This window comes from Caproicibacterium sp. NSD3, from assembly GCF_053613275.1.
On the sequence record NZ_CM132119.1, the window covers coordinates 403,020 to 459,024 of the forward strand.

Sequence of the window (56,005 nt, forward strand, 5' to 3'; positions counted from 1 at the left end):
GAGCAAGGGCTTGGTGTTTCCGCATTGTATCAGTTGGTGCTGAGGAAGATCAATCACAAAAATGTTGTGATTCGTCCCATCAGACCAGTGATGAAACGGACGATTTCCCTTGCATTTCGAGATAGGAAGACACTGCCGATGGGCGCACGTTATTTTGTGAATTTTTTGCTGCAAAATTTAGAGCAGCATCAGATAGAAGAGACTTTATAAAATCAAATTTACGAGAGACACGGTTGGAGGTGATATTTTTCCATCCAGTCTTCAATCTGCAGAATATAGGCCATCATTTGAGGAGCTGCCATCAGCTGTCCAAACCATGGTTTTCCGTAATCTTTTGGAGAGGATAAAAAGAGATCTGCTTTTTTGGGGTCGAGAAAAGCATTTGCCGGTGCATTTGGATTCTTTAAAAGTGCCGAAAATCGATTGGCTAAAAGTTTTTCGTAATTTGGACTGTACGTCTTTGGATAGGGACTCTTTTTGCGATGAAGAATTTCGTCCGGCAAAAGATCTTTACAGGCGTCCCGCAAAAGTGCTTTTTCCACTCCATGCTGATATTTCATGTTCCACGGGACATTGTAAAGATATTCAATGATGCGATGGTCTGCAAACGGCACTCTGGCTTCTAGCCCATAGGCCATACTGGTTCGATCCATGCGGTCGAGAAGCGTCTGCATAAACCACCGGATATTTAAAAAGCTGATTTCGCGCCGCCGTTTTTCTTCCGATGTTTCTCCCTCTAAATAGGGAACATCGTGCAGGGACTCTTCATATCTGCTATGAGAGTATTCATCAATTTTGAGCTTCTGAATAAAATCATCATTTAAAAGGACGGTTCTCGCGGATAAATCTTTGGACCACGGAAATCCATCGGTTTCAAAAAGATCTTTGCGATAAAACCATGGGTATCCACCGAAAATTTCATCGGCGCATTCGCCGGTAAGCGCCACTTTATTCTGTTGCTTTACAAGAGAGCAAAAATAGAGAAGAGAACCGTCTACGTCGGTCATACCGGGAAGGTCTTTTGCGGTGACGGCGTCAAACAGAGAATCGACCAACTGATACTCATCGCACTCCAGATAGGTATGATGGGTGCGGCAAACTTTGAGCATTTTATCGACGAACGGGCGATCCTGTGCCGGCTGAAACGAATTGGAACGAAAGTTTTTATCATTGTCCACAAAATCGAAAGAAAAGGTATTGAGAAGAGAACCGTTCTTTTGCAAAAAATCAGCTGCGACTGCAGTGACAATGCTGGAATCGATTCCTCCGGAAAGAAAACTGCAGACAGGAACATCTGCTACCATCTGTCTAGTAATCGAATCTCGGACCAAAAAAGAAACAGTATCCACTGTCTTTTCGTAACTGTCCGTATGCTCTTTGGCGTTTAGTTTCCAATAAGTGAATTGGTGAAACCCGTCTTTTGAAAAGCGGACACAGGTTCCGGGCTTTACCTCACAGATCCCTTTGAATACACCGCAGCCTGGGGTCCTTGCAGGCCCAATTCCAAAAATCTCTCGAAAACTGTCCAGATTCACTTCTGGTTTTACGTACGGATGACAGAACAGAGCCTTTATCTCGGAGCCGAAAACAAGAGAATCATTCTTTAACGTATAGAATAATGGTTTTACCCCTACGCGATCCCGATATAAAAGAAGCTGATCCTTTTTGCCGTCCCAAATTCCAAAGGCAAAGATTCCATTGAGCTTCGTCACAAATTCCATGCCATATTCCATATAGGCATAGAGGATCACTTCCGTATCGGAAGTGGTTTCAAAATGATATCCTGCTTGTTCGAGAGCGGGCTTAAGTTCTTCTGTATTATAAATTTCTCCGTTGTAGACGATTGCATATTCAAAGTCGCCTGCTTTTCGAATCATCGGCTGAGCGCCGCCTAAGATATCGCGGATCGAAAGTCTTGCATGGGAAAATCCAATGTTTTCCCGTAAATATTCTCCCGATTGATCGCTGCCGCGGTGGGCAACGGAAGTCCGCATATCAACTAGGACCTGATTCCACTTTTCCTGTTCTGTTGTAAAATTTTCTTGAAAATCACAAAATCCGGCAATTCCACACATAAATACACCCCACTTTTGCAAAATAAAAAGGGAACGCTCTAAAAAAGTGAACGTTATTGTTCTGTTCATTATCTTATTCAGAAAGTAGGAAAAAAGGGTACGGATTTCTGGCAGATACATAAAATTCCTTATTTTATTAATTAAGAGGTTTCAAAAATAAATTTGGTACATAAATTGGTTTCTTTTTGTAAATATTAAAAATGGAAGGTGATTTATTTATGCAGTTAACACAAAAAGAAACAGAGCTTTTAAAAGACTTAAAAGAGCAGGAAAAACTTTTTACCGAGAAGTACCAAAAAGAATCTAAAAAGGCAACAGACCCGCAGCTTCAGAATTTGTTTACGCAAATTTCAAAGGAAGAACAGCATCATGGAGAGCTTCTTAAGGATATTGAGAGCGGAACAGTTCCAACAGCCATTGATAGCAGTTCTCAAGGGCAGCCGACATTTACAGCTACCTATGGAATGGCTCAAAACCAAAACAAAAATGAGGACAGCTTTTTGTGCACAGATGCACTTTCAGGCGAAAAATATGCCTCTCATTCTTATGATGTTTGTGTATTTGAATTTAAGGAAGAAAATGTTCGAAAAGTGCTGAATCAGATTCAGGCTGAAGAGCAGGAACACGGAAAAATGATTTACGATTATATGAATAAGAACGGCATGTATTCCTGAGATGATTTTTGTATTTAAATAGGAAATCCCTCCGATGTGTTTTCGTCATCGGAGGGATTTCTTTATTTACATAACATTTTGCAATTTTAAATAGATGTCTTTATTCGCCGCATTCGTCATGATGCTGATGTTCGTGGCAGATGCTGCCGGTTGATTTTAGTTCGCCCTTTAGGTAACGTTCTGCTGCCGCCTTTGCGTCACCGGATGCGCCGGTAATCACTTCAACATTTCGCTCATTAAAAATATCTACGGCACCCTGACCCATGCTGCCGCTGATGATAACATTTACGCCCTTATCAGCGAGAAAGTTGGGCAAAAATCCGGGCTTGTGACCGGGGTTATCTATCGATTCCTCTTTTACGATTTTGCTGTTTTCTACGTCATACAACATAAAGTTGTCACAGTGTCCGAAATGCCCCGTTACATTTTTGTGGTTAGAAGCAACTGCAATTTTTGTCATTTTCTTTTCCTCCAAGTTAATAAATGTTCCGCCAACTATTCGCGGACGGTATCAAATCAGCTTTGACCTGATTTTTTACTTTTTAAAAATTGATGACCAAATGGGTTCCGGCTGACAGATAACCGATCTGATCGCCCATGATTGCCTTCAGCCGGTGGTAAGCTTCTTCTCCGGTGCAGTGGCAGGTGTAATACTGTGTGCCGGTTCTTTTGAGCTCCCGCGCAAGGGTATCCACGGCTTCAGGCGCTTCATTTTTTCCAGATCCACGGCTGTAAAGATGAAATCCGCCGATCACGACATCGGGAAAACGACCGTTGTCTTCTCTAAATTGTCGGACAATGTTGAGAATTCCACGATGGGCACATCCCGCGATCAGCAAAGCTTTTCCATTTTGCCGGATAACTAGATTTTGCTCATGCGCAAAATCGTCCGGTAAAAAAGTATCCCCAACTTTTCGGTACAAATCCGTGTTCCCAGAGGGGATGGGAGTCTTTTCTCGGACTTCTGAAAATAGCTCCAGTTCCTCATCAATTTTACGGGTTGCCCCGCAGAATACAAAACGTTCGTTAGGCAAAAGCGTAAGATCCAAACCAATATAAGCGTTGGTCCCATCGGGTCGATGGGCATAATGTGGCTCAAAGGCTCGTTCGTTTGCATATACCTTTGCCCGGCTATTTTGTTCCAAAAAAGTTTTCAATCCACCGCCATGATCGTAATGCCCATGAGATAGAATTGCGATGTCGACTCCTGAAATATCGACCTTCAGTTTTGCCGCGTTTTCTGCAAACAAGCCGCTGGCTCCGGTGTCGAACAATAGGTGGTGTTTTGGGGTTTCCACATACAGGCTCAGTCCGTGCTCACAGCCAAAGTCTTTGGACGCCGCAGTGTTTTCAGTTAGAACTTTAATAATCATCACAGTTTTCCTCCATTTCGATCAAGGCCGAAGTTGATCTGCAAAAATTTGCATTTTAAATACCGGTACCGCCGGAGGGTTCCGTTGCGCTATTTTGAAGTGAAGGGCTTTCATTTGTATCCGTATCTTCAAAGCATTTTCCGCATCTGCATCTTGGGCATCCGGCTCTTCTACAGCCGTGCTCCTGCCCGTCGCAGAGACGGTATTCACCGCCTTTGATCAAAATGATTTTTCCGTTTACCAGTGACTGCGCCAGTTTATTTCGCGCGCTGTCATAGATTCCCTGCACTGTAGTGCGCGAAATCTTCATCTGCGCCGCGCATTGCTCTTGGGTAAAGTTATCTAAATCGATCAATCGGATGGTTTCATACTCGTCCACCGTCATCGTGACGATGTCGTCTTTTTGCGCACACAGATCCAGTGGCCCAAATCGGCTGTTTTCAGGGAGGCCGCAAACCCGTCTCCATTTTCTTGGCCTTGGCATGGTTTCACCTCATTTCGAAACACAAGCAATTATTTTCGCTTGCTTCATTGCTGATCAAAAGCTGCAAACATCTATCATTTGCTTTTATAGTTTCCAACATATGTCGCTTATGACTTTTATTATAATTCATTTTAGACATATGTCAATAACTACAGTGAAAAAAGGAATCAAAAAACCGCTCGCAAATATTTTGTCGTTTTGTGAGTAAGTCACTGAAATGAATCTTTTAAAGTTGTATAAAGTTTATAGAGTAAGACAAAATAAAAATTTAGAAAAATAAGGAAGGAGAATTCCTATGTCTGTAACTACGATTACAAAAAACAATTTTGCTGCCCAAGTACTTAATTCCGAAAAGCCGGTGCTCTTAGATTTTTGGGCCAGTTGGTGCGGCCCATGCAGAATGCTTTCTCCAATTGTGGATAAAATAGCTGATGAAAATTCTTCTATAAATGTTGGAAAAGTAAATGTGGACGAGCAGCCGGAACTAGCTCGCCAGTTTGGTGTCATGAGTATTCCAACCCTGGTCGTTTTTAAAAACGGAAAAATCACACAACAATCAGTTGGTGTTCGTCCAAAAGGTGCCATTTTAAAGATGATTGAGGCATGATGCGGAAATCTGAAATTCTTTTGATTCGTTTGATACGTTAGGAGGCAACTATGAAAAAGGTCGTTATAATTGGTGGTGTAGCGGGAGGAGCAAGCTGCGCAGCTAGACTTCGCCGGCTGGATGAAAGCGCCGAAATTGTTGTTTTGGAGCGTGGCGAATACATCTCCTATGCGAACTGCGGGTTGCCATACTATGTTGGCGATGTGATCAAGTCCAGAGATGCGCTGCTCCTGCAGACTCCGGAAGCAATGAAAAAGAAGTTCCGCGTCGATGTCCGCGTAAAAAATGAAGTAATCAAAATTGACAGGGAAAAGAAAGTCGTGCAAGTTAGGCGGCTGGAAGATGAAAAAACCTACGAAGAGTCTTATGATACGCTCGTGATCTCTACCGGTTCGTCGCCGGTTCGCCCTCGAATTCCTGGAATTGATTCTCCGAGGATTCAAACCTTATGGACGGTTCCGGATACAGACCGCATCCGTAAAATGATTCATGAGCAGGGGGCGCACTCAGCGGCGGTGGTCGGCGGCGGATTTATCGGTCTGGAAATGGCGGAAAATCTCAGTCATGCAGGGCTTGAAGTATCCGTAATTGAAGCGGCCGATCAGGTGATGGCTCCGCTCGATTATGAGATGGCACAGCTTCTGCACGAAAATCTGCGGGAAAACTGTGTTGATTTGTATCTTGGCGATGGTGTTAGCGCGTTTCACGATGAGAAGGATGCAGTAAAAATATCCTTAAACAGCGGAAAATCGGTTATGGCCGATATGGTACTTCTTTCGATCGGTGTACGCCCGAACGGAGAACTGGCCAAAGAGGCAGGACTTGCTGTCAATGCACGCGGCGGAATTGTCGTGGATAAGATGCTTCACACTTCTGATCCTGACATCTTTGCGGTCGGCGATGTGATAGAAGTAGAAGATTTTATTTCGAAAGACCGCACCATGGTTCCATTGGCAGGTCCTGCAAACAAACAGGGACGGATTGCAGCCAACAATATTGCCGGTGCGCACGAGGAATATAACGGGACGATGGGGACATCGGTCGCAAAAGTATTTGATCTTACGGCTGCATGCACCGGCGCAAATGAAAAAACACTTGCAAAACAGGGAAAAGTAAAAGGGAAAGACTACGAGAGTGTTCTCATTACGCAGAACTCTCATGCCGGATACTACCCTGGTGCAGTGCCGCTGACACTGAAGCTGATTTTCAGCATGGATGGGGCGCACATTCTTGGCGCTCAGATCGTAGGGCGGGATGGCGTCGACAAGCGAATTGATACGATTGCCGTTGCCATTCGGATGGGTGCCGGCGTTGGGGACCTTAAACAGCTTGAACTTGCCTATGCGCCTCCGTACTCCTCTGCAAAAGATCCGGTAAATATGGCTGGTTTTGTTGCAGAAAATGTTTTGTCCGGAGTGGTATCTTTTACTCCATGGAATATTGAAAAAACGAATCCTGACGCTTTGCTGCTTGATGTGCGGGAGGATGCAGAGCTTCTTGCATTTTCTTTGCCGCAGGCCGTGCATATCCCACTCGGACAGCTGCGCGACCGACTTGATGAGCTCGATCACAGCCGGGAAATCATTACTTTCTGTGCCATTGGAGTACGCTCCTATAATGCAGCTCGTATTTTGATGCAACATGGATTCAGCAATGTAAAAGTGTATCCTGGCGGAACACGATTTTATCAGTCCACACATCCGCAGGAAAACTCTCCGGCAGTTTGTTGCCGGCCTAATTCGTCCGAGCATATGGAAAAGAAAGTAGATTCTCAAACAGATATTTCGCTGCGCATTGACTGCAGCGGAATGCAATGCCCCGGTCCTATTATGAAAGTATATGAATCCATGCAAAAAATGCAGTATGGGGAAGTGATGGAAGTATCCGCTTCCGACCCGGGATTTGTTCGTGACATCAATGCATGGTGCCGCAGAACCGGAAATGAGCTTCTTTCAAAGGAGCAGCGTGGTTCGGATTATGTTGCCCGTGTGATGAAAAAGAGCAGGAAACCCGCTGAAACGATTTCTGCAAAAGAACCTCCCCAGGGAAAAACGCTGATTGTATTTTCTGGAGATTTAGATAAAGTTTTGGCCAGCTTTATTATTGCCAACGGTGCCGCTGCCATGGGACGGCCGGTCACGATGTTCTTTACTTTTTGGGGCCTAATGGCGCTTCGGAAAGAAAAGAAGCAATCTGTCAGTAAGACGATGATGGAATCTTTGTTTGGAACCATGCTACCGCGTGGAAGCAAAAGACTAAAGCTTTCGAAGATGAACATGGGCGGACTTGGGACCGCAATGATGAAAAGAATAATGAACGACAAAAACGTTGATTCTTTGGAAGCCCTTATCCAGAAAGCCATGAAGGCCGGTGTAAAGATCATTGCTTGCTCAATGAGTATGGAAATCATGGGGATCAGAAAAGAAGAACTGATTGACGGGGTAGAAATCGGCGGTGTCGGAACTTATTTGGGAGATGCCGAAGAGTCCAATGTAAATTTGTTTATTTGATTTTTTGATCATTTATTCGTACTTTAAGTAAAAAGCGAATCCACATTTAGAAAATAAAAAATCCGCAGTTGCTTTCACGAGCAGACTGCGGATTTTTTTGTTTGTAATAAAATATTGATGCGTTGATGCGAAAAAGCATGCCACTTTATTTTTCTGTCGGAATGATGCTTCTTAGTTTTTCTTTGTCTATGACTTTTACGCCGCCTCTGTAGAGCTCTACAATGCCTTCGCCCGCAAAATACTTCAGCATGCGGGAGACTACTTCGCGCGCAGTTCCCATATATTTGGCAATTTGTTCATGAGTCAAAGGAATTTTATCTGTATGGTTCTTGCTGCATTCGTCCCATAAAAAGATGGCCAGTCGTTTGTCAATTCCCATAAATAGGATCTGCTCCATTGCCCACATCACATCCGAGAAACGTTCCGTTGCAGTTTGGTACGTAAAGCATTTTACATAGATATTTTTTTCTGACATCTCGTGAAATGCAGACGAGTTCACAAGCAGCACGTCGGTATCTTCCTCGGCATCAATGAATACGTCAAATGTAATCGTATCCAACATGCAGGAAGCGGAAAGAACACAGACATTCCCGGGAAACAGGCGGAAAATCGTGACGTCACGTCCTTCTTCGGATAATAAATAAGTGCGCAGTTGCCCTTTTGTGACCAGAAGAATTCCAATACAGTCCGCATTCCCGTTATGAACACAGGTTCCTTTCTGATAATGCGTAGAAACCGTGTTTTCTAAAAAGAATTTCTTTTCGGCACTCGAAAGATGTTCCCAAAAGGAAAAGTGCTTAGAGTATAGGTCACTGTAGTTTTCTGATGTCATGTTTGTCTCCGTTTCTATAGAAAAAGGTGGCATACGTTTGTGAGATAGTTTGTCGGAATATAAATTATCATATGCAGAAGTGCCTAGGCTGTCAATAGCTCTATTAGCAAATGTTATGGAATGCACTGCGCTTTTCTTACGATGTCGGGACTACCTTGCCTGTAAAGCACTCACCTGCTAATATAAGTGTTAGCTGAAGGGCAAAAAATTATCTCAAAAGTTGATTAACAAAAAATCAGGACAACCCCTGACTTTTTTAATTAGAGAAGCGTTATATATCAATGGATGGATAAAAAGGAAGTGCTGCAGTGGAGGACGAAAATCTGATTCAGCGCATAAAGACAGGCGATGTCGATGCAATGGATCAGCTGGTTCAAAAATACTATGGGTCGGTCTATACCTACTGTTACCGTAAGGTGGGCAACAAAGACGATGCCCAAGATCTTACACAGGAGACTTTTCTGCATTTCTGCCGGAATTTTGACAGTTATGCGCAGAGAGGAAAAGTGAAAAATTACTTATATACGATTGCTCACAATCTTTATGTAAGTATGATGCGAAAAAGCGTTCCGATCCATTTGGAAGAATGGGGAAAAGAGGAGTCTCATAATGATGTAGATCAATTTGAAGTAGCGGATTCTATCCGAAAGGTATTGTCCGAATTGCCGGATGAGCAGAGAGATGTCGTTTTACTTCGGTTCTATCAGGATTTAAAGATCAAAGACATTGCACAGATTACAGGTTCCGGCTTATCTGTCACGAAATACAGACTCAGTCAAGGCATAAAAACCATCAAAAAACTTATGAGGGGAGATTAATTATGAATCGAGACGATCGAGAAATCCGTAATTATCTGCAGCAGGATTCGATTCCCTCGTATGACCCGGAAAAAATGCAGCAGACGGTTCGCCTTGCACGACAGGCATATTGCAATCGCCTATTATCCAAACGGATTGGTTTTGGGGAGTTTATACGGATGCAGATGCACTTTATTGGGCATTGGGTATGGTTTACCCAGGCTGCGCTTGTGCTTGGATTTTTGATTCTTCTTACAAAATATAATTTTGGGCAACCCGATTTACAGCACATTCTGCTGCTGTTTTCGGCCGCTTCACCCATGATTGCCCTTGTTGGTTTCCCGGAGCTTTTGAAAAGCTATTCTCATGGAATGGAAGAAATCGAGTCCTGCACCCGATTTTCTATGCGGAAACTGATGGGTGCCAGAATGCTGATCCTTGGCTTGACGGATTTGTTTTGTCTCACAGTGATTCTGGCAGTGTCCACTGCACACAGCGGTGAGCTTCTCCTGAGAATGATCTTATATCTGTTTGTACCGTTCAACCTGACTTGCTGTGGATGTCTTACCGTGCTGAGCCATGTAAAAAGCAGACAGGGCGGGTATTACTGCGGAGCAATCTGTGCTTTGTGCATCGCTGTTTTTACTAGTCTGTCTTTTGTCAGGCGGTATTATGAAGCGGCAGCAACGGGAGCTTGGGTAATTATGTTTATTCTAACGCTCGTTTATCTTGCTGTAGAGGTTGTGCAGACATTTCAAAGCTTCAATCGCTTTTACGCAAAAGAAGAAGCAATTTCGGTAACTTGGCAATAAATTTATGGAGGAAGCAAAAATGGAACTAACATTTAGGAATCTAACGAAAAAGTACAAAGATAAAACGGCGGTCGATGCGCTTTGTGTTACGCTGACACCCGGAATCTATGGGCTGCTTGGTGCGAACGGTGCCGGTAAAACCACATTGATGCGCATGGCCTGCGGTATTTTGAATCCGACTTCCGGAAAGGTTTTGTTTGATGGGAAAGATGCACTTCGCATGGGCGAAAATTACCGTGATTTATTGGGCTATCTTCCGCAGCATTTCGGGTATTATCCTGTTTTTACCGCACTGGACTATTTGCTGTATATTGCAGCCTTAAAAGGGCTGAGCGCAGGTGCGGCGAAAGTGAGAGCTAATGAACTTTTGGAACTCGTATCGCTTCAAACAGTAGCTAAAAAGAAAATAAAAACGTTTTCCGGCGGTATGAAGCGGCGTCTCGGCATTGCACAAGCGCTTTTAAACGATCCTAAAATACTGGTGCTTGATGAGCCGACAGCTGGACTTGACCCCAAAGAGCGCGTCCGTTTTCGCAACCTGATTTCTGATATTTCCAAAGATAAAATTGTAATTTTGTCCACCCATATTGTATCGGATGTAGAGTATATTGCAGATACCATCCTGATGATGAAAGAGGGAAAACTCATCCATCAAGGCAAACCAAGTGAAATTACCGCCTCCATCAACGGATATGTTTGGGAGTGCCAGGTTGACCCGATGCAGGCAGAAATGCTCAACAGTGAATATACGATTTCCAACCTGAAGCACGAAGGCAATGTGGACATGCTCCGGATTGTTTCTGAACATAAGCCCACCGAAAACGCGGTGCAAACGGAACCTACATTAGAGGATTTATATCTTTTCTATTTTTCAGAAGAAGTCTGTCATGAAAAAAACTGAAATCGATGAGTGAAAGCAGAACCCTTAAAAGAAACAATTAAAGGAGAGATTAGGATCATGCGTATATTTATGATGGAGCTTAAACGTATGGGCAAAACACGTGCGACATGGATTTCAGCAGTCGCTGCGGTTGTCATGTCGATTGTTCTAGCGTTTTCCGTATTTGCCAGCGAGGACTATGAAACCGTCGATCAAGACGGAAATACAGAAAGAATCACCGGCATATCTGCTATCGCTGTCAATCAAGAGCGGATAGCGCCATATGAAGGAGAAGTAACGGTGAGCAAACTTCAATCGGATTTGGAAGTGTTTCATAGTCTGTTTGATCAATATGGAGGGAATATTCCATTCGATCTTTATAACAAAGAACTTTCCCCAAGGTTTCAGCGGCTCAATTTGATTGCTTCTGCGTATTCGGATAATCAAGATATTTTTACCGCTTTGGAAAAAATTCAGCCTGATGATGTACAGAATTTTTATGCTCAGCGAAATCAAAAGTTAGAAGAAAAGTTAGAAGCAAAATATCCTCATAATTCCGATGTGAAAAATCAAGTGATGCTGCTCAATAGTCAGGTAAAAACGCCACTTACTTATTTCTACGGAATTCCAAGTAACAGCTTTTTTATTCTCAATTTTTTAATTTTTATTTTATTGCTGATCTGCGTTATGATTAATGCACCTGCTTTTTCGGGGGAATACCAAACTGGGTCTGATGACATTCTCCGTAGCACTCGAAACGGAAGAACGAAATTGGCAGTCAGCAAGCTTTTGGCGGCCCTGTTGATTGATTTGATACTATTTACCGTCAGCATTGCAATTTTCATTTTGGTGGTGGATAAAACGTTCGGTTGGGAAAGGCTTGTTAGTTCCGCACAGATTCACAATCTCTTTTTATTCCTGCCCATCACGGTTGGTCAGGAGCAGGCACTTTTGGTTGTGGCAGGATTTTTAACTATTTTTGCCACTGCCTGTTTTTCAATGTTTCTATCGGCCAAATGCCATAGTTCGACAACTACGCTGATCATTGCCATCGCGTTTTGTTTGTTACCGGATATTTTACACCAGGTGATACAGGGAGCGGGAAACTTGGCTGGATTCATAAGCTGCATTTTGCCGTCCAGCGGCCTTGGTATCAACAATAATTTTTCTTACCAATTGGGGAATATGCTGTTTATTCAAATAGGCCCATTCAGTGTTTGGTCTCCATATCTGATTATGGGTGCCGCAGCGATTGAAATCCCCTTGTTTTTTATTTTGGCGATCCGCACCTATTGCAAACATCAGGTATCCTGAATGTTTAGAAATTGAACTCAGAGCATCGGTTCGACTAATTGATAAGCCGGAACATTATTGTTCCGGCTTGTTTTGAATAATCTTGTATGTTAAAATATTTTGTAATGAATTGAATTTTATCGATATGATTTGTGCAAGTAAAATCAAGCACTGTAATTTTTATTATATTATAATTGTTACAGAGTGGTTGAAGCGAGGGGAGTAGGCAAATGTACGAATGGAACAAGCAGATCCAAATAATCGTTGATCAAATTGATGAGAGTATTAGACATCATCACGGTGAAGCACTAACACTGCAGTTCCTTTCTCGCAAGTTGGGCTATTCTGAATTTTATACTACCAGAAAATTTAAGAAAATATCGGGTATGCAGTTTAGAGATTATTTGCGGCTTAGAAAGTTAGCCTTTGCGCTAAAAGAAGTTCGGGATAGTGAAAAAAACATTTTGGATATTGCTTTTGATTATGGTTTTTCATCACATGAAGCTTTTACCAGAGCTTTCAAGGAAACATATGGGGTAACTCCAAGTGAATATCGAAAGAATCCTAAGCCTGTCGTTCTTCGTACGAAAATAAACCCGTTCGACCGCTACTTTTTTGGATTTGGAGAGATTGGTATGATGAAATCTACAGATGATGTTAAAATTTATTTTGTAACCATTCCCGCACACAAATTTTTGCACATTAAAAACTATGAGAGTAATGGATACTGGGATTTTTGGCAAAAGCAAAGTCTTATTCCGGGACAAGACTGCGAAACAATTTGCGGCCTACTCGATAGTATCAAAGGCAAATTGGATGACAATGGTGGGAGTGAATCTAACAGCAGCAGCGGTCAGATTATGGCGTACATTAATGATCCGGACGGCAGACTCTGCGATTGGGGCATTCCACGCACAGAATGTTATGGGGCGCGTCTTCCTTTTGATTATAAAGGCGAAGTACCGCCACAAATGCTTATGGTTGATGTTCCCGAAGCCGAGTATATCGTTTTTGAACATGGGCCATTCAATTATGAGCAGGAAAATCGTAGTGTAGAGGAAAAAATAGAAAAGGCAATGGCAACTTTTGATTTTACGGGTACTGGTTACTGCTATGATACTTCTCCTGGAAGAATCATTTACTTTTATCATGATCCGGAGCGTTTTTGGAAATATGTCAGACCAGTACGAAAGGCATAATCGCAGGTTTATTTTAGACAGCTAAAAATAAAAAGAATAGAAAATGTAAAAAGTTCTTGACATTTTTGCATCGCAGTGTTATACTCCGAAATGTAAAAACAATTTGACATTTCGGAGGCAAAACAATGAGAAAAATGGATGAGATGGAGTTGGCTATTTCTCTGCGGGCAATTCGCTGGGCATATCTGTTTACTGCACTTGCTCTATTTGTGTGGGGAACTCGTGATCTTATCTGCCAGGGTAAGATCACGATGCCAATTTATCTGCTGATTTTTCAAAACCTGGTTTATTATTTTTCCACTATTATTTCGAAAATTAAAGTTGGAGATGAAGAGGAAAAAAAAGCCTTTATTGGATTTCCGCTCCTGACAGTGGCATTTTTAATCGCATTCGGTGTACTTCTTCTGCTTTTCCCGGGTAAATAAAATGGAAAACGATATTAGGAAACGACGAAAAGCACTTGGTATGCGGCAGGAAGACCTTGCTGAAAAGCTTGGAGTTACCCGTCAGACCATCAATGCCATTGAAAATAACAAATACAACCCAACATTGGAACTTGCGATGAAAGTAGCTCGTTTATTAAATGCATCCGTAGAAAGTATTTTTCGCTTGCCAGATTAATTACTATTGATCAGTTTCGAGTTTAAACAACAAAATTTATAATTAATAGAAAAATCCATGTGTAGGTCTGAGTGTTTACACATGGATTTTTTAGTGTGTCATTTGCTCAATTTAGATGCAGGTTTTAAACGCGAGCGAAGCTGCAAAAAAAGAAAAGAGTCCGAACGCGAATTGCATGCAGACTCAGTCTGCTGTGTCATTTGCTCAATTTAAATGCAGGTTTTAAACGCCAGCGGTAAACTGCAAAAAAGAAAAGAGTCCGAACGCGAATTGCGTCCGGACTCAGTCTGGCGGAAGCGGTGGGATTCGAACCCACGAGACCTTGCGGTCTACCTGATTTCGAGTCAGGCCCGTTATGACCACTTCGATACGCTTCCATATAGATTAAATTACAGATAAACTCAAAAACCCATTATAAAGTTTCTGGCAGAAGTCTGCATTTTCCATTTTAAAGAATTTGCCTAAAAAAGTCAAGGGCGAAATCTCGTTTTGACTTGACTGAAAATCAGTCAACAGGTAAAATAATAGACATAATGAGTAGATTTTCTATTATTTTGCAAAAAGGGGTATATTATGAACCGAACGAAACAGGCCGCTGCAGAGCTGGCTTCTCTCTCTGTTTATCACGGAATCTTAAATCGAACCGTTCCCAAGGCACTTTATCGTCTGCTTTGGGCTGATACAAAAGAAACTTTTCTCAATGCGTGGGGAGAATTTTTTGCTGTTCTTTGTGAAAGAGAGAGCAGTGAAAACTTTGCCGGGCATCTAACCAGTACAGCACTATACGATGAAAATGCGTTTTCGCTGGCTTCCGCTGCCGGAAATGTGAACTTTTCCAATTGTGTGCAGGCAGCTGTAGAGCGTGATCTCGAAATTATTTTGGATCTTTCCCGTTTAACCCCCGATGATCTTTTGCAGAGCTGTGGCTTTTCAGATCTTCCGCCACTGCCGCGTTGGGAAACGGGAGAACCGGTGGAACTGCTGCGCGGGGATGCAAAGACTTGCGCACAGCAGATGGCTCAGTATTATCAGAAAAATGGATGCGGAATGTATGCGCGATATCGGGCATTTATTTGGAGAGATAAGCGGATTTTGCCGGTGGCGCATCCAGACAAGCAGAGAATGAATCAGCTGAAAGGCTATGAAGTACAGCGCCAAATGGCGATTGATAATACAGTCGCATTTTTAAAAGGCTACCCGGCGAATAACTGTCTGCTTTATGGTGATCGTGGTACCGGAAAATCTTCTACCGTGAAGGCACTTTTGAATGAATTTTATCCGCAGGGACTGCGTGTGATTGAGATGCCAAAAGAATATTTGATGGATTTTCCTTATTTAGTGGATCAGATTGCGGAAATCCCGATGAAATTTATTATCTTTATTGATGATCTTTCTTTTTCACAGCAGGACAGCACCTATGCGGCACTAAAGTCTGTTTTGCAGGGAGGATTGGCTGCAAGACCGGATAATTCTCTGATTTATGCCACCAGTAATCGCCGCCATCTTCTGCGGGAGAGCTTTTCAGACCGTGATGGAGATGAGGTGCACCAGAGCGATACCATTCAGGAAAGTCTGTCTCTTGCAGATCGTTTTGGGCTTTCCATTAACTTTATGCTTCCTGATAAAGTACGCTTTTTTGAAATTGTTGATCAGCTTGCCTATCAGCATGACCTCAAAGAGTATATTCCTTTGTTGGAAGCCGGTGCGGAGCGCTGGGCGACGGTTCATGGAGGCCGTTCTCCCAGAGTTGCCCAGCAATATATTTGCGATGCACAGGCAAAACTAAGCATGGGAAAATCGTTGGATGACTGACGACCTTTAGAAAGAGAGGATTTTATGAAAAAAAGATGGCTTGCAGGATTTCTTTGCATCACCTTTTTTTTAATGATGGTTACCGGCTGCGGGCAGGCGCAGATATCATCTGCAGTTTCCGGCGCTGCAGCTGCCGATTGGCCTGTAAAGGTAGAGAATGTTAATCTTACAAAGGAACCTGCTGGTGTTGCGGTACTTTCAGGAAATATTGCCGATATTCTTTTAAAGCTGCGGTATGAAACTGTTCTGAAAGCCCGCAGTGAAGACTGTAGTCAGAACGAGCTGTCTTCGCTTCCGGTATATAGTCTTGATCAGGCAAAAGAGCTCAAAAATTTGGGTGTTGATCTTGCCCTTACTGATCAGACACCAACACAGGACCAAACCAAAGCTTTTTCTGATGCGGGGATCATTTTGCTTAGTTTTTTACCGGCAAACGGAAGAGCGGATCTCAGCCGCCTTTATACAGAAGTTGGAACTGCAGTAAAAGGCGCACGCACCGGATATGAGCAGGGAGTTAAAATGGCGGAACAGGTTTTGATGGGGATTGATTCTGTTGCACGGATTATTCCCAATAAAAATATTTTGCTCACCGGAATTTATGTTTCGGATACGGATGGATCAGCTGTTACCGGAGATATGTTTCAGAATTCCATTTTGGAAAGCGCCGGCGTGACCAATGTAGCCGCAGGCTCTGAAGATGGAAAAATGGATTTAACGGCTCTTAAAAGAGCAAATCCGCAGGTGATTTTCTGTCCGGTTGGATTAAAAGAAAAGCTCGAAAGTGCGGATATCTTCGAGGGCCTTTCTGCGGTCAAAGAAGGACGCGTTTATGAAATTGATCCCAATTACATGAAGTGGCAGGGAGAGACCGTGATGTTTGCAGTAACAGAGATCGCAGGGTTTGCTTATCCGGAATTAAAGCAGACAGGTTCTTCGTCTGCTTCATAAATTTAGGTTTCGTAAGGCGCCTGATCCAATTAACAGAAATCAAAAAGCAGTACAGTCTTTTGACTGTACTGCTTTTTTTATCGTGATCTAAATTTATTTTTTGCTAAAAACAAACGAAATCTTTTTATTAAAGTTCGCGGGGGAGAAAGCCAACCTTCCGCATTACTTTGCTGAGGGTACGGTTTGCAATTCGTTCCGCTTTTTCGGCGCTTTCATTCCAGCAAGACTGCAGAAAAGCTTTGTCCTTGCTATATTTCGCATACCGCTCTTGAATTGGGCGAAGATGCTCTACAACTGCTTCTCCAACGGCTGTTTTAAAATCACCATAACCGCGACCAAAAAATTCCGCTTCAATTTCCTGATAATTTTTCCCCGTGACACAGCTGTAAATATCCATTAGATTATTAATTCCGTCTTTTCCTTCGCCATAGTGGACACAGGCTTCGCTGTCCGTGATGGCACGCTTAAACTTGCGCATGATATCTTCCGGCTTGTCCAATACATAAATGCAGCCATTTACATTTTCATCGGACTTGCTCATCTTTTTGGTGGGATCTTGGAGGCTCATGATTTTGCCGCCCTGTTTCATGGTATAGCCTTCTGGAATTTTAAAGGTGGGGCTGTAAAGGCCGTTAAAGCGAGTCGCAATGTTGCGGGTCAGTTCCAAATGCTGTGTCTGGTCAGCACCAACCGGAACTAAATCGGCCTGATAGAGTAGAATGTCTGCTGCCATCAGACTCGGATAAGTAAAAAGCCCGGCGTTGATATTGTCCGCATGCTTTTTGGATTTATCCTTAAACTGCGTCATGCGGGAAAGCTCTCCAAATTGTGTATAGCAGTCAAGAACCCATGCAAGCTGTGCATGAGCAGAGACATGGCTCTGAAGGAAGAAAAGACTTTTTTTAACGTCAATTCCGCAGGCGAGAAGAAGCGCATAGGCTTCCAACGCATGTTTGCGGAACTGCGCCGGTTCCTGCCGAACGGTAATTGTGTGTAAATCTGCTAAAGCAAAAATGCAGTCAAATTCATCCTGTAGGCTGATCCAGTTTTTAAGTGCCCCAAGATAATTTCCCAGCGTAATATTTCCGCTGGGCTGAATGGCGCTGAATATGCGCTTCTTAGGTGTTTCGGAATTCGTTGTAGTAGGATTGGTAATCTCCATATTTGTTTTTATCTCCTCATAAAATGGTATCAAAAAAATTAGCCGCGGTCTTTCCAGCCTTTTGCAAGTTCTCCCAGGCGGTGAATTCCTTCTGCGAGTTCTTCATCGGTAGGAGAAGAATAATTAATGCGGAAGCTCTGGCATGGCATGGTGTCATCGGTGTAAAATGCGTTGCCGGGCACAGCACAAACTTTGCATTCCTTTACGGCAGCAGCGCAGAAATCGAGCATTGGAATGTAATCCGGGAGTGTGCACCAGATAAAAAGCCCGCCTTCAATTGCGCGGTAAGGCATCAATTCTTGATAGAGAGCCAAAGCTTCCTTTGCAATAGTATATTTATTGCGATAAATCGTGCGCAGTGCAGTTAGATGTTCCGAAAGATCGTAATGAGTCAGAAAGCGATGAATGACCATCTGGCTCCAAATGTTGGTATGGACATCCTGCCCCTGTTTGCAGACGACCATTTTTTGAATCAATTCATCGCCGCAGACGGCGTAGCCGACACGCATGCCGGGAGAGACAATTTTGCTGAAGGTACCGCAGTAGAGAACGCGGTTATCAGTGTCCAATGTTTTGATCGCGGAAATCGGCTCGCCGGCAAACCGAAGTTCTCCGTAAGGATTGTCTTCGATGATAAGAATGTCATATTCCTGCGCGAGCCTGTAAATTTCTTTCCGCTTTTCCCAACTGGTTGTGATGCCGGTAGGATTCTGAAAGTTCGGAATGATATAAAGAAATTTAGCGCGTTTTTCTTCTCTTAGCGCTTTTTCGAGTTCGATCAAATCAAGACCGTCGTCCTGTAGGGGGATTCCACGCAGACGGGCATTATAGGAGCGGAAGGTGTTAAGAGCCCCCAAAAAGCTGGGCTCTTCACAGAGAACCACATCGCCTTCATTTAAAAGGGATTTGGAGACGAGATCCATAATTTGCTGTGCACCGCTTGTAATGATGAGCTCGTCGTTTTCATGATAGATATTTCCTTTTCTCAAAATCTCGCGGAGATCTTCACGCAAAGCAGGTAACCCCTCGGTGACGCTGTACTGCAGCGCATCGATCGGGTGGTCTTTCATAATGGCGGTACTGCATTCCCGCAGTGGGACAACCGGGAAGGCTTCCGGTGCAGGATTTCCAGCAGAAAGAGAAATAACATCAGGGTCGCTTGCATACTTTAGAATTTCGCGAATAGCAGAGGGTTTTAACCCCATCACGCGGTCAGCAAATTGATAATCCATATAAATTAGCCTTCTTTCTTTTAAACTGAAGAGTGTGTTTTATCTCAATGATTACTTTAAACTTTATTCTATCACAGAACGGCCTATGATTCCAGAAAAAAGTTCATCTTTCCGGCGGTTTCTGACAAAGTTGTAAAACTGAATTTCCTTATAATGGAAATATCACAATCCCTGTGTCTTTCGGAAAAATTAAAGTTAAAAATCATGCCGAAAAACGCAGAATAAGAAAGGATGGCTTTCTCTCTATGACAACGACGAAAAGCAGAGCAGCGGACAAGCCTCAGGAAGACGCACTATTCCGGAATCTGTGCGGCCAGATTGCCTTTTTTGCCCTAGGGCTGCTCTGCTCAAAAGCAACTGTATTTGGGGAATATGCCCCGTTTGGGGTTGCGCTGGCGGCGGCAGCGCCGGGAACCCTGATTTGGGGAGGGACGGCAGGTGCCCTTTTGGGGTATCTTCTTCCGGGAACTGCAAGAGTTCCGGTGCATTATCTGGCGGCTCTTTTAGCGGGCGGAGCACTTAGATGGGCTTTGAACGACTTGGTTAAACCAAGCCAAAAAGCGTTGCTTTCGGGGGGAGCTGCAGGGCTTTCGGTGCTGTGCACAGGGCTTTGCGTTGCAGCTGTCAATGGGGCTTCCGGAGGGAGCACTGCTCTTTTTGTGGCAGAGTCTCTTTTAAGTGGCGCTTGGGGTTATTTCTTTGCTCGCACTTTGGAGGTACTCTGGGACAAGCCTTCTACTGCCGGCCTTTTGCCACAGGATCTTTGCTGCTGTGCGTTTTCGGCCGGAGCAGTATTGCTGGCGCTTTCCGGTGTTGCCGTAGAGGGAGTCTCTCTTGGAAGAATTTTGGCCGTTTTGTTTATTCTTTATGCGGCACGGTTTGGCGGCGCTGCAGGAGGGGCTGTCTCTGGAATTGGAGCGGGAGCGGCTTTTGCGCTTTCTACAACCGGACTAAATTATCTTTCCGGCGCTTATGCGCTTGGAGGTTTGATGGCAGGCTTATTTTCGCCTTTGGGAAAGCTCGCAGGGGCCTGTGCCTTTGTAATGGCAAATGTAATTGCCTCTTTGCAGGTAGGCTCGACGCCGACTGTTTTTGCGGGAATTTATGAAGTCGCGATTGCAACGGTCGTTTATATGATATTGCCCTCTCGCGTCGGTGCCAGATTCTTGCGCCTTTTTGCCAGAAAAGATGACGCTCCCCGCACGGATGGACTACGGCGGTCAATCGTTTCTCGGTTGGATTTTACGGCGCAGACTATGGAAAAAATATCAGATACAGTAGAGCAGGTTGGGGATAAATTGGACGAAGCAGATCAGCTTGAGAGTGCGCGAGAGCATACCATGCCGACTTTACCGGGCAAAAATCTTGCGCGTGGCCTTCTGATCCAACAATTTTCAACCGTTGGAACTGTTTTAGAAGAGATGGCTTCCGATCTGGAAATTTATGAACGCTGTGATTATCAGACAGCGAGAGCGGTTCGGGAAGTACTGCGGGATTTCAACCTGACTCCAGTAGATGTAAATTGCGTGGTGGATCGGTTTGGCCGAATGAAAGTAGAAGCACTGGCAACGCGCAGCGGCGCAGGAGTTGTTAATAAAGCACAGCTTGCGCAGGAGATTTCGCGCACCTGCAGCCGTCGCTTTAATCCACCGGCCATTGTGCGTATCGGTGCCAACTGGCGGATGGTTTTCGGCGAACGAGTTCGCTATCGTGTATTGGCAGGCTGTGCGCGTCATTCGTGTAATAATCAGAAGCTCTGTGGGGATAGCTATCAGTATTTTTCAGATGGGCAGGGCCACGAGATTGCTGTTTTAAGCGATGGGATGGGAACCGGAGGCCGTGCAGCTGTTGATGGAACAATGGCTGCCGATGTTTTTTCGGATTTGATGAAAGCGGGAATTGGATTTGACAGCGCGCTTAAAATCGTCAATTCTGCGCTTGTTGTAAAGTCTGTCGATGAATCGCTGGCAACGCTGGATGTTTTGAGCCTTGATCTTTATACCGGTTCAGTAGAATTTTATAAAGCAGGTGCGCCAATGAGCTTTGTGCGCCGCGAGGGAGATGTGATTCCCATTGATGCACCCGGAGTGCCGGTAGGAATTTTGGAAGAAGCAAAATTCCATAAAATCAATGAAGTGATTGACGCAGGCGATTTGATTGTTCTTTTAAGTGATGGAGCACTTTCCTCAGGAGCTAACTGGATTGCGGATAAAATTTCCGGCTGGGATGACCGCATGCCGCAGGAATTGGCAGAATCTATTGTAGCAGAAGCGGTCGCCCGCCGTGTAGACGGTCATGACGATGATATAACAGTGCTCGTATTTAAATTGATCGACAATCACTGACCGGAAAGTTGCAATTTGCTTGCTGTCATGATATGATTCTCCTTGCTGATTTTTATTTTGAAAGCAGGAGGATTGCGGTATGCTGTTTGTTTCTGGGGTGTTGTTTATTTTAATTGGCATTTATATTGGAATCAAAATTTACCGAAAATCACAGAATCAGGAAGAAGAAAAATTCGGAAGGATCCCAAAATTCTTAACTTTGCAGGAGATATTCGAAAAGTTGGGAGAACATCCGGATTTTAAACGGAATGAGGTTATTCGTCTGCAGGGCGTCCTCTATTGTGACCATACGGAAGAAACACCACTTTCCGGGACTTCGGCAATCTATTATGAAAGCCGGGCGGACGCAATGGAAAAGGGTGGAATCGAAAAGTCAATCTTTGAACGTTCCAGCCAAAATGTTCTTTATTTTGAAGAGAAAACCTCAGGCAAACGAATTTATTTGGATTTGAAAAGTTATGGAAAATATGCACAGATCCTTCCTGCATGCTTTGAAACGGTCTTGATCGATTCTCCTGATTACCGAAAATTCCAGGACAAGCTTTCTTATCAGCCCGAAAATCCGGATAATTTTCGCGGGTTTAAAGTAACGGAAGGATATCTTCCGGAAGGACAAAACGTTTTTGTAAAAGGCAGGCTCATAGAGAAGGAGGGGAAAATATGGATTTCCCCCAATGCAAGGGATCCTTTCTTCTCCTATCATCAGCAATGTGTATCGAAAAAAGATAACTCCATGAAAGTGGCTGCAATCGGAACGACGGCTGTTATGGTGATTTTAGGGGTCTTTTGCCTCATCACATATTTTCAGCATGGCTCATAAAATGTAAGGACTAAAAAAAGGAATCTCCTCTGTAATGCTTAAAAAGCTGCAGAGGAGATTCCTTTTTTAGATTTAAAAGTTTAAAGAACCTTTTTACGATCAATCTTACTGATTGTTAGACGACGGCTAATATTTTTACGTAAGAGCGTATAAATAACGGAGCCAAGAGGAATTGAAAGAAGCATTCCAACGAGGCCCATTGAGTTTCCGCCCACTGTCACTGCAAGCAACACCCAAATAGGAGGAAGCCCAACACTGTTTCCAACGACGTGAGGATAAATGAAGTTTCCTTCGAGCTGCTGCAGGATCAGGAAAAAGATTACATAGTAGATTGCCTGAATGGGATCTACGGTTAAGATCAGGAGGCCGCCGATGACTGCGCTGAAGAAGGAACCGAAAATTGGGATCAGAGCCATAAAGGCGACAAAAACTGAAATTAAAGAAGCATAGGGGAAATGGAAGATATTCATTCCGATAAAGCACAGAAAGCCCAAAATACAAGCTTCCGTGCATTGGCCTGCGATAAAATGAGAAAAAGTGCTGTTCGTCAGCCGACAGAGATTCAAAAAGCGGTCAATCTTCTTTTCCGGCAGATAAGCATAAAGAAGACGCCGGATTTGCCGCTGCAGTTTTTCTTTTTGGGCCAGTGTATAGATTGCAAAAATACAGCCCATGGTAAAGGTAAAGATTCCGCTGAAAACATTTGTGGCAACTGTAATGGTGGAGCCCATAATATCGGAAAAAGAAGAGACGACTTTTTGCCCCATCTGAGTAAAGACCCGGTTGATACTGGACCAGTCAATTTGAATTTTTCCTAATTCTAGTTGAATTTTAGGGAAGCTATTTCCTAAATCCTGAATCCAAATCTGCAGCTGATTAAGAAACGTAGGCGTATTTCCAATGAGCGTTTCAAAGGTGTGCAAAAGCTCCGGCATCACCTGAAAAATGATTGCAACGATCAATCCTAAAATTAAAACGATCGTCAAAATAAGGCACAACGGACGGCGAATGCGTTTCCATGTTTTGGAATTTGCATACTTTCGGTTAACGCCTGCAAAAAGCCGGGTCTCAATTGCTTTCATTGGAACATTTGCAACGAAAGCAAACGCAAGACCTAAAAGAAATGGCTTAAATATATTGAAAATCCACCAAAAGACATCAGAGGCGTAGCGGAGATTCATAAGAGCCAGAAACAGCACGATTGCAAAAGCAATTAAAAACATGAGCTGCTTTGTATTTTGCCGATTGAATTCCACAATACCAATCCTTTCTCCAATAGATAAAACCCATTTTGATTTCTTTATTGTACTCCATTTTAAGGGGCATTACAACTGATATCTTCTTTAGAACAAAATGAAATCTCTTATATCTATCTGCTATCATTTTGTCATAAAAAAGCTTATAATAATCACAAAAAAACAAAAAGGAGAGATTATGATGCGGAAAATTACAACTGTGAATACAAAAGTGATGCTTCTTTGCATCTCGGCGGCGTATATCGTTCTAAGCTTAATTTTGCTCTGCAACAGTAAGATTTCCATGCAGAATGTCTGCTCTGTTTTAGGAATGGTTCTTCTTGTAATGGGCGCAGTCAGCATTGTTTGGTATTTTTTCAAGAAAGAATATCTTGATCCCAGCCGTTTTGGTTTTGCAGTCGGAATAGGGGAAGGAATGCTAGGTTGTTTTGCACTGTTTCAGGGGGAGAGAGGCGCAGTTGTCATCCTACAGATTTTGGCGTTCTGCATTTTATTAGATAGCCTTTTAAAACTGCAGTATTCTATGAATTTGCTGCAGATGAAATTTCACTTTTGGTGGGTTGCTCTGCTTTTGAGTTTTGTAACGATTGGATTAGGAATGACAGCTTTAAATTATCCATTTGGAGACGAGATTTTTCACGCAAAATTTACTTATATTTCATTGATCTTGGATGCTGTAATCAATGTGATCGTTGTCCTTTTTCAAAGGGTTGCGCAAAAACAAATTGAAAAAGCATTACTTCCGGCTGAACTCCAAAAAGAAGATAACGATTTCGTAGAAGATGAAACAAAAGAAGAATGATGTTTTTTAAAGAAGAGAAAATTTTAATGCTTAAAAAAAGCTTTGTCATAAGGAGAAAATTCTCCTATAGCAAAGCTTTTTTATTTATCTTTTATTCTTGCAGTTCTGACTGCAAGATCTCTTCGACCTGATTGCGGCGTTCGAACAAAACACATCCGCCTGCATGTTCGTCTTTTAAAACATCGTGCTGTCGTAAATCTTTAAAAAATTGACTTTCAAGTGCCTGCAAAAGGGTAATCCCTTTTAAATTCTGGTCGCTGTAGGGAGAAAAAGGACATGGTTGTACGTCGCCGCGGGGATCAATATGAAAAAATCCTCTTCCTGCAGCTAAGCATCCCCCGGAAGATTTTTCATCCCCCGGAAAGGAAATCAGAACGGGACTAAAATCGCTGTTTCTAAGCATTGCAAGTCTCGAACTTAGATAGGCGCGTTCATTTTCTCCTGGGGCAAGCGATCTGGAATCTTCAGTAACAGGAACATATTCGACGAAGATGATAATTTTGCAGCCGCGGGATTCGAGATCTTGAAGGAATTTGTCTTCGGTTACTTCGGTAAGATTCTGTGTTGTTACCGTAACAGAAACGCCAAAAAGCAGGTGCTCTTTTTTCATGGTTTCCATAGCGCCAGTGACTTTTTGATAGACGCCATCCCCACGCCTTAGGTCGTTCTTTTCTTGTTCTCCTTCCATGCTGAAAATGGGAATCAGATTCCGGCAGCGTTTTAAGAGGGTTAGAGAAGATTCATTAAGCAAAGTGCCGTTAGTGAAAATTGGGAAAAGGATGTCAGAAAAATCCCCCGCTTTTTCGAGGACATCCCGACGCATAAAAGGTTCCCCACCTGCTAAAAGAATAAATCCGATTCCAAGGGACTCTGCTTCTTCAAAAATTCGCTGCCAGTCTTTTGACGATAAAAGACCAGCAGGGGAATCCTCAGTGCAGGTTCCGTTGGAACGGGCATAGCACCCTTTGCAGTGCAGGTTACACTGGCTGGAGATGCTGGCAATCAAAAAAGGCGGAATATGATGCCCCTGCGCTTCCAGTTCTTTGCGGCGGGAAGTACCTGCTTTGCTGGAGCGGGCAAAAGCTGCCATAAAAAGGCTTTCTTTCGGATCTTTCAGCGTGGCACGCAGAATTTCTTTTACGATTGACTCGACCCCTTTTGCTAAATAGGTTTCCAGATTCCATGAAGATTCCATTCGATTTTCCCCTTTTGCAAAAAAGATGCCCCATACAAGTTGCTTTGTATGGGGACGTCTTTTTAAAATTCAGTAAAAATTAATAAGCGCTCGTAGAAGTAGGCGGAACCGGATTTTGAGGAGCATTCAGACCAAGCTCCGAAGGATCCAGCATTCCGTTTTGGATTGCACGATCCCGCAAAAAGATATAAAGTTCTGCAAAGCTTGCGTGTGTATAAGGCCGCAGAAAGATAAACCCAATTCCAAAAGTCATCCCGCAGAGAATAACCCAGCCAATAAAAGAAAGTCCAAATACGAAGATGGACCCCTTTTCTCCCATTGTAAGTTGATTGCTGATTTGCCGTGCGCGGGAACCGGACAGATTTGGATTGTCACTCAGAATATAGTTGACCATGCTGTAGCGAAGAGAAGCAATAATTCCAGGGACTACAAACAAAAGAGTCCAGCCAAAGATGATCAGATCAGTAATCAGCTTTACACCGACGGTATTGAGCCAGTTGGCAGTGAATCCACTGAAGATTGCAGAAAAGCGGGTATCTCCGAAACGGTTATGTACATAAAAGCGACTTTCACCGATCTCGAATGCAGGGCTTACAAAGATGCTGTAAGCAATCATAAGCATCAAGAGAGGAATCACAAAGATGAAAATTAAAGGCAAAAGGTGGTTAATCCCGAAAAAGTGAAGAAAATTATAAAAAGCGTCTCTAAAGTCATGCCTACTCCCGTAATAAGAATAGGAATTAAAGTTATCCGGAATCTGATACACCGTTTTTACGGATGATCCCTGTGAAAAAAAGCTTCCTGTTAAAATAGCACAGACAAGTGATGCGCCAAGGCACAACCAATAGCGCCCCCTCAGGGCAAGTTTGGCATTTGATTTAATAATACTGCGATCCCACATGGCTTTTCCCTCCTTGTATTTTAGGATGTTTTGTCGGACAGTCGGGGAAGTATTTTCATTATATCAAAATTATTGGGAAAATGAAACTAAAATAAAGAAGCCTCTTTGAAAAGATCAAAAAGGCTTAGACGTCCATTCAGATTAAAAATCTATTTTGGGGGTCAGATACGTAACTAGTTCGTCAATCTTGATACGTTCCTGCTGCATGGTATCACGGTTACGGACAGTAACGCAGTTGTCCTCTTGTGAATCAAAATCGTAAGTGATGCAAAATGGTGTGCCGATTTCATCTTGCCGGCGATAACGTTTGCCGATAGAACCTGTTTCGTCAAAATCAATCATAAAAGATTTTGAAAGGGTTGCATAAACTTCGCGGGCTTTTTCAGAAAGCTTTTTCGAAAGAGGGAGGACGGCGGCCTTAAATGGAGCAAGAGACGGATGTAAATGTAAAACGACACGAACATCTTTCTTCGTTTCATCAATCACTTCTTCATCATAGGCATCGCATAGAAAAGCCAACGTGACGCGGTCAGCGCCGAGAGAAGGCTCTACAACATAGGGAAGGTAATGCGCACCGGTTTCCTGGTCAAAATAGGTGAGGTCTTTGCCGGAATGTTCCTGGTGGCGTCCTAAGTCATAATCGGTACGATCGGCAATTCCCCAAAGTTCGCCCCAGCCGAATGGGAAGAGATATTCGATATCGGTTGTCGCTTTGGAATAGAAGGAAAGCTCTTCTTTTTCATGGTCGCGCAGACGAATATTTTCTTTCGTAAGCCCCAAAGAAAGCAGCCAGTTTTCGCAGTAATCTTTCCAGTAGTGGAACCATTCAAGATCGGTATCCGGTTTGCAGAAAAATTCACATTCCATCTGCTCAAATTCCCGGGTGCGGAAGGTAAAGTTGCCGGGGGTGATTTCGTTGCGGAAGCTCTTGCCGATCTGGCAGATGCCGAAAGGCAGCTTCTTGCGGGTGGTGCGCTGAACATTCTGGAAGTTTACAAAAATTCCCTGTGCAGTTTCGGGACGCAGGTAGATTTCGTTTTTAGCATCTTCCGTAACGCCCTGAAAAGTTTTAAACATCAGGTTGAACTGACGGATATCAGTGAAATTTTCGCCGCCGCAGTTTGGGCATTTGATGTGATTTTCCCGGATGAATTTCATCATCTTTTCATTGCTCCAGCCATCTGCCGGTTCACCGGTAAAGTCTTCGATCAGTTTATCGGCGCGATGGCGAGCTTTGCAGTCTTTACAATCCATCAGGGGGTCGGAAAAACCTCCAACGTGACCGCTTGCGACCCAGACTTCCGGATTCATTAAAATAGCGCAGTCCAACCCAACATTATAGGGGCTTTCCTGAACAAATTTTTTCATCCATGCTTTTTTGACATTATTTTTAAATTCAACGCCGAGAGGACCGTAATCCCATGTGTTGGAAAGGCCGCCGTAAATTTCGCTGCCGCTGTAAATAAAGCCGCGATTTTTGCATAAGGATACGATCATGTCCATCGTTTTGTCGGTTGCTTTCATTTTAATAATTCTCCCTTTATTTTTTCTTAAAAATGACCAGTTTGCTTAGAATGTAATTGATGATAATAACGAGAATGTTCGAGATAATCTTTGCACTCAGATTAGAAGTATGCAAAACTTCAAGGAGCAGCCACATGGTGCCCATATCGACACCTAAAGATAAGAGCCGTGCTCCAACAAAAGTTGTAATTTCCCATAAAAGCTTTTTGGAAGTGACTCCGCGGCTTTTAAACACAAATAGTTTATTGGTGATAAAAGCAAAAGCAACACTGAGAATCCATGCAAGAAGGTTGCTGGGTTCCCATGCATAGTGCAGTATATCGGCCATTAACCAGAAAACTACAATATTGATGACTGTTGTGCAGACGCCAAAGAATAAATAGGAAAGCATCTCAGGGGAAGTGAAAAACTTCCATAGCTTTTTAATCTTTTCCATATCCCAGCCCTTTTCCGATAAAATTGCTTAGATATTCAGTTTATCATTAACAAAGTCTGCTTTCAAGAGCTGATAGATGATTTTTGTATTTTGTCACTTGACTTTTACAGTTGTTTTCTTATATAATAAATAAGCTTGATGTTGAACAACAGAATTTCGGGGTGTAGCGCAGCTGGTAGCGCGCCTGCTTTGGGAGCAGGATGCCGCAGGTTCAAATCCTGTCACTCCGACCATGTCGAGTGTCCTTATAGGATCTGAGTATCCATGTAAGGACACTCCGTTTTTTATCCGGCTTTTGCTTGGGAGTAGCTTAGTGCTACTCCTTTTCTCGTTTTTAAGCGCACATCCGCTTCCGGGATGCTCTCGTGCTCCGGCACGGTAAAGGCTCCGATACAGTTGTAAAAAATGGTAATGCGCTGAACAGTCTGCCCGCCGACCTTCTCGGCATGATATACGTCGATGTGGTCAATCAACTCCGTTACCATCCGCTGTGAAAGTTCCCGAGCATTGGTATATCGGCGAATCGTCTCCAAGAAATTATCGGCGGTCATGAGTTGTCCGCCTACTTTCCGCAACTCCGATTTGAGCGCCTTGACTTTGGCGGCGTTCTCTCCCTGCTCCTGTTCGTACTTCTTGGACATTTTGGCAAACCGCTCATCGTTGATCTTCCCAGATACGTTGTCCTCATATAACCGTTCAAAAAGGGTGTCCAGTTCCTTATCACGTGCCCGCAGACCGTCAAGCTCCTTTTGCTTTAGCGACCGTTCACATGCCGCCGTTTTTGCCGAATGTCCGATAATCTCTTTCACGAAATCATCTTCGTATTCGTCGGCAAACTGTGTGAGTCGGCGTATTTCTTGCAAAACCACCTGTTCCAGAAAATCCAGCCGAATATAGTGGGTAGATGTGCATCTCCGATATCCGGTGTTATGGTTACAGCAGCTAAAAAACTTGATGTCATGGTTTCCCTGATTAAAGTGGTAGTTGAGATTGCCGCCGCATTCAGGACATTTTAATAATCCAGAGAAGATGCTCCGTTCACCGCTGACCGTCGGCTTTTTTCGGCGGGTGCCACGGCGTAAACTCTGAACCTTCTCCCATGTTTCACGGTCAATAACGGCCTCGTTGGTGTTTAGGAACACAACACGGTTTTCTTCATCGTTGGCAATGCGCTTTTTCAGCTTGTACGACTTTGAATACGTCTTAAAGTTAATTACGTCACCGCAATACTCCTGTAGGGTCAGAATTTTTCTTATCGTGGTATGACCCCATTGTGTGGTCAAAACGGAGCTTTTCGTCCCGCCGCGACTGATTCCTTTGCTTTGCCAATAGGACGTGGGATTGAGTACGCCATCCTGTGCGAGTGCGGTAGCGGTTTCAGAAAGGCCGTATCCGTCAAGTGCCATCTGATAGATACGGCGAACGACAACGGCAGCTTCCTCGTCCACAATCCAGCGTTTCACATTATCCGGGTCTTTCATATATCCATAAGGCGGGGGCGAAAGCGGAACGCCGGAATTGCCTTTGAGCTTATTGACGATGCGGCGCTTTTTGGAAATATCCTTTGCATACCATTCGTTCATGATATTACGGAATGGGGTAAATTCGTTATCGCCCTCGTCGCTGTCTACGCCATCCGAAACGGCAATCAACCGTACATCGTGAGCAGGGAAAAAATCTTCGGTATAGTAGCCGACTTTCAAGTAATCGCGTCCGAGACGGGACAGGTCTTTCACAAGGACAGCCGATATAAAGCCTGCCTCAATCGCTTTTATCATCCGCTGAAAGCCGGGGCGATCAAGGGTTGTTCCACTTATCCCGTCGTCTACGAAAACCTGAATATCCTCGTATCCTTTTTCCTGTGCTACTTTTTTCAGAATAGCTTTTTGGTTCGTAATGCTGTGGATTCGCAATCAAGATTATCGTCACGACTCAAACGGCAGTACAGGGCGGCGGTATCCATATTGTGTTTTTTATTGTTTGACTGTTTCAAGACAGCCTCCTTTCCGGCAGTCAAACAAGCAGTATTTACACTTATAGTATACTGCTTACGCCCGCCCGTGTTAAGGATGTCGAAGTCGCACAAACCTGTTCCGTATCAGCCTTCATAAGCCTTAACAGAATTGCCGTGATTGCTTCGCCCCGGTCTTTATATACCGGCGTCACAACAAAGTTGACATTATTGACCTGATAAGTATATTGCTCTGCTTTTATTTCTTCCGGCATATTTTCTCCTTCCATAACTCTAAAGTTGATTTTTTTAAGCCTCCCGTGTCTTGTGGGGAAACACCAAAGGGCAGCACCAGTCAAGGTGCTGCTCTCTAATCTTGCTCCACACTTCGGGTCAACTTGACCCGAAGTCAAAGCTCCGTTCATCAACAAAAGGAACAAATGCATCGGGAAGTTTTGGATTGTCGCAAGACAAAGAGACCCGACGCGGTGTTCCAAATATGATATTGCGAACAGATAACCCGGACGGGCGGCGGCTTGTCCGCCCCATAGGAATTTCACCTTTCCCCATTCTAGTGGCAAAGCGTTCTCATTGCCTGCGACGGTTTTATCACGCTCGGGCTGTGACTGAACGCAAGTATCCAGGTTTGTGTGCTTGATCCAGCGGGGCCAAGTCCCGTCTCACCTGCGGCATGGGCCTTGTCGCTCTCTCCATCCTCTGGCAATGGAGATCATGGCGGGCCTGTCACTCGGCACATGTACCCTTCGTATCCGGGTATCTTTTTATTCAGCTTTCAAAGTACAAACGAGGAAAAAGTATCCTCTACTTATTAGGACGGAAAGGGGCATTTTGTGGCCTACCTCTTCCGGTGATTTTGCAAAAAAATATCCCGCAGTTTTTAAACTGCGGGATATCCTTTATATCGGTAAGCTATTCAATTTCCGGCGAGAGATTTCGGAATAAGTCGCAATCATAAAAATCTACAATGCACAAATCTAGCCCGTCACATAGCTTCTTGACCGTGACCGCGCTCACATCCCGGCGCTCCGGCTGCAACATGCTGTAAACGGTCGAGGGCGTAACGCCAGCCAGCCGCGCAAGCTCCGTATAGGATATGCCGCGCTCCGCGCACAATTGCCGAAAGCGTTCCGCAATTGTGTCTTTGATCTTCATGCCCTCACCGCCCTTTTAGTAGTTTCAACCTAAGCATATCAATTTATACGCAATGACGTATACGCACTTGCGTATAATATGCTTTTCTGTTAAACTGATTCTGAAAGGGAACGGCCCCGCCAAACGACGAGGCCGCCCGGGAAATGCCATTACTCGGTGAGATACTTTTGCAGTTGAACAAGGGCGCGCTCAATGGAGCGGCCTACCGTTCTGAAATCGACTTTTTCCAGCTTGGCAATTTTGCGGTATGTCAGGTTGTCCACAAAATGCAAAAGCAGTCTCCGGTGCTGTGCTTCGGAAAGTTTGTTGATGGCTGCATAAAGTTGCCGGTAGCTTTCCATTTCCATTACGATATCGGCGGCGTCTGCCTGTGGATCGTTCATGTTCGCGTCGGTCAAACCGTCTATGAAATCCATGTAATCAAGATGTCGCCTGTCTTGCCGCCTTTGGGAGCGGATTTGTCGGTCGGACTGCTCCAGCAGTTCCTTAACCGAAGTTGATACTTCAACACAAATCCGTCTTCCATCGACGGTTTTATATGTTATGGTTACGAATGACTTGTCCATTATTTTTCCTCCGTTCATCATTTGTGTGGGTTGATTGCTGATGAACGGAGAGTGGCGGGGAGCGACAACCGGGGCTGCAATGCTTTGGAGGCCCTGCCCGGATTTCGGGCCAAATTGGCCCGAAGTGGCACAGTTGCTTATTTCGAAGGCCAGAAAACCAAAAGACACCTATTCGAGAAAAAGCTCGAACGGTGTCGTATGGAAAATGGGCGCAGTAGCCGCCCATTAATTGGTATATTTTTTTGAAATTGTACTGAAAGAAAACTTCTGCTATAGCCAGCCATCACAATAATGTGATAGCTCCTCCACTGGCTCATAATTAGATCTTTTACGCATAAAGAGCCCTCCAATCGCATTACTGCCATTGGAAGGCTCTTAAAAGCGCGCATTTAGTTACCTACCAATCCCAAAGGGTTCGGCAGTTTATGTAACTATTTCTCATTGATGCATCAATGTATTAAAGTATTTTAATAACTAAGGAAACAGCACAATATGCTAATAATGCTGCTAAAATGACATTAACAATTTTTGTGTGCTTTACAATGATTCTTTGAAATACTGCGCCAAACACAGTCCAACATACTGTACAGAAAAAGGATGCTAAAGAAAGTAAAATACAAAACAGAATTAAAATGAAAGGTGATTTATATTGCGGTAGAATAAAGGATGAAAAAGCAGTTATTCCGTATAAAATCGTATTGGGATTTACAAATTGCAAAGCAACACCTTGCAAAAACAAATTGCCACTGTCTTTATTGTACTTGTTTTCTTCGACAGGCTTGCTTTTGAGCGTATTCCAAGCTAACCACAATATATATGCGGCACCAATCCAAACCATAATTAACTGAAAAGCAGGAAAAATATCAAATATGACCCAACTAAAAAGGCTGCACACGAGTAATACAATGAATGCTCCCGTAGATACGCCCAAATTAAATTGGACACTTTTTTTAAATCCGAACTTTCCTGCATTGGACATTGATATAATTGCATTGGGCCCTGGGGAAATGTTTGATACAAAAACATATGATAAAAATTCCAGAAGATTTGGCATTAAACATCTCACCTCTCTTTACTCTATATTCGTAGCATGATATACTGCATAATATACAGCGCGTGCACTATACCGTACGTGCAGTATAATAATATCATATGTGCAGTATACTGTCAAGCGTGAGGAGGCGATTTTTTTGGATAACCTTAGTCATGTAATTTCTGAAAACTTGAAAAGAGTAAGAGAAGAAAAAAAGCTGAGCCTTGATACAGTGGCAAAGCTCTCTGGCGTGAGTAAAAGTATGCTTGGCCAAATTGAACGTTGTGAAGTAAACCCAACCGTATCAACCATGTGGAAAATTGCGAATGGGTTAAAAGTGTCTTTTTCACAATTCATCAATCATGTGGAAACGAATATTGAATTAATAGATATTAATAGTCTAGAACCAATGCTTGAAGATGAAGGAAGGGTAAAAATTTACCCAACGTTTTCTTTTGACAGCACTCGTCGCTTTGAAATATATTCTTTGGAATTTCAAACGAATGGGTATTTATCTACAGAGCCTCATTTACAAGGTACGCAAGAGTTTATAACCGTGTTCAGTGGGGAAGTGACAGTCACTGTAGGCGAAAAGAGTTTTGTTATCGATGCAGGAAAAGCAATACGTTTCAAAGCCGATGAACCCCACAGTTATAAAAACACTGGAGGGGCAAATTGTTTGCTTCATATGGTTATTTTCTATCCGGATTAGATTTTATTCATATCATGTTTGCTAAACGGCAAGCAGGGCAAGTGTATTGACACTTGCACATTTTATGGATTTTCCCTTGTGGTCAAACCATAAAACTGCTTGTTGGGGCCAGCCGCCCCAAACCCTGCGACTTCGGGCCAACTTGGCCCGAAGTCGGCGCTCTGCGCCTGTTGTTGCGTCACCGTCGCTATCGCTCCTGTTCCTTGTTTTTCTGCGCGTCCGTCAGGCTGAGTAGACGGTCGATGTTGGCTTTCGCCGTAACTACCTCCTGCATGTCCTTCCGCACCGCGCGGTACTCCTTGTATGCGGCCCGTTTTTCCACCGCCAGCTTTTGATATTCGGCTTTGAGCGCATCCATCTTCGGGAGCTTCGCCCCGGACAGAACGCGCCGGAATGTCTCCTGCGCCGCCCGGTAAAGCGCGATTTCAGCGTCATGCTCCGCGAGATATTTTTTGCTGTATTTCGCGGCCTTGTAACCGTTGAACATAGGCCGGGTTTTCGCGTAATTCACCACCGCACCCTTTAACTCTGCGTTGGCGCTCATAGCGCCCTCGATAGACTTGATCTGTTCGGAAAGAACGTGAAAGCGATCTGCGGCCTCAGCCGCCCGTTTTTCCAACTGCCCGTATTCCAACAAGCCATTTTCCTGCAAATATTGGAGCGTCGCGGCCATCTGTTTCAGATTATATATTTCCATCCACCGTTCGTAAGCGGGGCCTTTCCCATCTTTCATGCGGGACTGAATATCTATAGTCAGGTTGACCTTACGGGTGCTTTCGGCAAGCCCGCCGGACGGAGCGGCCCGGCCCTCGATTACCGCCTGTATGTCCTCCGGGCCATAACCTTTTCCGAGCGTGGACGAACGCAGACGCGTAAACCGTTTTTGCCCCTCGGCCCGAAAGCTGATCGTGCCGCCGCGCCCACGCTTTACCTCGTAGCCAGCTTTCGACATAGCCTGAAAAAAGGCTTCCATATCTGGCGGCTTTTCGGCAAGGCAAGCGTCTATCTGTGCTTTCAGACGTTCCTGAAAGGTCGGCGGTCGGTTGTCGCCCCGCCATTCTCCATAATGCTTGAATTTTCCCTTGCTGTGCAGCTTCGGATGGGCAATATAGGACAGACCGTTTTCAAGGCAAATCCGGTCGGAGAGCCGACGCACAGCCCGCGCCGAGCCGATAAAATCCCGGAATTTCCGGGTGCAGTCAAGGCTCGTGGAGTTGTAGTAAATGTGGTTGTGAATGTGATGCCGATCAATGTGAGTGGTAACGAAAAAAGCGTGATTGCCTTTCGTCCAGCGCATAGCCGTTTCATAGCCTATCCGGTTGGCTTCCTCCGGCATGATCTCGCTGGGAAGAAACGCCTGCCGAATCTGATAGCAGAGGATGTCCGCGTCCTTTTTCTGCTCCCGACCCGTGATTGCCTTGTACTGTGCCTTGCTCAACAAAAATTCCGCATCGGCGGTTTTGGGGTCGCACCTGTAGGCGGAGATCAATTCGCCGCCCCGCGTTTTTTCCGGGTTCTGCCCGTAATCGAAACTGTCCGCGAGGGATTGCGCGATAGTTTCCCCCTGCTGATATGGCGCGCTATCAGGCGCGTGGTTGCCATGTAGTTACCTCCTTTCCCGCAAAAAACAACTTCGGGCCAAGTTGACCCGAAGTTGAACCGGAATATTTCAGCTCATAATATAGTCCCGGAGCAGATAGTTCAGACCGTTTAACCTGTCGATCAGCCATTTCGCTATGGCGGGGATGCCGAGAGGGGAAATGAGGAACGAGAGTGCCAGAATCACACAGCCGTCGAATTTTCCCACAGCGAACAGCATGATTACGCCGATCAACGCCCCAATCCCCGAAACAATCTCCAGAAACGTCACGGCATAGCAGAATAAAAAGGTCAGTACGGGTACGGAAACGGTCAGCGCCAGCATGAACGGCACTGCAAACAATTTGAACAGGATTTTCATAAATACAGCTCCCTTCAATGGTCCCTATACCTATATTTTACCATCAATGAAGGGGGGCTAACAATGTTGTCGAGGCCGCACCGATCTTGTCCTATTACTTCAAGCCAAATTGATCTGAACTAAATCTAGACTTGTTCAGCATTAGGAGTTGCAATATAATAATCTTGATAAATACTTCGGAATGGTGGAATTAAGCTTATGGAAAAACGAGCGTTTTTATTGGGAATGTTTCACTATCAACGAAGCCGTTCAATTACAGCTTCTAATTTGCCAAGTACAGAGTTTGACGTTTGCACATTAGAAAAAAAGTTGAAGCAGTTGCAGTTTGAAACAATAGCATATATGGATTTATGCTTAACTGACGCAATTGAAAAGATTAAGACATTTGCTCAAGAAGCCCCATGCGATTCTCTAAATGTTATATATTTTTCTGGACATGGTGGTCATAGCAGAGGGGAAAACTATTTATATACGGTCGATTTTGGTGCTAATCTAGACCAAGGCTTGCCTATTGAAAACAGCGCATTGAATATAAAAACATTATCTTCTGCTTTTCCTCGAAAAGTTAAATTGCTCATAATTGTTGATGCCTGTCGTGATAATCTTACTCCGACCTATAGCTGCAACTATTCAGAGATGATTGCACCACAAGATACATATATCGCTTACGCCACACAGTTTGGCCATTATTCTACTTGTACTTCGCAAAGCAGCTATTTCACTGAAACATTGTGTGAAAACATATTGGAACCAAACATTTCAATAGATCAACTTTTCACAAATGTCCGTGCTGCACTATATCTAAAATATAGTAGACAAATATCAAATAGTGTAAATGGACTGATGAGCTATGTGTCCCTAAATGAACAGGTTACACGAGATGATGTAGGATTATCTGTATTAAAATTTGTTGATAAATATGGCGATATGTATGTAGACAAATATGGATGCTTTGCAGGTGACGATTTAGTTTTTATAGATGCAGCTCAGTTCTGTGGTATCAGTGTTCTAGATGCCATTTATAAATATTTGAAATTGGATGCAGAACGTTGCCATGTCACAAGAAGCCTTTCCGAAAGCCATGAAAAATTGATTGCTTTCTGGGGTATGCTACAACATGGTTTGGAGCAAGATGAATTCTATACATGGCAATACCGTGGCCGCTCTATCCGCTTGGGTGAAATCCCCCCATTGCCTCTAGATATGCAAAAGCCCATGCCAGATGAAGAAAAGAAAATTGAAGTAAGGTTTATGATTGATGCCAAAAGTAACGAAATACAAATCCGAACAAATCTCCCTGACAATTTTCAACTTTATGGAAAGATAAATGGTTCTATTCCATTTAGCAACATCGGAGTTAAAAATGGAGTAGCAATAATTCCATTTAATAGTAATACAACAAAATTCAAATCACTGGACGCTTATTCTGTGCTTGCCACGGTTACAGGCGTTGATTTATCTATTGTTGGTGACCGATGCCGAAATCTTGTCGGAAAATATGTAAAATTCAATCCCATTAATGGAAATACCATTGAATTTCATGCCTCTTAAAAAATAGGGACGTAGCCACACAGGCTACGTCCCTATACTTTACTTCTCCACGATATTTGCCAGATCCCTTAACAGTTTGGATAGTAAACTCCATAATTTGGTATAGCCTTTTTGTAGTACCTTGATCTCTTCCGGGTACACGCCGTAGGTGTTCGCGTGAATGGCAACCTGATTCAGATTGTCGGCACATCTGCGTTGCAGGGAAACAAGCTCCCGGACGGGCGCAAGGTCCACATTCAGGATATAACCGTTGAGTGCCATTTTGCGGATATAGGCGCTCAGATTTTGCGTCCCCGCTTCCTCCATACGCTGGCGAATGGTATCGTATTCGTCCTGATTCACCCAAACGTACAGGGGAACGCCGCGTTTGCGCTTGTGGGCGTTCACCGTTCCAGTTCCCGGCTCCGCTTGCGCCGAGGCGGTTCCTTCACCCTGTCCAGCGGTTTTTTCTTCGGCACGGGGATGGACGGGGGAACCGGCAATGCCGTGTTGTTCGGGTTGCCGTCGATCATGTCATAGTTTTGTTCGGTGGAAAGCTCCGCGTTTCTCAGGTAATTGTCTTTATCGTCCATAGAAAAATCCTCCTTCGCATCACTTCGGGCCAAGTTGGCCCGAAGTCCGATTATCTGTCCTTCTCCGTATTTTTTGCAGGCACGGGCTTTGCTTTCCATAACCTTTTCATAACGTTTGGAAAGCTCCGTATCGGAAATAAGCTCGTTTTTCACAAACACGCCGAGGTCTGGATACCACTAGGTCAGCCGCTTTGCATCGGGAATATGTTTTGCCTGTTCCCATTTGCCGACAACCTGTGCTTGCTGTTCCAACTGCTCCGGGGTAAGCTGGAACCGGTCGGGATTGCCGGGCGCAGCCCGAAGCTCGTAGTCGGCCATCTGCTTTTCTGTCAGGGGCGCACGGTACAGAAGATAGCCCCACGCCTGAAACTTGCCGTTTTCCACGTTTTCACGCTGATCAAAATTAACGATCTCGGCGGGGCCGTTCTCTGTTTTGGGGAACGTACCGATGTCCACGGGCCGCTGCGTGGAGTAATATTTATAGACATCCGGCGTGGGGCGCGCTGATTTTTCGGAAACGCCGTAGTCCTTTTGGTATTCGGCAGCGCGGTTTTCAAAATCTTTTGCCGCCGAATCGGCGTTTTGGGTATAATGGCCCCAGTAAAACTCTCTCCTGCCGCCCTCGTTTTCGGTAAATTGCCATGTGACAAAGGGCTGCGGGGCGTTCGGATTTTCGGCAAGGGCAAAGCCCCTATCGTTCTCAAAAAGAACCGACTTTTTTATTTCGTAGCCATGGACCTTCTCCGTGGATGGAATATCACTCATTTTTGCCTCCGTTCCATATGGGAAAATGTCACGATATTACCCGCGATTTCAGGGGGATAGGGATTTATACCACTTCCCCCCAAACCGGGGCCGGGAAGCCGCATAAACACAGGCGTTTTCCGGCTAATTCTGTGACCCTTTATCCCTGTTGTTTTCGCCTGTGCCGTCGCTGGCGGCGTCGGTCTGCTTCGCGTTTCCCCTTCATACGGCAAGCCTCCGAACAATACGCCTGATTTGTGACAGGGATATACGCCGTCCCACAGACAGGACAAATCTTTTGGGAAACTGTACCGGCGCTGTCCGTCAGCTTGGCCTCCAAAGCAGAATCCAACGGGAGCACCGCGTTCTGAAAATACCGGCAGTATGCGCCCGTCCAGCATTTGCCGAGCATGTAACAGGGACATTCCAGCGGCAGACAGCCGTATTCCGGGTCGTAGTTGGCGCACATGCCCGTCGCCAGCCTGCGGATGCCCGCGCGCTCGTCTCGGGTTAGTTCGCGGGATGCAGTTTCGGCTGTTTCCATACGTTTCACTTCGGGCCAAGTCGGCCCGAAGTTGCCCCCCTCCGCGAAAGAAGTAATTTGCGGTAACAGATGCCGACGCAGGGCGCGCCTGTCCAATACTCGCAATTCCGGCAGGGAGAACCGGGCGGCGGCTTACGAACAGTCCCCCGGCAGGGCCGGGGGACTTGCTTCATCATCCGTTCAAACGGGCTGTCGGTGAAGTTCATGCTTCACCGCCCCCGCCACTTTCGTCGTCGCCGTTTTCGCTCTCGGGCAGCTCGTCGGATTCCGAATCTTCCGCATCGTCGGAACCGTTTTCGTCGGCGTAATCGAAATCGTCCTCACTCGCATCCTTTTGATGCTTCGGGCGGTAAATCTTGAAATAGTACCCGACCCCGCCACCGATCACCACGACCGCCAGCACAAGCAGGAGCGTCCCCATGTTGTTGCTCTGCGGCGCGGAGGAAGATTTTACAGAAGGTTCCGTCCCAGCCTGCGGCGCGGTGCCGGAGGCCGTTGTCTGCGCGGAACCGGAAGATGTGCCTGCGGCAGTCGTGCTTTCACTTGCGGTCGTGCCGGAAGAACCGCCGGATTTTTCAGCCAGCGCCAGCAGGTCTTTTTTCATCACGGCATTGAGAAAATACACGTTATCGCCGTCTCGCTGCCGGTCAATGACAAGGTAGAACACGTTTTTGTCCGGGGTCGTGATCGTGTAAAATTCCTTGCCGTCCTTGTCGGTGGCGGTGTTGACCACCGTTCCGGTTCCGGCGGGCGTAAAGACGGTGGACGCGCTGGAAGTGCCGGACGTTAAAGATAAATCCGTCGATGCGGCGGAAGAACCGGAAGCCGCCGCCGAGCTTGACGTTGTTACCGGCATTGAAGATGTTGAGTTTACCGGCTCATTCGTTACCGACGCCGCGTAGGCCACGGTGGTAAACGAGCATGTCAGCGCGAGGACGGTGCAGAGCGCCGCCAGCTTATAAAATTTTTTCATTCTTTTTCATCCCTTTTGTCGGTATTGGTTGACTTCGGGCCAACTTGGCCCGAAGTGATAAGCGTCCCGTTTTGCTCACGGAGCGCCTTTAAGACAGCCGAGAGGTCGTTCAGAGAAATGTCCGTGCCGCGCACGGCCTCCACAATTTCGATGTTTTCAAGCTCGGTTTTCTGCTTTTCCAACTCCCGCAGCCGGGCCTGAAACTCGTTGATTTTTTCCTTGGTCTTGTCGATGTCCTTGTTGACGCGCTCGATTTTCGCGTTCATAAAATCCCTCCATTCATGGTGACGGCAATCTGCCAAAGGCATAAAAATGAGATTTCCAGTAGCTTGTTGTGATATCCGAATAGCCGATGGGGTCGCCCGCCGCGATCATCTTGCCGTCACCGACGTAGATGCCGACGTGGGAAATGCCGGTAGTGTCGTAGGTTCCTTCAAAGAAAAACAAATCGCCGGGCTTCGCTTCGGACGCGGGGATGGGCGTACAGATGTCGTAAAGGCCCTGCGCTCCGAGCCGTCGCACGTTCCAGCCGCTGTGATTGATCACCCAACTGACGTAGCCGGAGCAGTCGAACGAGGTTTCCGGGCTGGAACCGCTCCACACATACGGGTAGCCGAGATACTTTGTCGCTTCCGCCATCATGGCGGCGAAGGTTTTGTCCGACATGTATTCTGCGGGAATGTCGTAATTTGTGTACGGTTCGAGGGTGGAGGCGTTCGGGTACTGCGATTGCGGGAACAGGTCGGGCCGGTTGCCATGGGTTTTCGTGTAAAAGGCATACCGGGAAAGCTGTTCCTCCGTCAGAACCGAAACGGGCAGATGGGACAAATCCTCGTTGTGCAGGGTCACAGTGCAGATGGTGTAGGTATACGGAACCTGCGTGGTTACAGTGGACGTGCTGCCGTCCGGGTTCGTCACTGTGCTTGTTTCATTCCGATAGCGTGTTTCCGTCTGAACCGACTGCGTAAGCTGATACTGTTTCCCAAACAGCGTGGAAATGGTACTTTGTACCTCGTCCAGTGTCCACGCCCCGTCGTGCAGGGCGCTTAAAATTGAGATCAGCACATAGGGGTCGTGTTCAACCTTACCAAGATTGAAATGATACTCGTCGTAGCCGGGATGGAGCGTCGCGTATTTGTCGGCTTCGTTTTGCAGTTTCGTTTCCATGCCGGAATACGCCGCCTCCGCCGCCAGCATGTCCGAATCCTGAGACGGATAGGTTCCCGCGCCCACGGCTCCGATCAGGCCGTTGCCGATGGTGGTCATGGATGCCATGCAGGATTGCAGGACCAAAATCAGGAGAAAAGCGATCAGCGCGATCAAAAGCCCAGCCGGGTGACGTTTCATAAAGGCAGCGGCGGCGCGGGCAATTTTCGCCGTTGCGGTTGTGGCTTTCCCCGCCGCCCGCGCCTGTTTCTGATACCGCCGTTTGATACGCTGCTTCTGAAAGAACCGGGAAACCGCGTTTCCCTTTAGCTCCGGGTGCTCCCGCGCCATTCGGCGGTACTCAAAATCCGCTTTTGCCCGGATGTCGCGGCGTTCACATTTAGTGACATTCCGGGTCGGTCGGGTTCGGATGCGGTGCTTTACAAAACGGGAAGCGCCCCGGACGGCTTTTTCCCCGGCAAGCTCCGTTTTGTGCGCGGCCTCTACGCCCACGTTTTCCTGTTCCACCTCATGAATTTTCTGATGGGCATAGTACCACGCGCCAGCCGCCGCCTTTTTGACGGCTGCTTTCGCCGGATTTGGCTCGGGGGACGGTTTCTGCGCCGCCGCTTTTTCGCGGGCAGCGTCCAGCTTCGCGCCGGTCTTTTCGGCCCGGAACTTTGACTTTTCAAACCGTCTGTCGTTCCACTCCGCCTTTTTGTCGGCGGGGCCACCATCCTCGTCGGGTGGTGGTTTTTCCTCACGGCGCAGACGGTCGGAGAATCGGGCCTGTTCACTATGTGGGCGAAATTTGCTCCTGCCCGTAGGGGAGGAACCACCCTTTTCAAGCGGCGGTGCATCCGACGTGTCGGAAATTGGTGGGCTATCGGCAGCGGAAAACTGCCGTTTCCACTTCGGGCCAACTTGGCTCGAAGTACCGGAACTATTCCGCGCAGATGGCGAAGCGTCCGGCGTCTCGGAAATCGAAGAGCTATTGGCGGCGGAAAACCGCCGTTTCGACTTCGGGCCAACTTGGCCCGAAGTGATCGAACCATCCCGCGCAGACGGCGGCGCGTCCTGTGTGATGGGGTGATCCTCGATATGAAAGCGGCGAACCGTGTCATTCTCCGGCCCGCCGCTATCCTCATTCCTGCTTTGCTTCATTGGCTAAGTCCTCCGGGCGGGTTGTGAGCAAACGGTAAATTTCGGTGTCCTTCGGGAAGCGATCTACAAAGGGAATGGTGGTGTTCCCATAGAATAAAAGGCCCTCACCTGGATTGCTGTGGGTGATGTAAGAGAGCTGATGCGTGGAAATATTGAGTTGTTTGGCTAAAATCTGCCGGTCGCCCTGCGCCTGTGAAAGCAAAATCATAAAGTCGGTATTTTCAAGAATATTCTCAATTTCCCGGCTCGCCATGAGGTCTTTGACATTCTGCGTTAAGGCACTCGGCACACAGCCTTTCTTCCGCAGCATCTTCCAGACCGTCACAAAATAGCTGGCGGTCAGAGCGTCCCGAAGCAGGATATGGAACTCGTCGAAGTAGCACCACGTCGCCATGCCGTGTTGGAAATTAGCGTTGACCGCCGAAGTGACAAGCTCGTTCGTAATGTGCATGGCGATTTTCCGCAGGTTTTCCCCCAAACCTTTGAGCACGACGCAGACAATCCGGTTGTTCAGGGTAATGTTGGTCGTATGGTTGAACAGGTTGAGGGAGCCGGTGCAGTAAAGCTCCAACGCCGTCGCAATACGCTTTGCCTCCGGTTCCGGCTGCTTACAGAGAAGTTCGTACAGGTCTTGCAGAACGGGCATTTTCTCCGTGTCGATACCGAGGGCGATATTCCGGTAGACGAGACGGACGCATCGGTCGATCACCGTTTTCTCGATGGGTTGCAAGCCGTCCCTGCCGCCGACGATCAGTTCACAAAGTGACAATAAAAAATCCGCTTTCAGCGAAAGCGGGCTTTCCTCGTCGGCCATGCTCATTTGAATGTCCATCGGATTGATGTGGTGGGCGCTGTCCGGCGCGATGTCGATCACCTGACCGCCGAGCCGCCGGACGAGCGGCGCGTACTCGCCCATCGGGTCAACCACGATTATCCTGTCCCTTGTGGCGAGGAACACGTTGATAAGCTCCCGCTTGGCGGCGAAACTCTTGCCGCTGCCGGTCGAGCCGAGGTAGAGGCCGTTGGCCGATTTAAGCTTTTTCCGGTCGGCCATAATGACGTTGTGAGAAAGGGCGTTCTGCCCGTAGTAAATGGCCGGGCCTCCCATACGCAGTTCCCGCGTCATGAAAGGGACGAAAATCGCCGTGCTGCTTGTGGTCATGCCGCGCTGAATCTCAATCCCGTTGCCGCCGAGAATCAGGCTCGACATATATCCGGCCTCCTGCTGGAAATCCAACCGTTTGAGCGCGCAGTTGTATTTCTGCACGATACCCGCCACGGTGAAAATGTCGTTCTCCAACTGCTGGCGCGTGGGGGCCGTGTTGAGTACAAGGAAAGTAAGCAGGAACATCCTCTCATTCCGGCTCTGCAAATCGCCCAAAAGGGCCATCGCGTCCTTGCTGAAGGTGACGAGGTCAGGCGGCAGGATGTCCATGTCGTAGCCCGCCCGCACGGCTTTTTTCTGTTCTTCCACCTTCATTTTGTCGATGTCGCTGATTTTGCCCTTGAGCGCCTTGATGGCCTTAGTTTGGTCAACCGTTCGGATATGCAGGGTGATGGTCATTTCAGCGTCCATTTCCAGAAGTTCCGCGAGGAGCTTGTCGGAAAGCTCCGACGCCAAAATCTGCATATACGAAACCGCGCCCCATGTCGTGCCGCCGACACGGAAAGCGCGGCCCTGTCTGAAATCAAAAGACGTGGGGGCAATGAAGTCTTTCGTACCCATGCCCGTTTTCGGAATATCGCCCCATGAGAAAACGAATGGCTCCCGGCTGTTCGGGTGTAGCTGCCCGTGCAGCACTTCCAGCCGTTCCCGTCCGGCGAGGGGCCGGGACTGGACGCCGAGCTTTTTGAAATTGCTCATAATATCGGCTTCTACCCGTTCCAGCCGGGGCCGCGCCGCGCCGATTCCGTCTGCTTCGATGCCGAAGGTGATGTACTTGGAACGGACGATGCCGTTGTTGCTCTTGGCGATCTGCCCTGTAAGCATTTCCACATACTCGCCGCGAATGGCGTCGTATTCGTCGTGCTGCGGCGGGATATTGACGCTGTATCGGTTTTCGGGCCGGGAACGGTGGTTGATGAAGGAAAGCTGAAACGGCAGGGCCGAATCGAAGTAATTCAGGAACGCGCAGTAGCCGTCGAAGATCGCGGCCTGATCGTCCGCCGACGCGACCGAATAGTTGATGTCCTCGTACTCGACGGTTTTGGTATAGAAGCCCTCCCGCACCTTGCAGATGCCGTCCCGGAGCATTTCAATATATGGAATGGTCTGCTGTGCCGTCTGCGGCCCGCGCCCTTTCTTCTAACCGCTTCAATGCTTCTCATAATAGCGGACTTGGAACAGCCGCAGATGTTACCAATCTGGGAACAACTCAGTCCTTCCAGAGCAAAAAGCAGAAAACGATAACGCTGTTTTGCTGTGCAGCTTTCCAATGCTGCCGTAATCTCCCGAAGGGTTTCTTTTCGGCAGAGCCAATCTTCCGGTGTTTCGTAATAACTCCGGCTGCATTCGCGAGCGATGATGTACTCGTCAAACTCGCGCCCGTCCCAATGGCGGCGCTGCTCGTGAAACAGGTTCTCGGTTTTGTGGTTGGCCCGATCAAGATATTCTCCGACTTCGACGGACACTTCCACATTTACGCTTTGTCCGCAAATTTTGATATGAACATCCATAATTTTTTCGTCCTTCCTGAATGTTTTCAAAATCCAGAAAAGACGGCGGGAGGCGAACGGCAACGGTGTAAAATGCCAATCAGAAATAAAAAAGCGCTCAATGGGAGGGTATCCCAATGAGCGAACAGAAACTGACATTCCCTATTTCTGTGAGTTAATAAACTTGTAAAAAGGGCGGAATTATCCGCGGAAAAAGTTAGGCTTTTTTTGAAGCATTAACACAGGCTATAAAGTATTCAAAAAAGATATCCGCCTGTCACGCGAGGCCGCAGGTTTGCGGCCTAATGAAAAAAAGTGAAGGCATATAAAAATCCCTCCAAACCGTAGTCTGGAAGGATAAAAGGGAAAATTGTCATAACTGCATACTGGCCAAACTTACGGTTTTTTTTGTAAGGTTGACCATGATAAAATACTATAGAGAAGTGATTTTATAGATTACCCTTAAGTCCAATTTCTTGAGCGATTTCTCTCATACCAAGTATTGTTTCCTGAATAATATAATCGAGATTCGCACCCAAAAGCATGCAGCCTTTTTCAATTACTGTTCGATTAACCCCTTCTGCAAAACTTAACTGCTTGAATTTTTTCTTCACTGATTTAACTTCTAAATCCAGGACACTTTTGGAAGGTCGCACAAGGCAAGCAGCTGTAATGAGTCCAGTTAATTCGTCGATGGTATATAGTGTTTTCTCCATTTGGTTTTGCGGCTCTACATCAGAGCATATTCCATAACCATGACTGCAAATGGCATGAATATATTCCTCGTCTATATCTTCAGCCTTCAATATCTCCGCTGCTTTTTTACAGTGTTCTTCTGGGTATTTTTCATAATCCAAGTCATGTAAAAGGCCAACTATACCCCATTTTTCAACATCTTCATCATTGATTTTCGCAAAATGTCTCATAACAGCCTCAACAGTGAGTGCATGCTTTCGCAATGCAGCGGTTTTAGTATACTCTTTTAATAATTCCCAAGCTTCTTGCCGTGTGAGTTCTTTTCCCATCATAATTCTCCTTCTTAATATATTTTAATATGACTTACGAAGCAAAGACAAACTGCACTAGAACCATATAAATTACTGTACCTAAGACAATACACGCCAGAGTGTTTTTCTTCCATATGTAAAGAATGATGATACATAAAATTGATATTATCTCTGGTAATCCATGCAAGCCAGAAAAGAAAGTTACATCTTTCAAACAATAGATTACCAACAGGCCTATTACAGCAGAAGGTAACACTTTACCTAAATATTGAATATAGCGCGGTGGCGTTTTATTTGCTGGAAATGCAAAAAAAGGTAAAAATCTTGTAGTTACAGTTCCTATAACAACCATAATAATTGTTATAATGCTTTGTCCTAAAGACATGGTCATTTTAATATCGCTCTACTTTCAGTATGACTTTTTAATACCGTTAGGCTAAATATTATAAGTATCATTGCCGGAATCATAAATTTGCTTGAACCAAAAATCAATAGACAAATTGCCGACGATAATAGGCCGACCAAAGCTGGCAAATGATTTTTTGCTTCATTCCACTGGTTTAGAAAAATGACTACAAACAACGCAGTTAAAACAAAGTCAATTCCTTTTGTATTGAATTTTATATAAGAGCCAAGGATTCCGCCTAAGGTAGCACCGACAACCCAATAAATATGATTTAATAATGTAACAAAAAACATAAACCAGCCTTTATCTATATCTTGAGGCGGTGTGACAGAACAGTTAATAGAAAATGATTCATCGCACATGCCAAATATTAAATACCATTTTTTATTTCCAACATTTTTATACTTCTCAAGCATAGAAATTCCATAAAATAAGTGTCTTGCATTCACCACTATTGTTAATAGAAAAGCATATAAAGGGTTAAAAGTGGATAATAGCAAACTCACAGTTACTAATTCCATTGACCCTGCAAAAATGAACAGGCTCATAAGCATGGGATATACAAAGGAGAAACCCTTACTGTTCATATAAATTCCATAAGCGATTCCTAGCGCTAAAAAGCCTGCACCAATTGGAATTGTATATGGAAAAGCAGCTTTTAGTGCTTTTCTCTTAACCATTAAATAACCTCTTTTCTTACCTTTAAATCTTGATTTTATGTTATAGTGTGCGTAAAATAGAGATAATGGGTAAAATATATATGTAATTTATATTTTACGATTGTTAAGTATAGTTGTCAAGTCTAGAAAGGATATTTTATGGACTTAAATAATATAATTGCTGCAAACCTTAATAAATTAAGAACTGAAAGGAATTTGAGCTTAGGCCAGTTGGCTGGCTTATCCGGCATAAGCAAGGTAATGCTTTCACAGATTGAAAAAGGTGAAACTAACCCTACAATTAATACCATTTGGAAAATTGCTAATGGGCTTAAAGTTCCATATACAAAGCTGATCGACGAGGCTCCTAATAATGCTGTGGTTGTAAAAATGTCTGAATGCATTGAACAGATGAATGAGACTACTAATTATCGTGTATTTTGCTATTATGCAAATACACCAACTCGCAACTTTGAGATGTTTCGCATAGAATTAGACCCTCATTCATCAAATGAATCTATTGGGCATTCGGAAAAATCCGAGGAATATATTTATGTCACTAGCGGAGAATTAATTTTAAATACGAAAGGTAAAAATTATACTCTACTGGAAGGAGATACAATTTGTTTTGATTCTTCAGCGCATCATACTTACATCAACCAGCAAGATAAGCTACTTACCTGTGTCATAATTAACTATTACCCGTAAAGCAAAGTCTCTTTAGGATACTTTTTTAAAGTATCTGACCCACGAGGGAGAACGCCCTACGGGGGCTTGCGGCCTTAAGGCCGTAAAAAAGCGGGGTGTGCCTGTTGTGGCCACACTCCGCTTTTTCAGCTTGGCCTTGATAGTTTGGGTTACGCTAAGAAAAGAATAGGAGTTCCGAAAGATTTCTAATACCGAATCACCAGTAGTATGGAACTTGTGCATTTGCTCCCGGATTGTCGTTGCCGTAACCTTCCAGAAGGTTGATCGCGCCCCAAATGGCAAGGCCCGCGCCGAGGGCGATCACAAGGGTCTGGAGAACGCCGATTGCGGAATGAAAGAAACTCATAATACTACCTCCAATTCTGTTTTGAAAATGAAAAAAGCCGCCATTTCTGGCAGCAGGGGCGCACTTCGGGCCAAGTTGGCCCGAAGTACTATAAGGGTTTGTCCGAAAATTTGGCATATAAAAAAACACCTGTGCAGTAAAGTCCCTGCAAGGTGCTAAATGAAAAATGAGCGCAGTAGTAACCCGCTTTTTGATATAATTTTTTGAAGTTATATATTTTTAGAACATCAGCTACGCCAAGCCGTCACTGTAAAGTGACGGCACCTCTCGAACAATAAAAAGCGGCTTTGTGTACACAGAAAACCCCATTCCCAAAGCCGCCGGATATAAAAAGGACGCACATTATAAAGCCATCTAATATGCAGAGAACAGCAGCTTTGATTTCAGTCAAAACCGCTGTTCATCAATGAAGTACTTTTATGACATAACTATCCCCTCGCCGAACAACGGTTTTTTCCTTTTCCGCTTATGCGGCGAGTACGTTAACTTTTTTAGTTTATGTACCTCGGGACAAATTGGCCCGAAGTGACTGGCTTCTTAATTTACAATTCAATCTATGGTTACTACTAATCAGATATTCAGACAGATTTAGGAATCAAACCTTATCCTATCTTTATCTGTGGGAATACCGTTAGCCACTTTTTTCCACTCACCATCTTGGAATACTTCATATTGTTCAAAAGCACAAGGCAACCCGTTTGCAGTAGATATGTCACTGCTATCCATAAGCTGAAAATGCAAATGTGGCGCATAAGAATTGCCTGAATCACCCACTTTACCAATAACTTCGCCTTTTTTTACGCTCTGGCCAACTGAAACCTTAATAGACCCTGTTTGAAGATGAACTAGCGCAGCATATACTTGGTCGCCGCATTTCATAATGATGTAATTGCCGGCAACTGATTGTATGTCGTCTTTCTTCGGATCGAAATAATGAGCAATTTTATAAGCGTAAGCTATATCTGAAAGCAAATTTGTTCGTTCTCGTTCTTTATAATCATCCTTTGCTTGGACAATGATCCCGTCGCAAGGTGCATATACTTCCTGGCCCCAACAATAATATTCATTTAAGGGAACCCCCAAAAGAAGATATTGTGGAAAGCTAACGCGATAGGCGGGCAAGCCCTTCCTTTTCCAATCCACTTGTATAAAGTCATAAGCGTATCTTGTTCCTAACCGGTTTGTTCCGTGACTCGGAATTTTAGTTCCCGGAGTGTTAGGAGAAAGCCATTCCCCCCTTAAAGGGAACTCTACAATTATCGGCTTACGTGCTTCAAGCATCTCATCAATCCTATCCGTCTGTACTTTACCTACATTATTGAAAATTATTAGTGCTAAAAGGGCAAGTGCCAGTACGATACTGATGTGCTTTTTTCGCTTCCACGCTGTAAGGTTGTTAGGCGATTTGCACCTTTCACTCATTCCACATCTCCAAATTCATTGATAATATCCTCGGCCTTAATATCAGGATTGCGATACCGTGTGCGTTCAATTGTATTTCTACCATACTCAATAGCCGCATTTGGACACCAATGAATACATGCAAGGCATTTTTCACAGTTATGCTGCCAAAATGGAAGTCGATTTTCCATTTTAATATTTTTTACAGGGCATACCTTGACACACAAGCCGCAACCTGTACATTTCTTTGTAGCCCAAAATTTTTTATCCCATTTGTATGCATTCTTATAAAGAAAATTGTAGTTAACAATTTTGCTCCATATCTTTGCTCTGTGTTTGGCCGACTTTAACTCATGGTTAGAAATAGATTCCGCAATTTCTATTGTTTTCATGGTAGCTTTAACAATCAGGTTTTCCGTATGCACTTTATCAGGGAGAGGATGAGCAATAATGTAATTCGACGGCATCTTAATCTCATCTGCAAAAGACAAACGAAGATTTTTAGAAATGAGAATGTTATCCAATGTGCCCAATGAATTTGACCGTGTACCGCCAGAATTAGCAATTGCAAAGCAGTAAGTGCTCGGAGCTATATCAAGATTTTCAATAAAGCGCTTAACTAGTCGTGGCAGGCCGTTAAAGTAAACAGGGAATACAAACCCAATAGTTTCTCCCACTCCCCCCACAAATTCATTTATTTTGCTTCCAGCCATCGGTAGAACAACAGCGTTATCCATTTCGCTTGCTATATTTCGAGCAATTTGTAAGGAGTTACCTGTAGCAGAAAAATAAAAAATCTTTGTACCCATAGCTTTACTCCATGCTCGGTTTATAGAAAATTTTTCTAAGCTCATCAAAGAATTCATCAAGTGTTGTAATGATATGTTGGTAATCCAAGTTCAAAGTTTGCGAATTTCTAATATCATCTAATATTTCATTAGTAAATCCAACATTAGTCCAAAGGATGATTTGTTTGCATTTGTCAATATCCAGACCGGTTCTGAATTTAGAAACATCTATCTTGTCAAATATTTGCTTGTAGCATGATGATTGCTTTTTATTGGCCCTATCCTCAAGGGCTTTGTTGACTTCATCAGAGTTTGTCATAACAGAAAGTTTGTTAAAATCCAAAATCCAAGGATATTGCTTTATCAAATCAATTTGAAGCAGATAGGATTGGCGCAATCTCTCAAAGATATCTTTTCCCGAAAAATCCATTTTCGCAAAATACTCTTTGTCAAGCAGTATGGAAAAGTAGTCATACACAAGCAGAAAAAGCTCCTGTTTATTATTTACATAATGAAACATTAGTGCTTTAGAAATCCCTGCCTCTTTTGCAATTACATTTGTTGAAGCGTTGTCAAATCCTCTTGACGCAAATTCTTTCAACGCTGCATTCAAGATAGCGTTACGCCTTGGAGGTTCTAAATCCAATAGTTTTGTAGGCATACATGATACTCCCTTAAAGTTTTACTCGACATTTACCTATTAGGTCAATATCATTATACTGCAGTTTACCTAATAGGTCAATAAAAATTTTCACCCTGAATATGGGATAGTTTAAGCATCCGCTAACCGGAAAGTAGGCAAGTGTATTGGCACTTGCCACCCCAAGCCCGGCTATGTTGCGTCATTCGCGGTCGCTCTTCCTTGTTCAACTTCGGACCAAGCTGGCCCGAAGCCCTATCAAAATGTTCTTGTCTTATCATATAAATGCCCGTGATGCTTTGCGTATTTACGATAAAGTTTAGGCAAAATATAGGACCTAAAACTTGCAAATCCGTTGTCCGACTTTCCTTTGTTTAATAGGCTTATACATTCATCTGTCAGCAGTCTATTCAGTTATTTTCATGTTCGGTGTTTGCTTCCTTATGGGCCCAGCGCATTTGCTCCTGGATTATCTGAACCGTACCCTTCCAGAAGGTTGATCACACCCCACACGGCAAGGCCCGCGCCCAGCGCGACAACGAGGGTTTGCAATGTACTGACCGCACTTGTAAAAAACTGCATAGACTTTACCTCCATTTTTAGTTTTGAGCGCAAAAAAGCCGCCATTTCTGGCGGCTTTGATTTAGGGATACATTAAATCATCAGGTGGCGCGCGAACCATAAGAAAATGCTCCTTTCTCGTTGCCGAGTGCCTAATAGATTGATATAATAAAAATAACTCCTAATATTAGAAGGAAGTGTGAAAAGCATGAAATGTAATGTCTTCTATTCGTGGCAATCAGATTTGCCAAATAAAGATAATCGTTCATTTATTGAGACCTGCATTTTAAAAGCGATAAAAACCAGTGAAACAGAAATTGTTGCTGGATTAACTATTGCTTATGACCGTGATACTAAGGGAGCAACCGGTGCACCTGACATAGCGGAAGTTATATTCGACAAGATAGCTAGGTCAGATATTTTTATTTGCGATATATCAATAATAAACCCGGATTATGAGGGAAGAAAATGTCCCAATTCAAATGTTTTACTTGAATTGGGATATGCTGCTAAAACAATAGGTTGGGACAAAATAATTTGTCTATATAACTTAAAGTATGGAAGCCTTGCAGATATTCCTTTTGATTTAGAGCATCGAAGGATATTTTCTTACAATTCTGATGTAGAAAAAGAAAAATCAAATGTATCAAAAGGGCTTTCAGAAGCAATTAAAATGATGTATTCTAGGGGACTTTTATACAATCCATTAAAGGATCATATGAAAGGCAAAATTGACTATTGTTTGTTGGAAATACTAAAACAAATAAGTTGTATCCTTTATCGTACAGTTACAATGTCAGGCGCTTTAGCGAAGACAAAAGAATTATTGTCATTGGGTAAAAACGACATATCTGCAATGCTTAATAAGCGGCAAGCTATTTTGGGATTCTTTGCTCACAACGATTTGAGTGAAGTAAAAAAACTATTAGAAAATATATATACAACAATTACAACCTCTAACATTTATCCTCTAGACTGGACATTAACAGTCCTAAAAACTTTAGATTGGCTAAGACAATATCAATACTTAATTTCTGATAGAGCTAAGCTAAGATTATTTAGTTCGGTCATAGAACCTTCTCCTACTCTGAAGGTCGTTTCGGCTCAAAGCATGAATCCTAATAACCCTGCCAACTCATATCTCCTGCTTAAAAAAGTTGGAGTAGACGAGGGTCAAGTATTGTATTCAGGAACAATGCCGCGAATTGATGAAAAGTATTTATTGTCCCCTTATAGAATAAACGATAATACAATTGAGCCTTTCTCAAATTGTGTGAGCAATCTTCTTAAACTAGCCAATACGTGGTTAGATGAAACAGGAAGTGAATTTATTTTTGATCCAGATTTCTATGAGATTACATAATATTGGGCCAAGTTGGCCCGATGTTATGCAAACGTATCCGGGTCGTCTACATCGTCGTAGTTGAGGATGTCATCGTCTTCTCTTGCGGCGGCGTTCTCTCCGGGCGCGTCTACCTCGTAAACGGTATATATTTCATCCGGCTTCACTTTCATTCGCCGGTTAATCAGGGAAGAAATGTCGAAGCTGTTGCACTTGTCGGCCTCGGCGGTGTACTTGTAGTTCGGGTGCTTTTTCAGGTCGTACTTGGGCGAGAGGAACGGACGGAGGCCCCGAAGTTGCAAAATGCACTTGCTCCCGTCCATCGTGGTCAGCTCGTCCATCGTCATAAGCTCTTTACCGAGCCGTTGCAGATTTTGGCCGTGGCTCTCCTGCATACCCCGCGTGACACTCTCGGTATACATGGAAATCGTCTCTTTTCCCAAAGCCTCCGAAAGCTCCTTGACGGTGGTATGCTCCCGACCCCCTAAGAAAATGACCGAATCCATATTGCCTAAAATCGTCTCGGCGTTGTCTTTATACAGTGCCTTTAATTGAGCTTGCGCCTGTAAAAACAGGCACAGCGAAATCTCACGGGAGCGAATGACGGCCACCAGCTTTTCAAGTTGCGGCACCTGTCCCGTGTTCGCGGCCTCGTCCCAAAGCACCCGCACATGATGGGGCAAGCGCCCGCCGTACTTGTTGTCGGCCCGTTCGCACAAAAGATTGAACATCTGCGAAAAAGCCAGTGCGACAATGAAGTTATATGTCGTGTCGGTATCACTGATGATGAAGAACGTCGCCGTTTTCCGATCGCCCATGCGGTCTAGCTCCAGCTCGTCGTAGCTCATGATCTCCCGAAGCTGCGGGATGTCAAAGGGGGCTAACCTCGCTCCGCAGGAAATCAGGATGCTTTTGGCCGTTTTGCCGCTGGCGAGTTTATACTTCTTATACTGCCGAACGGCGAAATGATTGGGGTTCCGTTTCTCTAGCCCCATGAACATGTAATCCACGGCATTTTTGAAGTTGTCATCATCTTCTTTTACTTCCATGCTGTTGATCATATCCACAAGGGTATTCATGTTGCGTTCTTCTTCCGGCCCTTCAAAGACGATGTAGGCCACAAGAGCGCAGTACAAAAGGGTTTCCGCTTTCGTCCAGAACTCGTCGCCCTCCTTGCCGTCGCCCTTCGTGTTGGTAATCAGGGCGTTGACAAATTTCAAAATGTCCGATTCCGTCTTGATGTAGGAAAGCGGGTTATAGTGCATCGAACGGGCAAAGTCGATGGAATTGAACACCTTGATTTTATAGCCCTGCCGTTTCAAAAAAGCGCCGACCTGTCCAAGAATGCCGCCCTTCGGGTCAACCACCACATAGGACGAATGGGCTTGAAGCAGTTGCGGAGTCAGCCAGAAGCGGGTTTTACCTGAGCCGGACGAACCGATGATGCAACAATTCAGGTTCCGGGAATTGGCCGGATTTTTCGGGCGCGTGTTCATCGTGAGAAATTCAGTTCCGGTGAGAATGACGTTCTTCTTGAATACCGGGTCGATAAACGGCTTGATGTCCTTCGCCGTTCCCCATCGGGCGCTCCCGTATTCCACATCCTTTCTGAACTTTTTGGCGTTTTTTATTTTGTGCCAGACAACAAGCCGGAGGATAACGGCCCCGGAAAGGCCGACCAGCCAATCAGATGCGGCGAGGCCCGGCGTTATCGTTTGAAACGCCGGGCCGATGGTCTGTACCATGCCGATCAGCTTTTCCCCGAAACCGGCCCCCGCCGCGAGGCGGTAGGCCGTGCCGAGTTTCAGGCAGCACCAGAAGATGAACAGGTATGGAATGTTCGGCAGAACAAATCTGCGGATTTTATCGCTCATTCCGCGTCGCCTCCCGTTTGCGCTGTTGTTCGCGGGGCCGCAAATGCGCCTTGTCCCCATAATTTTTGAGTTGTTGGAGAATAGACGGACGCCTGTTTTTGCCCCGCCCCATTACCAGCTTGGTATACTCAGAAAACGCCGCCGTGATAGCGTCGGCCTGTCCGGCCTTGAAAAACAGCAGATATTTGTTTGGCCCGGTCTTGTGGAAGGCGTAATCAACGTTGTATTTCCGGGCCACGCGGTCAAACAGCTTGGTATCGCCGGAAAGATCAAGACTGTTGGTGGAAACGCGGTGGTTCATGAGCTTTTTCACGCTCTGCCTGCCCTGCGGAGTCTGCGCCTTACGGTGTTCCTTTTGGATCTTACGCACAACCGCCGCCAATACCTTTGCTAGCGTCCGGCCCGTGAGTTTCGCTGCATTGATCGAAACGACAATCGTCCGGCGCTCTATATCTTCCTGCAAACAATCAGCCTCCTTTCGTCACTTCGGGCCAAGTTGGCCCGAAGTGTCAACATTCAGATGAAATCGTGCTTTTAAAAGAGTTGTTGAAAAAATTTTTAAAGCGTGTTACCGTTTGGATATACCAATGAATTTCGGAGTGGTAACATGACTTATCAGATTGAAGAAATGTCCAAAAGCCGTATCGCATATATGCGTCGGGTCGGCCCTTACGGGGCGGATAACTACGCTCTCATGAAGAAGTTTAAAGAATGGGCGAAAGCAAACGGCTTGTTCACAGCATCGGCGGTTATCTTGGGAATTTCACAGGATAACCCCGCAGTGACGCCACCTGAAAGCTGCCGCTATGATGTCGGCATCGTTATTCCAGAACAGTTTACAACCACGGATACCGATGTAAACGTCGCGGAACTGTCCGGCGGGAAATACGCCGTTTTTACGATTGACCATACCGCAGAAGCGATTCAGAAAGCGTGGGG

The 56,005-nt window shown here is 45.0% G+C and carries 57 protein-coding genes, 2 tRNA genes and 3 pseudogenes (2 of these 62 only partly in view); 23 read left to right on the forward strand and 39 right to left on the reverse strand.

Features of this window, described 5'->3' with window-relative positions:
- Positions 1–210, forward strand: the 3' end of a protein-coding gene (locus ACVS9P_RS01870) for a LysR family transcriptional regulator (RefSeq protein ID WP_452103956.1). 678 nt of this gene lie to the left of the window's left edge; the window shows 210 of its 888 coding nt (coding positions 679–888); its start codon lies off the left edge, out of view; its stop codon occupies positions 208–210.
- Positions 211–218: 8 nt separating this feature from the next.
- On the opposite strand, the gene asnB is transcribed toward ACVS9P_RS01870, so the two are convergent.
- The gene (gene asnB / locus ACVS9P_RS01875; RefSeq protein ID WP_452103957.1) at positions 219–2,075 is read right to left on the reverse strand and encodes an asparagine synthase (glutamine-hydrolyzing); all 1,857 of its coding nucleotides are present in this window, start codon (positions 2,073–2,075) and stop codon (positions 219–221) included.
- 218 nt (positions 2,076–2,293) lie between these two features.
- On the opposite strand from asnB, the gene ACVS9P_RS01880 reads away from it, so the two are divergent.
- The gene (locus ACVS9P_RS01880; protein ID WP_452103958.1) at positions 2,294–2,749 is read left to right on the forward strand and encodes a spore coat protein; all 456 of its coding nucleotides are present in this window, start codon (positions 2,294–2,296) and stop codon (positions 2,747–2,749) included.
- Positions 2,750–2,849: 100 nt separating this feature from the next.
- On the opposite strand, the gene ACVS9P_RS01885 is transcribed toward ACVS9P_RS01880, so the two are convergent.
- The 3 genes from ACVS9P_RS01885 to ACVS9P_RS01895 form a co-directional block, all read right to left on the reverse strand.
- The gene (locus tag ACVS9P_RS01885) at positions 2,850–3,209 is read right to left on the reverse strand and encodes a NifB/NifX family molybdenum-iron cluster-binding protein (RefSeq protein WP_452103959.1); all 360 of its coding nucleotides are present in this window, start codon (positions 3,207–3,209) and stop codon (positions 2,850–2,852) included.
- Between the two features lie 82 nt (positions 3,210–3,291).
- Positions 3,292–4,122 carry an MBL fold metallo-hydrolase gene (locus tag ACVS9P_RS01890; RefSeq protein WP_452103960.1) on the reverse strand — a complete coding sequence of 277 codons (831 nt, stop codon included), beginning with the start codon at positions 4,120–4,122 and terminating at the stop codon, positions 3,292–3,294.
- A gap of 55 nt (positions 4,123–4,177) precedes the next feature.
- On the reverse strand, positions 4,178–4,606 hold the full coding sequence (locus tag ACVS9P_RS01895; RefSeq protein ID WP_452103961.1) for a DUF134 domain-containing protein: 429 nt from the start codon (positions 4,604–4,606) through the stop codon (positions 4,178–4,180).
- 295 nt (positions 4,607–4,901) lie between these two features.
- On the opposite strand from ACVS9P_RS01895, the gene trxA reads away from it, so the two are divergent.
- Positions 4,902–5,213 carry a thioredoxin gene (gene trxA / locus ACVS9P_RS01900; RefSeq protein ID WP_452103962.1) on the forward strand — a complete coding sequence of 104 codons (312 nt, stop codon included), beginning with the start codon at positions 4,902–4,904 and terminating at the stop codon, positions 5,211–5,213.
- A 50-nt stretch (positions 5,214–5,263) separates the two neighbouring features.
- The gene (locus ACVS9P_RS01905) at positions 5,264–7,723 is read left to right on the forward strand and encodes an FAD-dependent oxidoreductase (protein WP_452103963.1); all 2,460 of its coding nucleotides are present in this window, start codon (positions 5,264–5,266) and stop codon (positions 7,721–7,723) included.
- A 145-nt stretch (positions 7,724–7,868) separates the two neighbouring features.
- Here ACVS9P_RS01905 and ACVS9P_RS01910 read toward each other — a convergent pair whose 3' ends face one another.
- On the reverse strand, positions 7,869–8,555 hold the full coding sequence (locus tag ACVS9P_RS01910; RefSeq protein ID WP_452103964.1) for a Crp/Fnr family transcriptional regulator: 687 nt from the start codon (positions 8,553–8,555) through the stop codon (positions 7,869–7,871).
- 308 nt (positions 8,556–8,863) lie between these two features.
- Here ACVS9P_RS01910 and ACVS9P_RS01915 point away from each other — a divergent pair, with 308 nt between their 5' ends.
- The 7 genes from ACVS9P_RS01915 (at position 8,864) to ACVS9P_RS01945 (ending at position 14,157) form a co-directional block, all read left to right on the forward strand.
- Positions 8,864–9,373 carry an RNA polymerase sigma factor gene (locus tag ACVS9P_RS01915; RefSeq protein WP_452103965.1) on the forward strand — a complete coding sequence of 170 codons (510 nt, stop codon included), beginning with the start codon at positions 8,864–8,866 and terminating at the stop codon, positions 9,371–9,373.
- 2 nt (positions 9,374–9,375) lie between these two features.
- Complete coding sequence (locus tag ACVS9P_RS01920; RefSeq protein ID WP_452103966.1) at positions 9,376–10,164, forward strand: hypothetical protein; 789 nt, start codon at positions 9,376–9,378, stop codon at positions 10,162–10,164.
- A 19-nt stretch (positions 10,165–10,183) separates the two neighbouring features.
- Entirely contained in the window at positions 10,184–11,065 is an 882-nt protein-coding gene (locus ACVS9P_RS01925; protein WP_452103967.1) for an ABC transporter ATP-binding protein, read from the forward strand.
- Between the two features lie 57 nt (positions 11,066–11,122).
- Entirely contained in the window at positions 11,123–12,358 is a 1,236-nt protein-coding gene (locus ACVS9P_RS01930; RefSeq protein WP_452103968.1) for an ABC transporter permease subunit, read from the forward strand.
- 209 nt (positions 12,359–12,567) lie between these two features.
- Positions 12,568–13,536, forward strand: a complete 969-nt coding sequence (locus ACVS9P_RS01935) for a helix-turn-helix transcriptional regulator (protein WP_452103969.1) — start codon at positions 12,568–12,570, stop codon at positions 13,534–13,536.
- Positions 13,537–13,661: 125 nt separating this feature from the next.
- A complete protein-coding gene (locus ACVS9P_RS01940) occupies positions 13,662–13,961 on the forward strand; it encodes a hypothetical protein (protein WP_452103970.1) in 300 nt (99 codons plus the stop codon).
- A gap of 1 nt (position 13,962) precedes the next feature.
- Positions 13,963–14,157 (forward strand): helix-turn-helix transcriptional regulator, encoded by a 195-nt coding sequence (locus ACVS9P_RS01945; protein ID WP_452103971.1) that lies wholly within the window; start codon positions 13,963–13,965, stop codon positions 14,155–14,157.
- A 288-nt stretch (positions 14,158–14,445) separates the two neighbouring features.
- On the opposite strand, the gene ACVS9P_RS01950 is transcribed toward ACVS9P_RS01945, so the two are convergent.
- Positions 14,446–14,534 (reverse strand) — tRNA-Ser (locus ACVS9P_RS01950).
- A 196-nt stretch (positions 14,535–14,730) separates the two neighbouring features.
- Here ACVS9P_RS01950 and ACVS9P_RS01955 point away from each other — a divergent pair.
- Together ACVS9P_RS01955 and ACVS9P_RS01960 are read left to right on the forward strand one after the other, a co-directional pair.
- The gene (locus ACVS9P_RS01955; RefSeq protein WP_452103972.1) at positions 14,731–15,969 is read left to right on the forward strand and encodes an ATP-binding protein; all 1,239 of its coding nucleotides are present in this window, start codon (positions 14,731–14,733) and stop codon (positions 15,967–15,969) included.
- A gap of 24 nt (positions 15,970–15,993) precedes the next feature.
- The gene (locus ACVS9P_RS01960) at positions 15,994–16,917 is read left to right on the forward strand and encodes an ABC transporter substrate-binding protein (RefSeq protein ID WP_452103973.1); all 924 of its coding nucleotides are present in this window, start codon (positions 15,994–15,996) and stop codon (positions 16,915–16,917) included.
- A gap of 127 nt (positions 16,918–17,044) precedes the next feature.
- On the opposite strand, the gene trpS is transcribed toward ACVS9P_RS01960, so the two are convergent.
- Complete coding sequence (gene trpS, locus ACVS9P_RS01965) at positions 17,045–18,079, reverse strand: tryptophan--tRNA ligase (protein WP_452103974.1); 1,035 nt, start codon at positions 18,077–18,079, stop codon at positions 17,045–17,047.
- Positions 18,080–18,117: 38 nt separating this feature from the next.
- Positions 18,118–19,311 (reverse strand): aminotransferase-like domain-containing protein, encoded by a 1,194-nt coding sequence (locus ACVS9P_RS01970; RefSeq protein WP_452103975.1) that lies wholly within the window; start codon positions 19,309–19,311, stop codon positions 18,118–18,120.
- 245 nt (positions 19,312–19,556) lie between these two features.
- Between ACVS9P_RS01970 and ACVS9P_RS01975 the strand changes: the two genes are divergently transcribed.
- Together ACVS9P_RS01975 and ACVS9P_RS01980 are read left to right on the forward strand one after the other, a co-directional pair.
- Complete coding sequence (locus ACVS9P_RS01975) at positions 19,557–21,656, forward strand: SpoIIE family protein phosphatase (RefSeq protein ID WP_452103976.1); 2,100 nt, start codon at positions 19,557–19,559, stop codon at positions 21,654–21,656.
- Positions 21,657–21,735: 79 nt separating this feature from the next.
- Positions 21,736–22,476: a hypothetical protein gene (locus tag ACVS9P_RS01980; protein ID WP_452103977.1), complete on the forward strand. Its 741-nt coding sequence runs from the start codon at positions 21,736–21,738 to the stop codon at positions 22,474–22,476.
- Positions 22,477–22,556: 80 nt separating this feature from the next.
- On the opposite strand, the gene ACVS9P_RS01985 is transcribed toward ACVS9P_RS01980, so the two are convergent.
- Positions 22,557–23,732, reverse strand: a complete 1,176-nt coding sequence (locus ACVS9P_RS01985) for an AI-2E family transporter (RefSeq protein ID WP_452103978.1) — start codon at positions 23,730–23,732, stop codon at positions 22,557–22,559.
- A 178-nt stretch (positions 23,733–23,910) separates the two neighbouring features.
- Here ACVS9P_RS01985 and ACVS9P_RS01990 point away from each other — a divergent pair, with 178 nt between their 5' ends.
- Positions 23,911–24,534, forward strand: coding sequence for a DUF308 domain-containing protein (locus ACVS9P_RS01990; protein ID WP_452103979.1), 624 nt, complete (start codon positions 23,911–23,913; stop codon positions 24,532–24,534).
- A 91-nt stretch (positions 24,535–24,625) separates the two neighbouring features.
- Here the strand turns inward: ACVS9P_RS01990 and ACVS9P_RS01995 are convergent, their stop codons facing one another.
- The 4 genes from ACVS9P_RS01995 to ACVS9P_RS02010 form a co-directional block, all read right to left on the reverse strand.
- Positions 24,626–25,729: a radical SAM protein gene (locus ACVS9P_RS01995; protein ID WP_452103980.1), complete on the reverse strand. Its 1,104-nt coding sequence runs from the start codon at positions 25,727–25,729 to the stop codon at positions 24,626–24,628.
- 79 nt (positions 25,730–25,808) lie between these two features.
- Positions 25,809–26,630, reverse strand: coding sequence for a DUF975 family protein (locus ACVS9P_RS02000; protein WP_452103981.1), 822 nt, complete (start codon positions 26,628–26,630; stop codon positions 25,809–25,811).
- A 141-nt stretch (positions 26,631–26,771) separates the two neighbouring features.
- Positions 26,772–28,154 carry a glycine--tRNA ligase gene (locus ACVS9P_RS02005; protein WP_452103982.1) on the reverse strand — a complete coding sequence of 461 codons (1,383 nt, stop codon included), beginning with the start codon at positions 28,152–28,154 and terminating at the stop codon, positions 26,772–26,774.
- A gap of 16 nt (positions 28,155–28,170) precedes the next feature.
- The gene (locus ACVS9P_RS02010; RefSeq protein ID WP_452103983.1) at positions 28,171–28,590 is read right to left on the reverse strand and encodes a GtrA family protein; all 420 of its coding nucleotides are present in this window, start codon (positions 28,588–28,590) and stop codon (positions 28,171–28,173) included.
- Positions 28,591–28,747: 157 nt separating this feature from the next.
- Between ACVS9P_RS02010 and ACVS9P_RS02015 the strand changes: the two genes are divergently transcribed.
- A tRNA-Pro gene (locus tag ACVS9P_RS02015) sits at positions 28,748–28,823 on the forward strand.
- 51 nt (positions 28,824–28,874) lie between these two features.
- Here the strand turns inward: ACVS9P_RS02015 and ACVS9P_RS02020 are convergent.
- From ACVS9P_RS02020 to ACVS9P_RS02035, 4 genes are all read right to left on the reverse strand, one after another.
- The gene (locus tag ACVS9P_RS02020) at positions 28,875–30,503 is read right to left on the reverse strand and encodes a recombinase family protein (protein WP_452103984.1); all 1,629 of its coding nucleotides are present in this window, start codon (positions 30,501–30,503) and stop codon (positions 28,875–28,877) included.
- 121 nt (positions 30,504–30,624) lie between these two features.
- Positions 30,625–31,101, reverse strand: a complete 477-nt coding sequence (locus ACVS9P_RS02025; protein WP_452103985.1) for a hypothetical protein — start codon at positions 31,099–31,101, stop codon at positions 30,625–30,627.
- Between the two features lie 370 nt (positions 31,102–31,471).
- Positions 31,472–31,714, reverse strand: coding sequence for a helix-turn-helix domain-containing protein (locus ACVS9P_RS02030; RefSeq protein WP_452103986.1), 243 nt, complete (start codon positions 31,712–31,714; stop codon positions 31,472–31,474).
- A 149-nt stretch (positions 31,715–31,863) separates the two neighbouring features.
- On the reverse strand, positions 31,864–32,280 hold the full coding sequence (locus ACVS9P_RS02035; RefSeq protein ID WP_452103987.1) for an RNA polymerase sigma factor: 417 nt from the start codon (positions 32,278–32,280) through the stop codon (positions 31,864–31,866).
- A gap of 40 nt (positions 32,281–32,320) precedes the next feature.
- Here ACVS9P_RS02035 and ACVS9P_RS02040 point away from each other — a divergent pair, with 40 nt between their 5' ends.
- Positions 32,321–32,509 (forward strand): hypothetical protein, encoded by a 189-nt coding sequence (locus tag ACVS9P_RS02040; protein WP_452103988.1) that lies wholly within the window; start codon positions 32,321–32,323, stop codon positions 32,507–32,509.
- 228 nt (positions 32,510–32,737) lie between these two features.
- Here ACVS9P_RS02040 and ACVS9P_RS02045 read toward each other — a convergent pair whose 3' ends face one another.
- Positions 32,738–33,334: a LysE family transporter gene (locus ACVS9P_RS02045; protein ID WP_452103989.1), complete on the reverse strand. Its 597-nt coding sequence runs from the start codon at positions 33,332–33,334 to the stop codon at positions 32,738–32,740.
- Positions 33,335–33,470: 136 nt separating this feature from the next.
- Between ACVS9P_RS02045 and ACVS9P_RS02050 the strand changes: the two genes are divergently transcribed.
- Complete coding sequence (locus ACVS9P_RS02050; RefSeq protein ID WP_452103990.1) at positions 33,471–34,025, forward strand: helix-turn-helix domain-containing protein; 555 nt, start codon at positions 33,471–33,473, stop codon at positions 34,023–34,025.
- Positions 34,026–34,212: 187 nt separating this feature from the next.
- Here ACVS9P_RS02050 and ACVS9P_RS02055 read toward each other — a convergent pair whose 3' ends face one another.
- Entirely contained in the window at positions 34,213–35,514 is a 1,302-nt protein-coding gene (locus tag ACVS9P_RS02055) for a relaxase/mobilization nuclease domain-containing protein (protein ID WP_452103991.1), read from the reverse strand.
- Positions 35,515–35,694: 180 nt separating this feature from the next.
- Positions 35,695–35,985, reverse strand: coding sequence for a CD1845 family protein (locus ACVS9P_RS02060; protein ID WP_452103992.1), 291 nt, complete (start codon positions 35,983–35,985; stop codon positions 35,695–35,697).
- Positions 35,986–36,183: 198 nt separating this feature from the next.
- Here ACVS9P_RS02060 and ACVS9P_RS02065 point away from each other — a divergent pair, with 198 nt between their 5' ends.
- Positions 36,184–37,536, forward strand: a complete 1,353-nt coding sequence (locus ACVS9P_RS02065; RefSeq protein WP_452103993.1) for a caspase family protein — start codon at positions 36,184–36,186, stop codon at positions 37,534–37,536.
- Positions 37,537–37,575: 39 nt separating this feature from the next.
- Here the strand turns inward: ACVS9P_RS02065 and ACVS9P_RS02070 are convergent, their stop codons facing one another.
- The 12 genes and pseudogenes from ACVS9P_RS02070 to ACVS9P_RS02125 form a co-directional block, all read right to left on the reverse strand.
- The gene (locus tag ACVS9P_RS02070) at positions 37,576–37,923 is read right to left on the reverse strand and encodes a plasmid mobilization protein (RefSeq protein WP_452103994.1); all 348 of its coding nucleotides are present in this window, start codon (positions 37,921–37,923) and stop codon (positions 37,576–37,578) included.
- The gene (locus tag ACVS9P_RS02075; RefSeq protein ID WP_452103995.1) at positions 37,920–38,108 is read right to left on the reverse strand and encodes a DUF4316 domain-containing protein; all 189 of its coding nucleotides are present in this window, start codon (positions 38,106–38,108) and stop codon (positions 37,920–37,922) included. Before ACVS9P_RS02075 ends, ACVS9P_RS02070 begins: the two co-directional genes overlap by 4 nt.
- A gap of 177 nt (positions 38,109–38,285) precedes the next feature.
- Entirely contained in the window at positions 38,286–38,873 is a 588-nt protein-coding gene (locus ACVS9P_RS02080; RefSeq protein ID WP_452103996.1) for a defense against restriction DarA-related protein, read from the reverse strand.
- A 139-nt stretch (positions 38,874–39,012) separates the two neighbouring features.
- Positions 39,013–39,396 (reverse strand): cysteine-rich VLP domain-containing protein, encoded by a 384-nt coding sequence (locus tag ACVS9P_RS02085; protein ID WP_452103997.1) that lies wholly within the window; start codon positions 39,394–39,396, stop codon positions 39,013–39,015.
- Positions 39,397–39,598: 202 nt separating this feature from the next.
- Positions 39,599–40,369, reverse strand: coding sequence for a DUF4366 domain-containing protein (locus ACVS9P_RS02090; protein WP_452103998.1), 771 nt, complete (start codon positions 40,367–40,369; stop codon positions 39,599–39,601).
- Positions 40,366–40,635, reverse strand: coding sequence for a DUF4315 family protein (locus tag ACVS9P_RS02095; RefSeq protein WP_452103999.1), 270 nt, complete (start codon positions 40,633–40,635; stop codon positions 40,366–40,368). The genes ACVS9P_RS02090 and ACVS9P_RS02095 overlap by 4 nt, the downstream gene beginning before the upstream one ends.
- Before the next feature lie 13 nt (positions 40,636–40,648).
- Positions 40,649–42,679 (reverse strand): CD1108 family mobile element protein, encoded by a 2,031-nt coding sequence (locus ACVS9P_RS02100; protein WP_452104000.1) that lies wholly within the window; start codon positions 42,677–42,679, stop codon positions 40,649–40,651.
- A complete protein-coding gene (locus tag ACVS9P_RS02105; protein ID WP_452104658.1) occupies positions 42,660–44,948 on the reverse strand; it encodes a VirB4-like conjugal transfer ATPase, CD1110 family in 2,289 nt (762 codons plus the stop codon). Before ACVS9P_RS02105 ends, ACVS9P_RS02100 begins: the two co-directional genes overlap by 20 nt.
- Before the next feature lie 29 nt (positions 44,949–44,977).
- Positions 44,978–45,355, reverse strand: a pseudogene (locus ACVS9P_RS02110) (sigma-70 family RNA polymerase sigma factor); the annotation flags it as partial.
- A gap of 428 nt (positions 45,356–45,783) precedes the next feature.
- Complete coding sequence (locus ACVS9P_RS02115; protein ID WP_452104659.1) at positions 45,784–46,359, reverse strand: HD domain-containing protein; 576 nt, start codon at positions 46,357–46,359, stop codon at positions 45,784–45,786.
- Between the two features lie 34 nt (positions 46,360–46,393).
- Positions 46,394–46,732, reverse strand: coding sequence for a branched-chain amino acid transporter permease (locus ACVS9P_RS02120; RefSeq protein WP_452104001.1), 339 nt, complete (start codon positions 46,730–46,732; stop codon positions 46,394–46,396).
- Positions 46,729–47,427, reverse strand: coding sequence for an AzlC family ABC transporter permease (locus tag ACVS9P_RS02125; protein WP_452104002.1), 699 nt, complete (start codon positions 47,425–47,427; stop codon positions 46,729–46,731). Before ACVS9P_RS02125 ends, ACVS9P_RS02120 begins: the two co-directional genes overlap by 4 nt.
- Before the next feature lie 138 nt (positions 47,428–47,565).
- Between ACVS9P_RS02125 and ACVS9P_RS02130 the strand changes: the two genes are divergently transcribed.
- On the forward strand, positions 47,566–48,114 hold the full coding sequence (locus ACVS9P_RS02130; RefSeq protein WP_452104003.1) for a helix-turn-helix domain-containing protein: 549 nt from the start codon (positions 47,566–47,568) through the stop codon (positions 48,112–48,114).
- A gap of 214 nt (positions 48,115–48,328) precedes the next feature.
- On the opposite strand, the pseudogene ACVS9P_RS02135 reads toward ACVS9P_RS02130, so the two are convergent.
- The 5 genes and pseudogenes from ACVS9P_RS02135 to ACVS9P_RS02155 form a co-directional block, all read right to left on the reverse strand.
- Positions 48,329–48,460 (reverse strand): annotated as a pseudogene (locus ACVS9P_RS02135) (Maff2 family mobile element protein); the annotation flags it as partial.
- A 588-nt stretch (positions 48,461–49,048) separates the two neighbouring features.
- Positions 49,049–49,882, reverse strand: a complete 834-nt coding sequence (locus ACVS9P_RS02140) for a M23 family metallopeptidase (RefSeq protein WP_452104004.1) — start codon at positions 49,880–49,882, stop codon at positions 49,049–49,051.
- The gene (locus ACVS9P_RS02145) at positions 49,879–50,670 is read right to left on the reverse strand and encodes an EFR1 family ferrodoxin (protein WP_452104005.1); all 792 of its coding nucleotides are present in this window, start codon (positions 50,668–50,670) and stop codon (positions 49,879–49,881) included. The genes ACVS9P_RS02140 and ACVS9P_RS02145 overlap by 4 nt, the downstream gene beginning before the upstream one ends.
- 4 nt (positions 50,671–50,674) lie before the next feature.
- Positions 50,675–51,310: a TetR/AcrR family transcriptional regulator gene (locus ACVS9P_RS02150; RefSeq protein WP_452104006.1), complete on the reverse strand. Its 636-nt coding sequence runs from the start codon at positions 51,308–51,310 to the stop codon at positions 50,675–50,677.
- 426 nt (positions 51,311–51,736) lie between these two features.
- Positions 51,737–51,871 (reverse strand): annotated as a pseudogene (locus ACVS9P_RS02155) (Maff2 family mobile element protein); the annotation flags it as partial.
- Between the two features lie 187 nt (positions 51,872–52,058).
- Between ACVS9P_RS02155 and ACVS9P_RS02160 the strand changes: the two are divergent.
- Positions 52,059–53,213 (forward strand): hypothetical protein, encoded by a 1,155-nt coding sequence (locus ACVS9P_RS02160; RefSeq protein ID WP_452104007.1) that lies wholly within the window; start codon positions 52,059–52,061, stop codon positions 53,211–53,213.
- 23 nt (positions 53,214–53,236) lie between these two features.
- Here ACVS9P_RS02160 and ACVS9P_RS02165 read toward each other — a convergent pair whose 3' ends face one another.
- Positions 53,237–55,066, reverse strand: coding sequence for a VirD4-like conjugal transfer protein, CD1115 family (locus ACVS9P_RS02165; RefSeq protein ID WP_452104008.1), 1,830 nt, complete (start codon positions 55,064–55,066; stop codon positions 53,237–53,239).
- Positions 55,056–55,529: a PcfB family protein gene (locus tag ACVS9P_RS02170; RefSeq protein WP_452104009.1), complete on the reverse strand. Its 474-nt coding sequence runs from the start codon at positions 55,527–55,529 to the stop codon at positions 55,056–55,058. Before ACVS9P_RS02170 ends, ACVS9P_RS02165 begins: the two co-directional genes overlap by 11 nt.
- A gap of 144 nt (positions 55,530–55,673) precedes the next feature.
- Here ACVS9P_RS02170 and ACVS9P_RS02175 point away from each other — a divergent pair, with 144 nt between their 5' ends.
- Positions 55,674–56,005, forward strand: the 5' portion of a protein-coding gene (locus tag ACVS9P_RS02175) for an AraC family transcriptional regulator (RefSeq protein ID WP_452104660.1). 121 nt of this gene lie beyond the right edge of the window; 332 of the gene's 453 nt are visible here — the first part of the coding sequence; its start codon is at positions 55,674–55,676; its stop codon lies off the right edge, out of view.

Excerpts from the sequence above, each read along its gene's own strand:
- ACVS9P_RS02090 (WP_452103998.1), bottom strand. The coding sequence starts at position 40,369 with ATGAAAAAATTTTATAAGCTGGCGGCGCTCTGCACCGTCCTCGCGCTG.
- ACVS9P_RS01975 (WP_452103976.1), top strand. The coding sequence starts at position 19,557 with ATGACAACGACGAAAAGCAGAGCAGCGGACAAGCCTCAGGAAGACGCA.
- ACVS9P_RS01920 (WP_452103966.1), top strand. The coding sequence starts at position 9,376 with ATGAATCGAGACGATCGAGAAATCCGTAATTATCTGCAGCAGGATTCG.
- ACVS9P_RS01880 (WP_452103958.1), top strand. The coding sequence starts at position 2,294 with ATGCAGTTAACACAAAAAGAAACAGAGCTTTTAAAAGACTTAAAAGAG.
- ACVS9P_RS02035 (WP_452103987.1), bottom strand. The coding sequence starts at position 32,280 with ATGGACAAGTCATTCGTAACCATAACATATAAAACCGTCGATGGAAGA.
- ACVS9P_RS01890 (WP_452103960.1), bottom strand. The coding sequence starts at position 4,122 with ATGATTATTAAAGTTCTAACTGAAAACACTGCGGCGTCCAAAGACTTT.
- ACVS9P_RS02085 (WP_452103997.1), bottom strand. The coding sequence starts at position 39,396 with ATGGAAACAGCCGAAACTGCATCCCGCGAACTAACCCGAGACGAGCGC.
- ACVS9P_RS02095 (WP_452103999.1), bottom strand. The coding sequence starts at position 40,635 with ATGAACGCGAAAATCGAGCGCGTCAACAAGGACATCGACAAGACCAAG.
- ACVS9P_RS01925 (WP_452103967.1), top strand. The coding sequence starts at position 10,184 with ATGGAACTAACATTTAGGAATCTAACGAAAAAGTACAAAGATAAAACG.
- ACVS9P_RS01935 (WP_452103969.1), top strand. The coding sequence starts at position 12,568 with ATGTACGAATGGAACAAGCAGATCCAAATAATCGTTGATCAAATTGAT.
- asnB (WP_452103957.1), bottom strand. The coding sequence starts at position 2,075 with ATGTGTGGAATTGCCGGATTTTGTGATTTTCAAGAAAATTTTACAACA.
- ACVS9P_RS02120 (WP_452104001.1), bottom strand. The coding sequence starts at position 46,732 with ATGACCATGTCTTTAGGACAAAGCATTATAACAATTATTATGGTTGTT.
- ACVS9P_RS02000 (WP_452103981.1), bottom strand. The coding sequence starts at position 26,630 with ATGTGGGATCGCAGTATTATTAAATCAAATGCCAAACTTGCCCTGAGG.
- ACVS9P_RS01930 (WP_452103968.1), top strand. The coding sequence starts at position 11,123 with ATGCGTATATTTATGATGGAGCTTAAACGTATGGGCAAAACACGTGCG.
- ACVS9P_RS01990 (WP_452103979.1), top strand. The coding sequence starts at position 23,911 with ATGATGCGGAAAATTACAACTGTGAATACAAAAGTGATGCTTCTTTGC.
- ACVS9P_RS01955 (WP_452103972.1), top strand. The coding sequence starts at position 14,731 with ATGAACCGAACGAAACAGGCCGCTGCAGAGCTGGCTTCTCTCTCTGTT.
- ACVS9P_RS02145 (WP_452104005.1), bottom strand. The coding sequence starts at position 50,670 with ATGGGTACAAAGATTTTTTATTTTTCTGCTACAGGTAACTCCTTACAA.
- ACVS9P_RS01960 (WP_452103973.1), top strand. The coding sequence starts at position 15,994 with ATGAAAAAAAGATGGCTTGCAGGATTTCTTTGCATCACCTTTTTTTTA.
- ACVS9P_RS02005 (WP_452103982.1), bottom strand. The coding sequence starts at position 28,154 with ATGAAAGCAACCGACAAAACGATGGACATGATCGTATCCTTATGCAAA.
- ACVS9P_RS02140 (WP_452104004.1), bottom strand. The coding sequence starts at position 49,882 with ATGAGTGAAAGGTGCAAATCGCCTAACAACCTTACAGCGTGGAAGCGA.
- trpS (WP_452103974.1), bottom strand. The coding sequence starts at position 18,079 with ATGGAGATTACCAATCCTACTACAACGAATTCCGAAACACCTAAGAAG.
- ACVS9P_RS02160 (WP_452104007.1), top strand. The coding sequence starts at position 52,059 with ATGAAATGTAATGTCTTCTATTCGTGGCAATCAGATTTGCCAAATAAA.
- ACVS9P_RS01995 (WP_452103980.1), bottom strand. The coding sequence starts at position 25,729 with ATGGAATCTTCATGGAATCTGGAAACCTATTTAGCAAAAGGGGTCGAG.
- ACVS9P_RS01885 (WP_452103959.1), bottom strand. The coding sequence starts at position 3,209 with ATGACAAAAATTGCAGTTGCTTCTAACCACAAAAATGTAACGGGGCAT.
- ACVS9P_RS02130 (WP_452104003.1), top strand. The coding sequence starts at position 47,566 with ATGGACTTAAATAATATAATTGCTGCAAACCTTAATAAATTAAGAACT.
- ACVS9P_RS02045 (WP_452103989.1), bottom strand. The coding sequence starts at position 33,334 with ATGCCAAATCTTCTGGAATTTTTATCATATGTTTTTGTATCAAACATT.
- ACVS9P_RS01895 (WP_452103961.1), bottom strand. The coding sequence starts at position 4,606 with ATGCCAAGGCCAAGAAAATGGAGACGGGTTTGCGGCCTCCCTGAAAAC.
- ACVS9P_RS02080 (WP_452103996.1), bottom strand. The coding sequence starts at position 38,873 with ATGAGTGATATTCCATCCACGGAGAAGGTCCATGGCTACGAAATAAAA.
- ACVS9P_RS02030 (WP_452103986.1), bottom strand. The coding sequence starts at position 31,714 with ATGAAGATCAAAGACACAATTGCGGAACGCTTTCGGCAATTGTGCGCG.
- ACVS9P_RS02060 (WP_452103992.1), bottom strand. The coding sequence starts at position 35,985 with ATGAAAATCCTGTTCAAATTGTTTGCAGTGCCGTTCATGCTGGCGCTG.
- ACVS9P_RS02100 (WP_452104000.1), bottom strand. The coding sequence starts at position 42,679 with ATGAAGCAAAGCAGGAATGAGGATAGCGGCGGGCCGGAGAATGACACG.
- ACVS9P_RS02040 (WP_452103988.1), top strand. The coding sequence starts at position 32,321 with ATGAACGGAGAGTGGCGGGGAGCGACAACCGGGGCTGCAATGCTTTGG.
- ACVS9P_RS01970 (WP_452103975.1), bottom strand. The coding sequence starts at position 19,311 with ATGGATTATCAATTTGCTGACCGCGTGATGGGGTTAAAACCCTCTGCT.
- ACVS9P_RS01940 (WP_452103970.1), top strand. The coding sequence starts at position 13,662 with ATGAGAAAAATGGATGAGATGGAGTTGGCTATTTCTCTGCGGGCAATT.
- ACVS9P_RS02010 (WP_452103983.1), bottom strand. The coding sequence starts at position 28,590 with ATGGAAAAGATTAAAAAGCTATGGAAGTTTTTCACTTCCCCTGAGATG.
- ACVS9P_RS02075 (WP_452103995.1), bottom strand. The coding sequence starts at position 38,108 with ATGGACGATAAAGACAATTACCTGAGAAACGCGGAGCTTTCCACCGAA.
- ACVS9P_RS01980 (WP_452103977.1), top strand. The coding sequence starts at position 21,736 with ATGCTGTTTGTTTCTGGGGTGTTGTTTATTTTAATTGGCATTTATATT.
- ACVS9P_RS02125 (WP_452104002.1), bottom strand. The coding sequence starts at position 47,427 with ATGGTTAAGAGAAAAGCACTAAAAGCTGCTTTTCCATATACAATTCCA.
- trxA (WP_452103962.1), top strand. The coding sequence starts at position 4,902 with ATGTCTGTAACTACGATTACAAAAAACAATTTTGCTGCCCAAGTACTT.
- ACVS9P_RS01905 (WP_452103963.1), top strand. The coding sequence starts at position 5,264 with ATGAAAAAGGTCGTTATAATTGGTGGTGTAGCGGGAGGAGCAAGCTGC.
- ACVS9P_RS02115 (WP_452104659.1), bottom strand. The coding sequence starts at position 46,359 with ATGGGAAAAGAACTCACACGGCAAGAAGCTTGGGAATTATTAAAAGAG.
- ACVS9P_RS02150 (WP_452104006.1), bottom strand. The coding sequence starts at position 51,310 with ATGCCTACAAAACTATTGGATTTAGAACCTCCAAGGCGTAACGCTATC.
- ACVS9P_RS01945 (WP_452103971.1), top strand. The coding sequence starts at position 13,963 with ATGGAAAACGATATTAGGAAACGACGAAAAGCACTTGGTATGCGGCAG.
- ACVS9P_RS02165 (WP_452104008.1), bottom strand. The coding sequence starts at position 55,066 with ATGAGCGATAAAATCCGCAGATTTGTTCTGCCGAACATTCCATACCTG.
- ACVS9P_RS02065 (WP_452103993.1), top strand. The coding sequence starts at position 36,184 with ATGGAAAAACGAGCGTTTTTATTGGGAATGTTTCACTATCAACGAAGC.
- ACVS9P_RS01910 (WP_452103964.1), bottom strand. The coding sequence starts at position 8,555 with ATGACATCAGAAAACTACAGTGACCTATACTCTAAGCACTTTTCCTTT.